Source organism: Vibrio sp. 10N.247.311.12, from assembly GCF_041467515.1.
Taxonomy (GTDB): domain Bacteria; phylum Pseudomonadota; class Gammaproteobacteria; order Enterobacterales; family Vibrionaceae; genus Vibrio; species Vibrio crassostreae_C.
Genome location: NZ_JBFSUV010000049.1, coordinates 1 through 44,216 on the forward strand (window position 1 = coordinate 1; position 44,216 = coordinate 44,216).

The window sequence follows — 44,216 nt, forward strand, 5'->3', positions numbered from 1 at the left end:
GAGCCCGTAGAGGACTTTCACCTCCTAGATCAACGCCATGCTCGGCGCACAAGCAAAAAACCTAGCGAAAAATCGCTAGGTTTCAAATATAAAAAATGAGGTAATACAAGTTTACTTCAGCGGGTCATTGTCCGGCAGTGCCTTATGAAGCCATAGTGCTAAACGCTTCTTGATGTTCGCGCCATCAAGCTTATCGTCAGGTAACGGTGTGATCTGATTGACTTCAACAAGGAACAAGTACACCGCTTTAACCTTTATCGGTTGGGATGAATTTGGCAAATCAAAACCTTGTAGTTTTGCCATCTTAAAACCGACTTCAACTGCTTTTTTTACCAGCTTATCTTCATTAATGATCTTCGCGGTTTTCGACATATCATCTCCATCATCTTTATCGAACGAGTACTGAGTATATCAAACAGAAAAACTCACAAGATTACCTCGCTCTCAATTTGAGGAGTCGCTTTGATAAATAACATAAAACGAATAACAGGCTCTAGGATGACTCTAATTCGCTTGATAGTTACGCCACCAATACCTGTACGCAAACGGTCTCTTAACAGAACACTCAATAAATGAGATCTTAAGTCAAAAAACAAAAATTCGAATAATATTTGACTTAGCATTCCAAAGAATACGGAATATTATGATGTTCATTTTGAAAGTTAAAATTCAATAAAAGATCAATAAACTTCTGTTATTTAACTGGTTTAATACTAATTCGACTTAGATCATATTTACAACCAATTGTAACCAATTGTTATTTACAAAATACTCACTAAAAAAATAGAATAAAACCACTAATTTTATACTGGTGTTGAAAATGCGTTACCTCTGGGCTTCATTCTGTCATAAAAATCCAATTCCGGGTCGAATTGTTCATATCTTGGTTATGTTGATAGCGCTAGCTTCTATCACCATTCCATTGATTTCAAAAGACGCCACAACCATCTTAACTTCACTGTGTGCTGCTCTAGTCTGTTTCGTCGTTTTTGTCTTCTTTGCGCTCGCCGACAAAATGCGTTCAGGTATGCATTAATCAACCCTATATTCGCCAAGCATTCTCTTTTCTAAACATCATTATAAAATGCATGCGACCAAATACGGAAAAGCCCAAAGTTATTAGCTTTGGGCTTTTCTTCTATAGCGAAATCTTACATATTCCAAATAGCCTGTAGTTAGAAATTACAGCTATCAATCAGGCATTACCACAATACCCATGGTTTCAAGCAGTTGCTCTTGCTGCCAAGCAACGATTTTAATCCCCGATGTGTCTACCTTGCGAGGATCTAACCCTTCTAATTCAGCATGGCATAAATTAGCACCTTGCATACTGAATTGCCCCCATACATCTTCCGAGAACACACCTCGGCTGAGATCAGACTCTTTCAATGACGCGCCGCCAAGGTAAGTGCCTATCCAACGGTTCTCAAACAGTTCGCACTTCTCTAAACAAGCCTGTTCAAAATTAGCGTAAGACAGGTTGCAACCCGTGATGTATGCCGAGCAAAAATACATGCGATTGCTCACCTGATTGGCAAAGTTAGCGCGAGTAAAGTTCGCCCCTTTCAGGTCGCATTCACGTAGCTCAATCCCATAGCAATTCGCATTACTAAAATTCGCCATCGCCAACTGGCAATTCTGGAAGCTTGCATCTCGTAAGTCGGCAACATCAAAGTGACATCCCTCAATATCGCCTTGTTCAATAAACTTACAGTTAATAAACGTTGCGTCACGTAAGTTCGAACGTCTGAAATCACAACGGATAAACGTACAGGCTGTAAATGTAAGCTCTGATAAGTCTTGCTGAGCAAAATTGTGGTGATGATAAGTGCTGTTATTGGTGTCCATTTAGCCCCCTAAAGAAATTAAGCTAAGACTACCATTGCGATCTTAAGAAAACACCAAATTAAAAACGAACAAAAACAGCAACTTAAAACACCCAAATTTAGCCATTTTAAGCCACCAAACAGGCCCTTTAAGGTTGTTATTTTCGATTTGTAGGATGTGCTTATCTTGAAAAAAGTTTTGTCGCTTAGAAGTGCCAATAAGAGAAAAAGTTACTTTGACGAAACGAGTCAATTATTGACCGCGTCCTAACGCGCTAGACTGGACGGTTGGTATGTTGCTCGTTACACTATTCCTCATTCTCAGCATAAAGAGTAAGAACAATGAAAGACATGCGACAAGCTATGCTCGATGCAGGGTTTAGCCTTATCAATGAACACGGGTTTGCTGGTGTTGGCCTGATGAAAATCATCAACCAAGCGGAAGGCACGAAGGGTTCTTTTTACCATTACTTCAAATCCAAAGAACACTTTGGTGAGATCCTGCTTACTAACTACTTTGATGAGCATCTCGCTAAGCTAGACGACTTTTTAAGTGATGAGTCGCTTTCTCGTCGTGACCGCGTAAAAGCCTATTTCGAGTTTTGGTGTGCATCGAAACTGACTGAAGACTTCAATATCCAATGTCTTGTCGTAAAACTGGCGGGAGAAGTATCTGGGTCTGCTAACCCGTTACAGTCCACAATGGCAGTAGGCGCAGAAAAGATCATCCTGCGTATGGCAAAACTGTTTGAAGAAGGTAATGAGGCCGGTGATTTCACTATCGCAGAGCCAGAATCGCTGTCTCGAATGCTTTATGGCCTATGGCTAGGCTCAACGCTCATGGCCGCCATGCAGCGTAACCGTTCGATTCTAAACAATGCCATGGAAGAGACTCTTCTCGCCATGAGCCCAGCCCAAGAATCGGCTGACTAGATATACCCGTTACCAGAAACCAAAAACCAAAAACCAAAAGGCTCGCATAATTTAGCGAGCCTTCTATCTTACTGTAAATTTTGATTAAATCGATTCACGCTTACTCCGTTACCCCAGACGAGACGGGATATTATTGGCTTTGAATAAGTCCTTAATAACCGGGTCGATATGCTTGAAGAAGCTCAGCCAACCTTCACAGAGATAATTTAACCCCGCTTCACCATCTCGGCTTGTGATGATACGGTTTTTGGGGCATTCGCCATGACATGCAAATTTAAACTCACAGGCTTGGCATTGTTTCGGCAGAGACTTTTGTTTGGCGAACCCAAAACGCTGCTGCTTTGGCGAAAAGGCTAAAGTTGAAAGTGCTTGTTCCTGAATATTACCCAGCTGAAATTCAGGAAAGACATAATGATCACATGAGTACACATCGCCATTGGGCTCAACTGCTAACCCTTTGCCACAGATCTCACTCAAGGTACACATGGTGCTTTCTCTGCCCATCCATACGCCGACAAAATTTTCAAAGTACGGCACTAATACCCGACCAAAATCATGCTCGAACCATTCGTCAAAAATGGTAGTGAGGAACTCTCCCCATTGCGCAGAGCCGACACTCCACGGTTCAACCTCACCTGATACAGGAATGATCGCTTGTTGGTTGCTCAACCATTTATTGTTGGTATGAGCCTCACGCTTATCGACCACAGGAATAAACTGCAATTGCTTCGAACCCACTTCATCGCGTAGAAAGCGATAAACCTCGAGTGGATACTTACCTGTCACATCATTCACGCAGCTTAAAGTCGCGAACTCGACGTTATGTTGCTTCAAGTAGCGAATGCCACGCATTGTTTGAGAAAAAGTGCCTTTGCCTGCACGGTTAGTTCGGTAGTGATTATGTAAGTGCTCTGGGCCGTCAATACTCACACCAATGATAAAGTCATTCTTCTTGAAGAGCTCACACCACGCATCATTCAATAAAGTGCCATTGGTTTGAAGGTCATTGCTGATCTTACTGTGGCTAGGGCAATATTTTTTCTGCAGGGCGACGACCTTTTGAAAGTACTCAATCCCCAACAAGGTAGGCTCTCCACCATGCCAAGAAAAGATGATTTCAGGTGTATTCTGCCCTTCTATATATTGCTTGATATAACGCTCTAACAGAGCTTCATCCATCGTATATTGAGAGCCTTTTGGGTATTCAAGCAGCTGTTGTTTTTCTAAGTAATAACAGTAGGTGCAACTGATATTACACACCGCACCAATCGGTTTTGCTAACGCCTGAAGTTTGCTGTGTGCTTTGCCATTGAACTGCGGAACTGAACTCAAGTTTGATAGCGATAATGTCGTCATGAAGAGTGCCTCGATGTAAAAGTTATTGTATTAGCCAAAACAATTCGTAATTCCTTTACACGGTGTTCATCGGCCAACCAAGCTTGATGGCATTAGGTTGGCCGAGTGGTTTTTCCTCTATTTCACGTTTTCAAACGGGTTCCACGCTTCGTCAACCGGGACGATATTTTGTGCTTTTTCGTATTCTTGATATTCAGCGACCATTTCAAGGAACAGATCTGGCATTTGGTTTCTCAAGTCATGTTGCTCAGCTGGATCTTTCTTGGTGTTGTATAAGTGCCACTCACTGTCGCCACCCATTCCCGTAGAGATTCGGATGATCTTATGATCACCTTTAAGCAGAATTCCGCTACCAAACAATTCAAATGGAATCGCATTGTTGGCACTGTGCACGTCTGCCGTTTCCCCTTTGAAGTAAGGCAACAAACTCACACCACTCATCGGCGCCACTTCTCGACCTTGATATTCGGTTCCTGGATGATCGACCTCTGCAATCTCAAGAATCGTGGCTGCAATGTCCTTCACTTGGGATAAGTCGTCTGTCTGAGTTCCCGGTTGCAACGCATCTTCACCGTCTAAAAGCGCTTTGGCTGGCTTAACGATAAATGGCACACGGATACCGCCCTCTGCTGTGTAAGCTTTGTACCAAGATAGGCCACCGGTTGAAGCGCTTGCCCACTCAGGACCAAGTGACACACTGGAGTTCGCCTTACCCAAGTTTTCAGTCGAATTATCGAAATGATGAGCAGTCCATGTTCGGATCAAATCACTGATATTTTCACCGGTAATATCCGCCGCTTCTGGGCCGTTATCCGCTAGATACATAATGTAGGTATTGTCGTATTCGCCGATTTCTTTCAGGTAATCGACTATCTGGCCGACTTGTTGGTCCTGCATTTCCATCATGCCCATCGCGACAGCCATTTTCTTGCCGTACCACTTTTGTTCTTTCTCAGAGAGCGAGTCCCAAGGTCGGCTTAATGCGTTACGATCTGAAATATCGGCGTCTTTTGGAATCACACCCATATCTTTCATACGTTGGAAACGATCTTCTCGAACCGAGTCCCAACCATGTTCAACGTAGTAATCGACTTTATCTTGATAAGCAGACTCAGGCGCTTGCAATGGCAGGTGAATACCGGTGAATGGGACGTAAGCGAAGAAAGGCTTACCGTCGTCTTTTTTGCTGTCGATCATCTTGATGATCTCGTTGGTGTAAACTTGGTCTGAGTACTCGCCTTTGTACTTGTCCTCAACCACTTCACCGTTACGGTAAGTTGGCTCAACTTCGACGCCGGGAATATCCCCTTTTTGCAGCGCATCCGCTGTCGCGGCATTTTTGGCCGGGAACATCATATCTCGATTAAAGTGATTCGAGCCGCCCGCTAAGATACCGTAACTCTCTTCAAAACCTCGATCGTCAGGTAAGAAACCATCGTCGTGCCCCAAGTGCCATTTCCCAGAGAGGTAAGTGTTATAACCACTCTCTTTAAGCAGCGTTGCGACCGTAACCCCTTTCTTGGTGAGGTAACCTTCATAACCCGGCTTGCCAATCGCACCCGGATAGACAGCATAGTCGAAGGTGCCTAGCCCAACCTCGTGGCTATTTGCTCCGGTTAACATCATAGAGCGCGTTACCGATGAGGTTGGTGACGCGTGAAAGTTAGTAAACTTAACCCCCTCTTCAGCCAGCGCCATTAGGTTTGGTGTATTGGCTTCTGAGCCATATGGCTGAGTATCGGCAAAGCCCACATCATCGCCAACAATAACAACAATATTCGGTTTTTCTGATTCAGCCGCAAGAGCAGCACTGCTTGCCGCAGCCATTGCAGTGAAGACTAAAGATTTCTTGAATGTCTGCATAAGACGTTCTCCAATTTCTGTGATTAACTTGTTTCAGTAATTAACTTTTCTGCGAGTAACTTTTTCTGTGAGTAACCTGAGTTAAGATTTGAATTAATGCGCGGCTTGCGACATCCAATGTAATAAGTCGAGCGCGGGGTCATACTCTTGAGCTGCTGCCATGCCTATCCAGATGACAGCTTCCGCTTGGCTGGCTTGAACGCCACTTCCAGAGATATACATCAACCCAAGCTGTGTTTGAGCTTCAGGGCTACCGTTGTTGGCTGCGGTGACGAACCACTCCGCGGCTTTTTCATCATTCTGTTCTACGCCCTCTCCGCTCAGATATAAGTAAGCGACAGAGAGCTGGGCATCCAATTGCCCTTGGTAAGCCTCATCCAACAATTGCACGACATCTTGATGCTGCTGCGATTGGTCCATGGTGGCTGCGTTCTTAGAGCTTTCGCTTCCAACGCTTGCCTTGGCAAAAAACAGAGCAGCCAAAACACCAGTCAGAATCACGGTAGTTAAACGTTTATTGAGCATTTATTTCCTCCTCGGGAATAAAGGTCACAACGTCCCTGTTGAATGAATTAGGTGAAAAGTAGGAATGGCGCGATGATGCACAAGCTTGATAGCAATACGTTTTCGATTTTCATAATTGGCTCTCGAGTAATGATTGTTGAGTGAATAAGGGACTGAATCATCGACTGAATTAAATGGTCATAACATTCAGTCGATTAAGACAGAGACTTAAATCGCTTTCTCAATGATGGTTTCAATCGTCTGTTTCGAGATTGGGTAGAACTGAAAACAGATGTCTTTTTCAATCGCTTCTGCAATGTTGCTCTTCTCTTGCTCATCAAAGTCCCAGCTGCTGAAACGCTTCATCGCACCCACACTGGTTTGAAAGTTGTTTAAGAAATCCAACACTCTCTGGTAAACCATCTCATCGGTTCCCGTAGTGTCGACAGAGAAAGCTTGAGCTAACTTCGCCGCATTCGGCATATAGAATTCAGGCAGCGCTTCAATCACAACCGGCATCAGCACCGTGTTGGCATCGCCATGTGGAATGTGGCTAATCGCACCAAAGGCATGAGCACAGTTGTGAATCGGAATACCGCCCAAAGACGAATAGAAAGCAGAGATAGCCATAGTGCTTGCTTGAAGAAGGTTGCCACGCGCGGTTAGGTTTTCTGGCTCTTTAAGTGCCAAGGGTAAGTTTTCAACAATCAGTTTTGCAGCCTGAATGCCGTAAGCGTCAGTGAATGCATTACTCATTGGCGAGACAATCGCTTCAACAGCGTGTGTTAACGCATCCATGGCTGTAGAACGAGTAAGGTGAGCTGGCAGCTTAGTGGTCACCGTTGGATCAAGGATCGCGATATCGGCTTCCAATCCAGACGCGACTAGACTTGCTTTGATGTTTTCATGTTCATTGTAAAAAACAGCAATCGGAGAGGCTTCTGCGCCCGTACCAGCCGTTGTCGGAACCGCAATGTGGGGCACTCGAATATCTTCATTGTTTGGCCACACATCCATATGACCACCACCCGCAATCACGGTGCGAATGTCATCTATCTGCTTATGAAATGCGTATTTCACACCTTTAGACGCATCAATTACGCTGCCGCCGCCAACAGACAAGATCGCATCAGCATTGACGCTGTTTGCAAACTCAATGGCCGCGTTGATGTTGTCGCAAGTCGCGTCTGGCGCGATATCGGTGTACACACCAACAAGTTGAACTGCTTGTTCATTACCTGGCTGGTTCACCTTTTCGTTTACAAACAACGCCGAGAACTGCTCAACAAAACCAAGAGACTCCAAGCCTTTATCAGAAAAGAGCACGACTCTTTGCGCACCTAAGCGACCAAAAAGAGAAGGGATATTTTCAATGCCATTCTCTTGAGCATGAACAATGGTTTTAAGTTGAAAGTTAAAATTATTGGTTGTCATGGTGTTTACCTCATTTCTAGTTGATGACTAAACAATAACCAAAACAAACCGGTCGGTCTAGAGCGTAAATGTCAAAGATATGTCAATTAAGATCTTTATGGATCATTGCCCCAAAACGAAAAAAGCCCGAAAATGCGGGCTGTAATCATAAGTAAGCTATTGATCATTATAGAAGTGTTATTGACTCACCCTGAGTAAGTCACAAACGGTTAACGATTAACGAAGGTGAGCTGGGACCTTACTCTTATCTCTAGTGAGGTAGTAGTACAGATAAACCAAAGAATAAACGGTCACAAAACCATCGAGCGCAAACACGCCGCTCCAGCCATAGAACCACTCATAATCGTTGATACACACGTTGTATAAGAAGATGCCAACAAACATCGACTTCTCAAATGCGCTGTAAATCATCGTCGAGGTGCGCAGCGATTTGTACTTCGCCGAGAACATCAACAACACACCAATACAGCCAACCATCACACCCCAGTGTTGATAAGTCCCCAGCAAGTACTCTTTGTTTTCCATCATGGTATCGTTGTACGAGAACAGCGTCTGCATACTCCAATCTGGCGCTAGGAAAGTGGAAAAAGCCGTCGCTGTTAAGAAACCGGTAATCATCAAATACGATTTGATCGTACGTTCAAAAAAACGTTCTAACATAAAAGTAACCTCTTAAAATAATTTCGTGAAAATAACTTTTTGAAAAATAAACAGTGTCATACCAACAGTGATTTACTGGCCAAGCATGCCCATCACTGCTGTTTTTAATTCGTTGTCTTCTTTTGAAAACAGATGTTTAACTCGATGATCTAAACCCGTTTCCAAGACTGTTTTGGCGTGGGAGAAAGTCAGGAAACCTTCTTTACCGTGATAGTTGCCCTGACCTGATTCACCAATGCCACCAAACGGCGCATCATCAACCGCTAAATGGAACACACAGTCATTAATACACATGCCACCGGAGTGAACTTGGTGCTTAACCTGAGCCTGTAAACTCAAATCAAAGCTCATCAGGTAGAGTGCTAACGGCCTTGGTTTGCTATTGATGACTTGGAACGCCTCTTCAACATTGCGATACGTAATCAAAGGTAATAATGGGCCGAAAATTTCTTCGTTCATCACTTTGGATGACAGGCTTGGTTCAACGATCAAATGTGTCACCAATCGATGGGTATCTAGGTCCATCGCTTCGTCATGGCAAGCAACGATTCGTGTCCCAGCTTCCTGCTCTTCATTCAATAAACCAACAATACGATCACATTGGCGAGGGTTAATGAGCGAGGTTAAACTCTCAGAGTAGATCCCTTCATCAAACAAGAATTGGTACTGTTTTTTATACTCAAGAATGAAGGCTTCAAGCTTATCTTCAGGGAGTAGCACGTAATCTGGAGCGACACATACTTGGCCGTTGTTTAGGCTCTTGCCATAAATGGTTCGCTCTACCGCAATATCTATCGGCATGTCTTCTGCCACGATAACCGGCGACTTTCCACCCAGCTCTAGCGTGACTGGGGTTAGCGTATCAGCCGCTGACTTCATCACTTGGCGACCCACTTGGGTTGACCCTGTAAATAGAAGATGATCAAACGGCAACGCCGAAAATGCGGCTGCGATTTCTACCTCACCTTCAACCAAGCACACCTCATCGGCATGGAAAACTTCCGCCAATAGCGCTCTTAATACTTGGTTCGTCGCTGGGGTAAATTCGCTCATCTTGATCATGGCGCGATTTCCCGCGGCCAGCACCGAAATAAGTGGGCCGACGGATAACATGATCGGGAAATTCCACGGAGCAATAATCCCGACGACGCCTTTGGGTTGATAAACCACTTCAACACGAGAGGTTGAAAGCAATGGGCCGGAATGACGAATCGAAGATGTCGACCAATGAGGTAAACACTCAATGCTGTGATCAATATTTCCGATACAAGGCAATATGTCAGCCATCAAAGTGTCTTGTCGGCTGCGGTGACCATAGTCCTCACTCACGGCTACACACAAACGATCTGTGTAATCGATTAGCGCAGATTTAAGTGCGAGCAGCTGCTCAATTCTCTCCGATATCGCTGGCATCGGTTTCTGTGCAAAAGCTCCCTGCATGCTGTTCAACGTCATGGTCATTTGTGTTGGCGTCAATTCGTGTTTCATACATCACCTCGTGGTTAAGATGAACACACAATAATACACGACAGACCGGTCGGTCTAGCATTTTATTGTCAAAGAATCGTCAATGGAGTTTTGATTACAATCCAATGAGGCGGCTACAAACGGGGCAAAAAGTCAGGGGAATTTAAAATAAGAAGGCGTAGCTAACACGCAAGGCAAATAGAGAATTTTAAATGGCAGGATCAAAAATGGCCGCTTAGTGCGACCATTTGACAATTATTTAAGTTGTTGTTCTAAATGAACAATTTATAAATAAGGTTAGCTCTTGGCTACGTTTGCAATGCCTTCAAGTTGAAGTACTGGAGCGGCGTCGATGTCTTCTGCGTTCATCATTGATGATACTCGCTGCATTGAAGAAAGCAGTAAGCTTTGCTCCCACGGCTCTAGGTTTTGGAATTTTTTAACGAAGTTATCTTGCAGCGGTGGTGGCGCATTGTTTAGCAACTCTTGACCTTTTTCAGTCAGGTTTGCGTGTACTTTGCGGCGATCTGACGAGCTGCGAACACGTTGTACATAGCCGTTCAGTTCCAAGCGATCGATGATCGTGGTTGTGGTGGCTTGGCTTACATTGGTGTGATTAGACAATTCTTTGATCGTCACATTACCCATTTCTTGGATTGCTCTCATTAAGATTAATTGAGGGCCAGTCAAACCATACTCTTTACTCAGCTTTTTCGAGTGTAAATCGATAGCGCGAATAATTTGGCGAATAGCGACCAGGATTTCGTCATGTTTGTCCAAGATGCAGACCTTTGTACTAATATACTGTGAATGGTTTTACAGCGTCGAAGCGATGAAATGTCCTGATTATTTACGTCAGGCGAGCTCGAATTACACTGTAAATTGATAAATTACTTCATTGATTTTTCCGCATTGTACTGATGTTCATACTATTCTCAATCTTTTCTATACCACTAAACTTGCGTGGTACGGCACTTTTACTTAATGAAGGGGAAATGAAAGCTTCAATGAAGGCAAAAATAACGAGTCAGAGAATACAAGTTCAAAGAATAATATATTTTAATAATCATAGAGGTAGAGAGACTTAACCCTCTCCACCTAATAAAAAACCAGCCCTAATCGCCAAGCTGGAAAACGAAATTTTACGCGGCTGTATTCATCTGAAAATTACCCGTTAGTGCGTTGTAAAACTCGCTGTTATCCAGAATACCGACCAGTTGATTGTCTTCCACCAGCAAAATCGGATGGTTACTGATCTGCTTGAGCTTAATTGCATCACGCATGCCAATTTCCGGGCTTGCCACAACTACACTCGACTCGCTGATTGCAGTTAAGTCGTCAGATTCACTCCACTCGACAAGCGCCAAAGCAGATTCACCTTTCACCGATAAAGCACCTTCACTCTGTTCAATCCAGAGATCTTTAGAATCGCAGATCTTCCAGCTTTCATTCTCTTGCGTTAGTGAATCAAGAGGCTGCATCAAAGAGCGACCTTTAAGCACATTCAATGGATTGGTATGAGCAACGAAGTCTTTTACGTATTCTGTTTTTGGCGTCAATACGATCTCTTCAGGCTTACCGTGTTGAATCAGCTTTCCTGACTCCATGATCGCGATGTTGTTACCAATCTTCAGTGCTTCATCTAGGTCGTGACTCACGAACAAAATCGTTTTGTTGAGTTTGCTTTGCAGTGTGATCAGTTCATCTTGCAACTGAGCTCGAATCAGTGGATCAAGCGCCGAAAACGGTTCATCCATCAACAGAATGTCGGTGTCCATTGCAAACGCGCGCGCCAAACCAACACGTTGCTGCATGCCGCCAGAAAGCTCATGTGGAAATTTGGTTTCCCATTCTGCCAAACCCACCATTTCAAGTTGTTCACGCGCTTTAGCACGACGAACATCTTTGGCTACGCCTTGCATTTCTAGACCAAACGCCACGTTATCTAACACGTTTAACCAAGGCATTAGGGCAAATTTTTGGAACACCATAGAAACGCGGTGAGTACGAAGATGACGCAAGGTCGCTTCGTCGCACTGTTCACCTAAATCAACCTGCTTGTCTCCATCTTTGATCGCCAATGAGCCACGGCTGATCTCATTCAGGCCGTTAACTGCGCGAAGCAAAGATGATTTACCAGAACCAGACAACCCCATCAGCACACAAATCTCGCCTTCTTCAACGGTCAGCGACACATTATCTACGCCAACCACTTGGCCAGTCTCATCAATGATCTCTTGGCGAGTTTTACCTTGGTCGAGTAGCTCAAGCGCTTGTTTCGATTTATTACCAAACACAACATCGAGATTCTTAATGGTAATCGCGTCCATTGTCTTTTTTCCCTGAGAGTTAGACATGATTAAGCTTCCTTCTGGTTTGGTGTTTTGCACAAGCGATCAAGAATGATAGCGACTAATACAATCGCCAACCCGGCTTCAAAACCTTGTGAGATGTTCACTGTGTTCAATGCACGAACAACAGGTTTACCAAGTCCGTCAGCTCCGACAAGGGCGGCGATAACCACCATCGAAAGCGACAACATAATACATTGAGTTACACCCGCCATAATGCTTGGTAAGGCAGCCGGTAATTCCACTTTCATCAGCAATTTCATGCGGCTTGCACCAAACGCTTTACCCGCTTCAATCAACTCTTCAGGCACTTTGGTTACACCTAAGTAGGTCAAACGAATTGGTGCGGCAATGGCAAATATGATGGTCGAGATTAAGCCAGGAACGATGCCCAAGCCGAATAAAACCAAAGTCGGAATCAGATACACAAACGTTGGAACCGTCTGCATTAAATCAAGAATGGGTCTAAGCACCGTATACAACCAAGGACGGTGAGCAGCCATGATGCCAACCGGTACGCCAATTAATACGGAAATCGTTGTCGCCGCAAAGACGAGAACAAAGGTTTCCAGCATTTCTTGCCAATAGCCGAGGTTAAGAATAGTCAGCAGTGCTGCGACCACAAAGATCACCAGCGAAGGTTTACGGTGTAAGTACCATGCAATAGCAGCAGTCATCACGATTGGCAGAGCAGGCGGCATCCACTTAAATACATCGACTAAAAACATAATGACGGTTTCTAGAAAAATCGAAATAGCGTCAAAGAATCCTGCTGCATTGATTGTTAGCCAATCAACACCCGCTTCCATCCATTGTCCGACAGGGATTTTGTTTTCCGTAATAAAATTCACAATATTGCCTTTTATTATTGGCGGGCCGAAGCCCACCTTTATTCTTTATATAGCTTTGGTAAACAGGTCTATAGGTAGAACTATGCTTTTACTTGCTTTAGGTACTCTGTAACCGCTTGAGTTGCAGATTCACCTTTATGCGTTTTGACGTTGTCTAACCAAGCTTCTACTTGTTGTGGATTACTGTTCAACCATTGCTGAGCCGCTTTCTCTGGCTTCACATTTTGGTTCAAAATCGCTTCCATCAACTGGTTTTCCATCTCTAGAGTGAATTCTAGGTTTTGTAGAAGTTGACCGACGTTTGCACACTCAGACAGGTAGTTTGAACGAACATTGGTGTAAACATTCGCGCCGCCGTAGTTAGGGCCGAAGAAGTCGTCACCACCTGATAGGTATTCCATCTCAACATTGCTGTTCATTGGGTGCGGCGCCCAACCTAGATAAACGATCCACTGGCTACGACGAGCAGCGCGAGATACTTGCGACACCATGCCCGCTTCGCTTGATTCCACTAGGCTGAAATCTTTCAAGCCAAACGCGTCTGAATCAATCATTGATTGTATTAGGCGGTTACCGTCGTTACCCGGCTCGATGCCATAGATGCGGTCTTTAAATTTGTCGGCATGTTTTGCTAGGTCGGCGAAGCTTTTTACACCTGAGTCGTACACGTATTTTGGTACGGCTAGCGTGTATTTTGCGCCTTCAAGGTTGGCACGAACGGTTTCAACCGTGCCCTCTTCACGGTACTTAGCAATATCGCCTTCCATGGTTGGCATCCAGTTGCCTAGGAATACGTCAATATCGCCGTTCGCCATTGAAGAGTATGTCACCGGTACTGAAAGTAGGTCGGTTTTGGTTTTGTAACCAAGGCCTTTTAATAGTTCAGAAGTAACGGCGGTTGTTGCGGTAATGTCAGTCCAGCCTACATCAGCGAAGCGAACGTTTTCACATTGCTGCGGTTCAATAGAAGCGTTAGCACCAAATGCAAATGAACTGATGGCTAATGTTGCTAATACCTTTTTTGTAGCGGTTTGTTTATGTTGAGTCGTCATAATGATTCCTTTTTATCTTTCCTTTTTCTGCCCTAACTCATACTAATCAGGGCAGTTTTGCTGACTTTTGACTAATTTTGGTTGTTACTTTTTATTATTTTTATCTCAATAACAGAGGCTTACGCTTCTCTTACTGGTTTATTTATTCTTTGCTTCTCTTGCCACTCAGGTGCAATCCACACTGAAACGCCCTGCTCTTTGAGCATCGGCTTACCCAAAATCAAATCGGAAGCACGCTCAGCCACCATAATGGTCGGGGCGTTCAAGTTTCCGTTCGGAATAACAGGGAAAACCGATGAGTCGACAACACGTAAGCTGTCGATACCGCGAACGCGACACTCTTCATCAAGCACCGCCATTGGGTCGTTATCTGAACCCATTTTGCAGCCACAAGAAGGGTGATATGCACTTTCAACGTTCTGCTTAACCCATTCATCAATCGCTTCATCAGAAGTAATGTTTAGACCCGGCTGAATTTCTTTGCCTCGGTATACATCCATCGCAGGTTGAGACAAAATCTCACGCGTCAGACGAATACAATCGCGCCAATCTTGGCGATCTTGTTCAGTCGAGATGTAGTTGAAAATGATCTCTGGCTTGGCATGCGGATCAGCAGAAGTGATCGCAACCGTACCGCGACTCTCTGGCTTGTTCGGGCCAACGTGTACTTGGAAACCGTGACCATCAAAGGCCGCTTGCCCGTCGTAACGCATCGCTGCTGGCAGGAAGTGATATTGAATGTTTGGCCACTTCAATCCTTTGCGAGAACGAATGAACGCGCACGATTCAAAGTGGTTAGTAGCACCAAGGCCTTTGCGAGTCAGAATCCATTCCGCGCCAATCATGCCCTTGCTGACCAAACCAAGCTTGCTGTTGAGCGTGATGGGTTCGTTGCAGTGATATTGGAAGTACACTTCTAAGTGATCTTGAAGGTTTTCACCGACACCGCTCAGTTCGTGTTTCAGCTCAACGCCAGCCTTTTCAAGCACCGCTTTCGGGCCGATACCAGAAAGCTGCAGCAGTTGAACAGAACCGATAGAACCCGCAGAAGAGATCACTTCTTTGTTCGCCACAGCCACCTGGGTATTTCCTGACTTTTCAAACTCGACACCGACGGCTTTCAAGCCCGATTGACCATTTGAGTCTTGTCCTTCAAGTAGGAAACGACGCGCCACGATACCTTTCTTCAAGGTCAGGTTTGAACGCTTCAATGCTCGACGTAGATAAGCGTTAGAGGTTGAGGCTCTAACACCCTTGTCTACCGTCATATGCATAGTGCCGAAGCCTTCTTGCTGGTAGCCGTTGTAGTCTTGTGTTTCTGGGTAACCGGCGTCTTTACCTGCATCGATGAACGCTTGGTAAAGCGGGTTGAGCTCCATATCGTTACCATTACAAGTGCCGACAGGGCCATTGTCTCCACGGTATTCATCACCACCTTTGTTCCATGATTCAGCACGGCGGAAATAAGGCAGACATGCTTGGTAGTTCCAACCCGCAGCGCCCTCTTCTTCCCATTGGTCAAAATCACACGCGTGGCCACGAACATAAACCATACCGTTGATCGATGAGCTGCCGCCTAACACTTTGCCACGTGGGCAGTGCAGTTCACGTCCATCAAGGCCCGGCTCTTTCTCTGTTTCAAATTGCCAAGCGTACTTTTCAGTATTCATTGGGTAAGAAAGCGCGGTTGGCATTTGGATAAAAATACTCTTGTCCGTACCACCAGCTTCCAGTAATAAAACGCTATGTTCACCGCTTTCCGTTAGCCTATCCGCTAACACACAGCCGGCCGAACCCGCGCCGACGATAATATAATCGTAGCGTTGTTCCATGTTTTGATTTCCCTGAGATAAGTCAGTGGGGCTAGCTCTGTTAAACTAGCCCATAAAATTGAGTGTTACGCGTTAGGCATAAGGGCTGGCGTAGTCGCCAAGTTCAATAAGAATGCTCTTAGTCTGCGTATAGTGAAGTAGAGTTTCTGGTCCATTTTCACGGCCAATACCCGAAAGCTTGTAACCACCAACAGGCATTTCTGCCGGTGAATCACCCCACGTGTTCACCCAACAAATACCTGCCTGCATTTGATGAATAACACGGTGCGCACGAGAAAGGTTTTGCGTGAACACACCAGCCGCAAGGCCATATTTGGTGTCGTTAGCACGGCGAATCACATCGTCTTCGTCCGAAAACTTCAAAACTGACATCACAGGGCCGAAGATCTCTTGTTGAACATGAGGCATGTTGTCTTCGCAATCCACAAACACGGTTGGGATAACAAAGTTGCCGTTCGCTAAGCCGTTGTCTGTCACTTGATAGCCGCCCGTCAGCAAGGTTGCACCCGACTGCTTAGCTAGCTCAATTGCTTCAAGGACTTTTGAAAGGTGTTCTTTAGAAATCAACGCGCCGATCTGAGTCTCCATGTCCATTGGGTTACCAATGATCAGCTTCTCAGTGCGTGTTTTAAGTTGGTCGATGAATGCGTCATAGATGTTTTCGTGTACATAAACGCGAGTACCGTTGGTACACACTTCGCCTTGGGTGTAGAAGTTAGCCACCATCGAAGCGGAAACTGCATCATCCAATTTAGCATCATCAAACACGATCATTGGTGACTTTCCACCAAGTTCCATGGTGACTGATTTCAGCGTCTTAGCGCTATCCGACATTACCGCTTTACCGGTACCGGTTTCGCCCGTGAACGACACTTTCGAGATGTCTGGGTGCGCCGTTAGCATCTGACCAACACGGTAATCGCCCTGAACCACGTTGAACACGCCATCAGGAAGACCAGCTTCGGTAAATATCTCAGCAAGCTTGAGCGCCGTTAGCGGCGTTTCTTCTGAAGGTTTGAAAATCATCGCGTTACCCGCAGCCAATGCTGGAGCCGATTTCCACATCGCGATTTGAATAGGGTAGTTCCACGCGCCAATGCCCGCACAGATGCCTAGCGGTTCGCGGCGAGTGTAGAAAAATTGAGATTCACTCAGCGGCTGTTGGTCGCCTTGTAGCGTTGGAGCCAAGCCAGCAAAGTATTCAATAACATCAGCGCCAGACGCCACATCCACTTCAATTGCTTCTTGCAGCGGCTTGCCCGTATCAACAACCTCAAGGTTTGCAAGGTCATTATTTCGAGCTCTAAGTATGTCCACTGCCTTCAACAGAATGCGGCTGCGTTCCACAGCGGTCATTGCAGACCATACCGCAAATCCGCGCTTCGCAGATTCAATAGCACTGTCGACATCTGCTGAAGATGCTTGGCCTAACGTCGCGATAGGTTCACCGTTGGCAGGGTTAATGCTATCAAAGGTTTCACCAGAGGTTGCTTTAACCACTGCGCCATCGATGTATAACGAGTTCATTTCCATTTGAGATTCTGACTTAATTATTGTTGTTAGACTCTACTGGTCTATATGTGAGTATTGGTCGTTCTAGTGCTGTTCTAGTCCTAACACTGCGTTCTATTTGGTACTGCACGAGTAGAACGTAAGTTGTTTATCTAGATAATCATTGATGATGGCACGCGCCTTTTGAGCATCGATACCATCTGGGTTTAGTGTGCCTCTCAGCCACAAACCATCAATCAGAGACGCAATCCCGTGAGCAACGAGATCCGCTTGTTCGTGATTCAAAATACCTTTCAACTCAAGACGTAAGTGTGAAATCAAACGTTTTTCATTCACACGTTGCAGTCTTTTCAGCTGCTCGTCATGCATTGAATATGACCAAAATGCCAACCACGCCTTCGCGACCTTATTTTCTGCTTGGTAACCTTCGAAGTTACCATCGATGATCGCGTTAATTCTCTGTTGGTGAGCATCAACAGGAAGTGCTTTTAGTGACGTGGTGATGGTATTAGAAAGTTGGCGAAGAATTTCACGCATGGTCTCTTCTAGCAGCCCATGCTTTCCACCAAAATAGTGATTAATAATGCCAGTGGAGACTCCCGCTTCTTTGCTGATCAACGCAATACTCGCGGCATGCAAACCCACTCGATCAATCACCGTCATGGTGGCTTGAACAAGCTGTGGTTTACGTATATCAGGCATCCCAACCTTCGGCATTTCTTAGTCCTTTTATTTTATATTGAACGTTCAGTTAAATATAAAATGACAGAAATTTAGTTAGGGTTCAAATGATTATTTAAAACAAACTCGTAACAATACAGCATTCAAAACAACAAAAATCATTATAAAACAATAAATTAAATATCATTTAGAACACTAACGAAAACAATTAAAGATTTGAGGTGTGATAGTTATTGGTCAAATGTTTTTGCTTAGAAAGTTCAAGAATCAATCAGTGAGAGTCCTTGTAGAAACTTTTTGGGGAGGGAGTGGAAAGGAAGTATCAAGGAATTTTCATACTGAAATTTAAGACAAGGAAATCCACAATCAACACAGGTAACGAATCAAAAAATGAACAAAAAAGGTTGGCGACAACAGCGTCATCACCAACCTTCTCAGTCGTTTCTTATGTTATTGCAAGCCTAAGCTACTCAATGCGTGTGATGAAACCGTATTTATCTGACTCAGCCTTAGTCACCCAGTGTTCGCCAGAAGCCGGAGCAGAATCCAACGTGAAGATATAGAAGTCGATTCCTTTGTCTCCCATTACCTTTTTAAAGTAGGTCGCTTGCTTGCGATGGCTTTCGTTCGTGTATGGGAAGTCTTTGGCTGTTTTATCATCCTCAGCCCAACTGTGCACACCAACCTGCTTATTAAGCTCAATGGCTTTAGTGGTATCTGCTCGTTGCAAAACTCGTGGGTTACCCGCAGCGAAAAGATCCGTGCCGCCAGAGAACACCGACCCCGTAGGCGTTACGATCGTCGTCATTTTGTTACTGTGGATCATGCGACCGGTGTACATATTGATATCATCGTCGGCACTTCCACCAATATGGTTGGTAAACTTCAACGTCATCTCACTGCCTTGATACAATTTCACGATATCAAAAAGCTGAGAATAGGTTGATGCGCCTAGAGTGGAAGTAATGCGATCAACAGCGCCAGTCTCGTTGAGCACATCACGGTAAAAAGCGTTGAAAGCAAACGAGGTGGTTATCGTTACCTTGTTCCCACTTTTAGTGTTACTCAGAATGGTAGACCCAAGGCTAGTCACGTATTGAACCAGTTCATTGTGATACTCAAGCTCGACGGGCTTATGAGTATTCGTCGTCGTGTTAATTAACGTGGTGTCATTGCCGATTGAGCGTTGAGCCGCACCACAATCAAACACGTCCAAACCCTTGCTCTCTGTGTAGATACCGCAGCTATCAAATCCTGCATCAGGGAGGTACAGATCCACACTTTGACCTAAACTATCCGCAAGCCTAACCACTTTTTGCTTATCACTAATATCTTCCGCAAACAGAACGATTTCATACTGCACACCGTTGTAATCAAGTTTTATGGATTCTTGGACCTCTTGTCGCTCTTTATACAACTCACCCAGTTTCGCTGATGAAAATACGTAATCCGCTTTAGGTTTCACTTGTGCTTTAGTTGTCGGTTTACCCGAATTAGAGCTTGAGTTACACCCAGCTAAAATAATCAAAGGTAATGCCAGTAACGTTTTTCTATAGCTATTCATGTAGTAATTCCCAAAAATGTTTGATGGGAAAATTCTATTATTTAAAGAAGAAAACATCTGTCGTGCGAATGTATGAGAATGTATGTCTTTTTGAACATTGTTTTTTATTTTCGCACAAATTCAAAATCATCATTGAACTGGCGTGGAAAGTGTTTAATCATTCATGTCAGGTATTTTACGTAAAGCATGCAAATTGGAGATGCCACAATAGCTAACCACTAGATAAGGCTCCCTCACGTAATCTCAATGATTGAAACGCACGACAAGGCTGATAATGGAATGACAAAACCTAAAATGATCATCGTGGAAGACGATTTGAAACTTCAGAAAATGTTGCAGGACTACTTTGTCGCGCAAGATTTTGATGTCACGGTGTTGGACGATGGCAGCGATGCCGCACAGACCATCCTCGCGGAGCAACCTGACATCGTATTGCTAGATTTGATGCTTCCTGTAACTGATGGACTTACAATCTGCCGACAGACGCGTACGCACTATAAAGGTAAAATCTTGATGCTCACCGCTAGCGATGACGACTTTGATCACGTCGCTGGTTTAGAGACAGGGGCTGATGACTATGTCACCAAGCCAATCAAACCAAGAGTTCTGCTGGCCAGAGTTCGTTCGCTATTACGCCGCCAAGACACCAATACCGCTTCAGTCGATGACTCAGACACCCTTCAGTTCGATCAACTCGTTCTGAAAAACACCTATAAGAAGTGTGAACTTTCAGGTGCGGTTTTATCACTCACTGACAGCGAGTTTGACCTACTTTGGTTATTGGCAAGCAACCCAGACACGCCGTTATCTCGTGACTACTTGACGCAAACATTGCGCGGGATTGAGTACGACGGAATAGACCGGACGATTGACAACAAGGTTGTACGTCTAAGAAAGATTTTGGGCGACGACCACACACCAGCAGAGAAAATTCAGACCATTCGCGGGAAGGGTTACTTGTTTGTTTCGACCGCCTGGCGTTAACCTCGCTCAATACGAGCGTAATAAAAGAGAGCGATTATGCGACGTATCTTTTTGGAGTCCTTAATAGGGCTGTTAGTTTGCTTTATGGCCGGCCTTGTCGCCTACGAGATTAGCGTCTATCAGCTCAATACCGACTACGAATACGTACTGGAAGATTACGAAGCGGCTGCCCACCAGCAATTGATCGAGAACATCGCTAAAAATCAAGGCCTTGAAGCGGCTCATCAAGCGATAAACCAGTTTGTAGAAACCACACGAAATAAATTGGTTACATTCAGCCCAGACGATGAAATACCCAGCCCCGTTTCAGAGTTCTTCAGCACGAATCCGAATACCTTTGTTTTTCACGATGATGAACGGGACCTATGGTTTCGCTTAGCAAGCAGTGACAATACCTATCACTACCTCCCCAACAGTGAAGCGTTCGTTAGGCAAAAAATAGAGTTGGAGGATGACCTCATTTGGTTGTTCTTTTTAGCGAGCTTTATCTTATATGGGTTATGTCATCTATTTATTATCTTCCGCCGAGTTAAAAAGCTTGAGGCTGCCACTCTGCGTTTTGCGGAGGGCGATCTCTCGACACGAGCCGAGACTTCAAGTGGTATTGCGATTGGTTCACTGAACAAATCCTTCAACCTAATGGCCGACCGAATTCATCGCTTGGTAGAAAGTAATCGCTCACTCACTAATGCTGTCGCTCATGAACTGCGCACGCCAATATTCCGTATTCAGTGGCAAGCTGAAATGTTGAAAGACACCCAGCTAAACGCAGAGCAAGAAAGCACGATTGAGAGTATTGTCGAAGACACGGAAGAGATGGAAAAGATGGTCGATGAACTATTGTATTACGCCAAACTCGATAGCACTGACCTAGAAAACTTAAAAAAGCCATTAGAGATTCGAGACTTTCTCGACCACGCAATGGCGCGTTGGAACAAAGACACTCAGCTCAACATCGACCTATCGCTACCAGAGCAACCTAGCTCAATAATGGCGGATGAAACGCTATTTAACCGAGCACTAGATAACCTAGTGCGTAACGCAATGAAATTCGCACGCTCACAAGTGTCGATTGCAGCGACCGTGCATCAAGATCAGCTACAGATTGCGGTACACGATGACGGTGATGGTGTGGCTCAAGAACATCAAGCTCGCCTGTTCGAACCCTTTTACGTTGGCGACAAAGCGCGTAACAAAGCCAAGAGCGGCCATGGTTTAGGGCTGTCTATCGTCGAGAAGATCTGTGCTCAACACGGCGCTACCGTGGAGGTAGGTCAGAGCCAAGCCTTAAAGGGTGCGGTATTCACCATTACCATTCAGCTGTGTAATGATTCAGCTGACAAACCCATACAGTAACTACAAAACACCTCTGGAATAATGTTCAACATCGGTCGGGAGATGCTGTCTCCCATGAACTTATTGAATCTAAATTCCAATCTTTCTTAAGGTGTTTGTATGAAAAAGTTATTAGTTGTTTTAGGCATTGTTTCTCTAGCGGGTTGTTCTGGTATTAGCCACAACGAAGAAGTTTACACAGCGCACGCTGAAAGCTTCAACATTGTCGGTTTCCAAGTGCCAGGTAATACTCAAGACCGCGCAATGGAATTAGTACCTGAAGGTGCAACCGTTGATACGATTCGCTCAACAAACTCTGATACGAGCTCTGTTCTGGGTATTATCAACCGTATTATCGGTATCGACTACGTACAAGTTGGCGGTAAAAAGCAGTAATTCGCTATAGTGACGTTAGCCACGTACCATAATTAAGTGTCGCAGTTGCCTACCTATATTCAGTAGCCTGCACAAACTAAGTTAATCTAAGCCAGTGACCCGTCGCTGGCTTTTTTCATCCAGCAGATTTTGTGCTCTGTGCCAAACAAGTGCCCGATTCCCCTTCCCTCTTTTAACTAACAATTCGAAAAATAAGCCGAAAAGTCTTCGATTTCTTATCAAAATTGCCCCTAAATTCGCTAAATGGCCTTCTGTTTAAAGTGACACTTTCAAATCGTTGATCCTTCTATCAACCCAGAATCCGTTAATTGAGGCACAGATCAATTTACTCGAAAATCTTAATTTCCAAGAGAAATAAACACTTAATAAAAGTGTCACGATTTTATAAATAAACATATAGGTGCGTTCAAAAATAAACAGAAATGATAACTATCTGTAAATACGAGAAATATAAGTTTCATGAATAAAAGAGATCATTGCCATGCTACTAATTAATCAGATCGAATGATGTAAATTCGCTGTGATTAATTTGTTACGTTTTCTTGGATTTTACATGGAAAGAGAAAACAACAATGAAAATAAGAAAACGTTTAGTTGCCGTTGCTATAGCCAGTGCTATGTCTTTGTCAGTGCATGCAAGTGAATCCGTTCAAATCGATCAACCGATCAACTTTACTAGCTTCTCTGGGTTAAACGCTCAGTTAGGAGTCAGTAACGCCTCTAGCTTCAAGATGGTGAAAGAAGTAAACCTGAAAAAGCGTGGTATCTATAAAGTTAAGATCCAGCAGAACATCTGGGGAACACCGGTATGGGGACATTACCTAAATGCCACCCAAAGTGTCCAAGGTGGCGCACTTAAGTCCGTTCAAGGTCGCTACCTTAAAACAACGACCTTAGAGCGATCTTTTGTTAAGCCATCAATCAACAGCGCTCAAGCGGTTGAACTCGCAAGTAAAGATCTAAAGACTCAAGGCTTAACCAGCAAATCTCTAGACAACGTTCAACATCAGCTATTTATCTATCAAGGCTCTGTGAAGCAAGGCATCGGACAGCAAAGCGTAGATAAAACACGACTAGTGTACGTTGTCTCTTACCTAGTAGAAGGCAGTGAACAGCCGACTCGACCGTTCACCATGCTAGACGCGCACACAGGCGAAGTCATCGACCGCTGGGAAGGTATTGCCCATGCTCAGATCGGTACTGGCCCTGGCGGCAACGAAAAAACCGGCATGTACGAATACGGCACCGACTACCACTACCTTGATGTTCAAGAAGTGGGCACAGAGTGTGTAATGGAGTCTGAAAATGTCGTTACCGTTGACCTTAATGGCGCGACCGACGGCGACACCACTTACAGCTATGAATGTCCTCGTAACGAATATAAAGCCGTGAACGGCGCATTCTCACCACTCAACGATGCCCATTACTTTGGCAACATCGTGTTCGATATGTATAAAAACTGGTTCGACACAGCGCCACTCTCCTTCAAGCTCATGATGCGTGTTCACTACGGTGAAAACTACGAGAATGCATTTTGGGACGGCAGAGCCATGACGTTTGGTGATGGTGAAAGCTTCTTTTACCCGCTTGTTAGCCTAGATGTATCAGCCCATGAAGTGAGCCACGGTTTCACTGAGCAAAACTCAGGTTTGATATACGCAAACCAATCCGGCGGTATGAACGAAGCATTCTCGGACATGGCGGGTGAAGCGGCTGAATACTACATGAAAGGCACCAACGACTGGATGGTCGGACGCAATATCTTTAAAGGCGAAGGTGCACTGCGTTACATGGACGATCCATCACGCGATGGCTCTTCAATCAACAATGCATCCGAGTACTACGATGGCTTAAACGTGCACTACAGCTCTGGCGTGTTCAACAAGGCGTTCTACCATCTTGCAACCACACAAGGTTGGGATACCAAGAAAGCGTTCGAACTGTTCGTGTTAGCCAACCAGATCTACTGGTCTGAAAACAGCGACTTCTGGCAGGGTGCTTGTGGCGTGAAAAACTCAGCAACCGACCTTGGCTACAGTGCCGATGATGTTGTTTCTGCGTTTAACTTAGTGGGTGTGTCACCGTGTGGCGAACCACCACTTCCACCAGAACCGGAATACCAACGCCTTGAAAATGGTGTCGAAGCCGCAGTTGCTGGTGAAACAGGTTCGAAAACTTACTTTGATATCGAAGTACCATCAGGTCAAGAGAAGCTGACGATTGATCTTGCTGTGTCTACTGGTGATCCGGATATGTATGTTGGTCTAGATTATGCGCCAAGCTCTCAAGAGAATATCTGTAAGAGTGAAAGCGTAACCGATGAAGTATGTGTAATTGAAAACCCAACAGCTGGTCGCTACACGGTGAACATTCTGGGTTACTCAGATTACGCAGGTGCAAATCTGAAAGCATCGTACGGATCAGGCAATGCTAACGTACCGCCCGTCTCTTCTTTCGAACACACGATTGTCGGTAAAGAAGTAGAGCTGCGTAGCACAAGTTCGGACAGCGATGGCCAGATCGTCTCTTACCAATGGAACCTAGGCGATGGCAACACGCAAACCGGTGAAGTGACTCGTTATACCTACGCTGAAGCTGGCGACTACGTGGTAACTCTAACCGTGACTGACGATGCAGGCGTTGCAACATCAACCAGAAAGTCGATCACGATTGAAGGTGACTCAGCAGAAGGCTTCCCGCTAAAACTGAAGTTTGGTAACAAAAACCCGAACGGCAAAGCTCGCGTTAAGCTGGCATGGGATTACGACACCAACGACTACTTCGTGATTAAGCGCAATGGCAAGAATGTTGGTGCAACAGACTTCAACTCATACGTCGACAAGTTCCGTCACAACGGCACAGTAGATGTTGAGTACCAAGTGTGTACCTCAAGCGATATCTGTTCAGAAACCAAGCACTACCGTTTCATTAAAACACAGTAATCAATAGCAAATTCAGGGCTCCGAAAGGGGCCCTTTTCGCGGTTAACTGTTCAGCAAATGAAACATCTACACAAATACATCCACGTATTACACAAAAATCACCCCCATCAACATAACAATACTCACCATAAAAAGGACGACAAATGGCTATTCAAAAAAGCATGCTAGCTTTGGCTGTACTCGGAGGTTCTTTAGCCTTAATCAACAGTACTTCGGCTTACGCATCACTAGGCATCACACCACCAGCGAACGAAGAAGTTTGGATCACCACCGATGCTGACGCACAGCATATTATGACTCAACATGGCGCAACGGTTTACCCAGGCGTGACAGGAAACAAGCATTCCATCGTCGCGAAAATCAACCAGAAAGAGCTGGCGAAACTATCTAGTCACATGCACGAAGAAACCCACCGTTGTGGTGGCTACATGGTGCACGAAGACAAAGCAAGCGCACTCAAAGCCGCAGCGATGCCACTGACAATGAGCACCTTCGAAAAGCCGGTGATCAGCCATCAAGATACGGTGAACGATCTACTCGCTCAGGTCGAGTCGAACAACATGGTCACGACCATTGAAAATCTAACCAACTTCACCAACCGTTTTTATACTACTTCTACTGGTGTCGCTGCTTCAGATTGGCTTTTAGAACGTTGGGAAACCGAGATTAAAGATGTGCCGTATGCGTCTGCACGCCAAATCACACATGCTGAATATCCGCAAAAATCTGTTGAAGTGACACTGCTTGGCGCGAAATATCCTGCAGAGATCGTCGTGGTTGGCGGACACCTTGATTCAACGGTTGGTTCTTGGACAAGCGAAGGCACCATCTCACCAGGAGCCGATGATGATGCGTCAGGCATTGCAACGGTAACAGAGTCGCTTCGCCTGATGATCGCCAGTGGTATTCAGCCAGACAAGACCATTAAATTTTATGGTTATGCAGCCGAAGAAGTGGGATTGAGAGGCTCACAAGATGTCGCCAACGCTTTAAGAGATGAGCAAGCCAACGTTGTATCGGTATTGCAATTAGACATGACCAACTACAACGGTTCAGCGCACGATATCACCTTCATCACAGACTACACCGACAGCAACCTCACCGCCTATTTAAGCGAGCTGATCGACACTTACGCGAGCGACATCAGTTACGGTTTCGATGATTGTGGCTATGCCTGTTCTGACCACGCCTCTTGGCACAATGTTGGCTACCCAGCTGCCATGCCATTCGAAAGCATGTTCAATGATTACAACCCAAGTATTCACACTGAGCACGACACGCTTGATAACTCCGATCCTACGGCGACACACGCGACCAAGTTCGCCAAACTAGCCATTGCTTACCTTGTCGAAACCAGCCTTGATTCACCCGTTGCAGGCCCTAAAGAGCTGCAAAATGGCGTGCCTGTTAAAGGACTTACTGCAGGATATGGTGAAGAGCAGTTCTTCACATTTACGACTCAAAGTGCAGGTCAGTTAACGGTAACATTAACCGGCCCTCGAAGTGGCGATGCCGACTTATATGTGAAACACAACGGCACCGTATCGAAAGCGAACTACGACTGCCGCCCATACCAGAACAGCAGCAACGAACAGTGTGTATTGAACAAGCCAGCGGGTGAATTCAGCATCATGGTGCGCGGTTACCGTAACTTTAGTGATGTCACCATCGTCGCTAACTTCGTTCCTGATTGGCTTTAAGGTTGGTTAATTGACTAACAATTAAACCTAGCAAACACGGCTAAAACTAAAAATCCGCAAGCCCACGATCATAAATAGATTGGAGCTTGCGGATTTTTTATTGTCTTCGGAGAGCATCTCAACTTAATAACCTTTAGTTATCATCAAGCCGTCTTTTTCATTACCTTGCCACAGATGTACTCACCAATCGGCATTGCAGAGGTCGCAGCCGGTGATGGCGCGTTACATACATGTAAGCTTCTTGGGCTTTCGGCAAACAGGAAATCATGGACCAAGGTGCCATCTTTCAGTACCGCTTGAGCACGAATCCCAGCAGGATAAGGCTTAAAATCATCAACCGTAATACTCGGGCAGTATTTGTTCACTAGCTTTAGATATCCCGGTTTCCACCACGAGTTCTTAAACTCGACCAAACCCGTTTTCAAGTGATTCGCAGTCACTTTCCAAAAACCCGCAAAGCTCAGCATCTGCCAAGTGTCCTTGAAGCTAAAGTTAAGCTTGCCATAACCTTCTCGCTTCCAGCCTTGAACTGCATTTGGCCCTACTGTTACGGAGCCATCAATCATGCGTGTTAAATGCACGCCCAAGAAAGGCAGTTCTGGGTCAGGGATCGGATAGATAAGATGATTCACCACTTGGTTGTGCTTAGCGTCTAACTGATAATACTCACCGCGATAAGGCACGATTTGGAAGTCGGTTTCGATGTCTAACATCTTGGTCATTCTATCGGCCATCAAGCCAGAACACGTGATCAAGAATCGACTGTTCAGTTGAAGAGTCTGACCATCTACTTTGCACGTTAACTGCACTTCATCTTCTTGCTCATCGGCCATGATCACTTCCGTACCAAGGCTAAGCTTACCACCCGCCTCAACAAACTCTTGAGCCATCACTTCGGTGACTTTTTTGTAGTCGACGATACTGGTGGTTTTGACATAAATCGCACCCAAACCCGTGATATTTGGCTCGGCAAGTTTGAGCTGAGCTTGATCCAACAAATCAACATCAATATCGTTATCGTGGCAACGCTGATAGAGCGCATTCATTCGCTCCACTTCTTGCTCATTGGTCGCGACCAACAACTTACCGCAGTTTTCGACGGGGATATCGTGTTGGCTACAAAAGGCGATGGTGCGCTCTACGCCGCGTTTACAAAAATCCGCCTTTAAACTGCCCGGAGCGTAGTAAACACCAGCATGAATCACCCCGCTATTATGGCCAGTTTGGTGCTGCGCGAAACCACGTTCCTTCTCGACTAAAAGGATACTTTTATCAAGGTGAGCTTGCTGTAATTGCCAAGCCGTCGACACGCCAACAATGCCGCCACCAACGATAATATAGTCGTATATTGAGTTCATAATATTCCTACATTCAATCCTTTTAATTATAGGGAAGACGCGACAGTGTTAGACCCGGTTTGAGGTAACTTTTTTTCCTCACTTTCTGATTCCATTTTCACTTGATTAGCATCGTATTTACGACCGCTGTAGATAAATATGCCAACAAAAATGGCAACACATACCAAACGGATCACGACTGAAACATCAGGCCATACTAGAGCTATACCTACCGCAACCAACGCTACTCGAGTAATAATATTAACTTCGCTCTCTAGATAACCTTCAATCGCCGCGATAAACGCGTAAGTACCAATAACAGCAAAGCCACCCGTGACTAACACGGAGATCACATCCCAACTTACCAAGTTAGTGTAGGCAATCAACAATGGTACTAAATACAAGCCTTTGGCTATCTTCCATGCCATTAATCCCGTTCTCATCGGGGGTGTTTTAGCAATGGTTGCAGCCGCAAATGCAGTTAAACAAACAGGCGGAGTCACGTTGCTGTCTTGCGATAGCCAGAAAATGATCAAGTGGGCAGAAAGCAGTGCAAGGCTGATCGCTTCTAAGCCAAGGCTCTGTTCAAGCAGAGTTTCCACAAAATCAGCAGGGACTAACGCAATCATCTCTTTGGCTGTTTCAAGTGCCATTGGCGCGTTCAGCAAATCAAGCTTATCTGGCGCAGCCAACATGAAGATAGCTTTCGCCTGTTCCGGTAACTGTCCCGAAACCAACAGGTCGAGCAACTGACTTTCAGCAATCAGTTTATACAAAGCTGGTGCAGACAGAGTACCCAACACGATATAAGCCGCGGTTACTGGTAACCCCATGCCCAGAATCAAAGACGCCAGTGCAATTAAGGCGATCATCACCAACAAATCGCCGTTCGCCCAGCTATTGATCATCAACGAGAAGGTGTTACCAATACCAGTCGTGCTGATCACGTTGATCACCAGACCAATGCCCACTAGCAACACAGCCGTGGTCGCCATGTTTTTTGCGCCTTGAGAAAGCGCTTCGATGATCGCCTTTGGACCCATTTTGTGATTTTTAGAGAACCATGAAGCCACCACGACAGACAGAATCGAGATGCCCGCAGCGTAAGTCGGCGTAAAGCCCTTCACCAACAGAGTCACTAACACCGCTAATGGGATCAGGTTGTGCCAACCCGACAGCAATACTTTCAATAGAGGCTCACAGCCAGAAGTCACCTTTTGCACACCACTGCGTTTTGCTTCGATGCGCACGAAGAATGCCACAGACAAAAAGTAGATAAGCGCAGGAACGAAGGAAACCGCAATAATATCGACATAAGGAATTTGCGTGTAAGAGGCCATGATGAACGCGCCCGCACCCATCACAGGTGGCATCAGCTGCCCGCCAGTAGATGCAGCCGCTTCAACACCTGCCGCGAAGCGCGAAGGGAAACCTGCCTTTTGCATCAAGGGAATACTGATCACGCCCGTCGATACTGTGTTTGCTACGCTCGACCCGGAGACTGAGCCCATCAAGCCGGAGCCAATAACGGCAATGAAACCAGGGCCACCAATCACTTTGCCCGCCGCGGCACGGGATACATCAATAATGTAGTCGCCGACACCAGATCGAACTAAAAATGCGCCAAATAAGATGAACATGAACACGAAGGTCCAACTGATTCTTGAGATCGAACCAAACATCCCTTCTGATGAATAAAAGCTTCGATAAAGTAACGTCTCAAGGCTTAAACCCGGAAAATGAAAAATACCGCTGGTCCATTGTCCCCAAAGCACTACATAGCTTAAACACACTAAGATAAGCACTGGAATGAACCAGCCCATAGTGCGTCTAATCAGCTCGATGACGATGGCAATCGCCAAGATAGAGAAAAACCAATCACTGGCGATAAATTTTACGCCTCGGTCATAAAGGGCGTCTTCTGCGAAGGGGATATAGATAAGACAAGCCAGAGCCGCCAAGGCAATTCCGATGTCGACAGCCAGCGCTATCTTGCTATTTTTCAGCGAGATATGAGCGGGATACCAGAGTGCACAAATGATCGCAAAGCCAGCGAAGTGGGTCGCCGAGATCCAAAGCTCAGGCAAGGTAGATAAGGTGTTAAACCAAATGTGTAACAACGAGAGGAGCACTCCCATTGTCGTTATTGCTTTGCCCACCCACGGAAAATCCGTTCGGGTCGGCAGTTCAAATTTTTTCAGTTCCTGCTGCAGCGAATCGCTCATAGAAAACTCCTGCTCTCCGCAGCAAACACGAAGAGAAAATCCATAAAGTGAGGAGGTGCACGAACACATTCTTGAGCGAACGTGCACCAAGCAATTAAGTCACGAAGGGGTTAGTTGATGACAAACAGCTAGTTCGCGACAAATCATTAGCTCACGAACCAATAGTTACCTGACAACAGATAAGCTAGTTAACGATCAACTCAGAAGGGATCTCGATGCCCATCTCTCGATAATAACGAGCAGCGCCTGGGTGAAGAGGAACAGGCAGACCTGCGATCCCTTTCTCGAGTGCCATTGCTTTGGTTGCTTTATGGATACCTTGTAGGAAAGGTAGGTTTTCATAGATAGCTTTGGTTAGTTGGTACACATCTTCTTCAGAAATGTCTTCACGAACCGCTAGGAAGTTAGGTTGGGCAATCGTAGTAATTGGTTTATCGACACCTGGATAAGTGTTTGCTGGGATCTCATACTTGGTCCAAATATTGTAATCACCATTCGCTTGTTTGATTTGTGCATCGGTAAACGACAAGATTTGAATATCTTCACCCAGTGCTGCAAAGGCTTGCGTCACCGCACCAACAGGAACACCAGCAGGCGTGTTCATACCATCAATTGTGCCATTTTGTAATGCGCTCGCACTGCCACCATAACCCATAAAGGCGAGTTTAAATTGTTCTGGGTCCACGGATAAGCCTTGCATGATTTGACGACCTGAGTTTTCAGTCCCAGAGTTCTTCTTACCGATAGAGAATTTCTTACCGTTTAGGTTCTCTAGATCGCTTACCGTACCTGTTTTTGCTAGATCTGAACGCACAATAAAGTGTTCTACGTTTTGCCATAACATGGAAACTGAACGCAGTTGAGTTTGTCTGCCAGATTTCTCATATGGCCCCAAACCCTGCCAAGCCCAAGCACCATACAAACCTTGTAGAATAGCGAACTGAGCTTCGTTCTCGTTCAACAACTTTACGTTCTCACCCGAGCCCGCAGAACTAATAGCCGCCAAAGAAAAGTGCTGCTTAGGCGCAAGCTTAACTTTACTCAATGTCGCTAAGGCCACACCCACTGGATAATAGGTACCACCCGTTGAAGCCGTCGCTAAAATATAGCTGCGATCTTCTTCAGCTGACGCATTACTGATAAGGCCAAGAGAAGCCATTGCTAGCGCTAAAGTTTTAACCAGCTTGTTGTATTTCATTGTTACTCTCCATGTAGGGTTATTCACGTTATATTTTTGTTAACAACAATAGATAGCAAGCGTAATGCCAGTTTTTAACTATTTGTTTTAATTTACTTTTATTTTAAAACCTATTCAAAATAAGCCGTTTTTTGCTTATTCCCCTGTTATTAAGTAAGCCATTTTTGGCTTATCGGCTACCGGAATTAACACCTGTAGATCGGGAAGCAAGTCACACCATGTTGCATTTGTGTGATCAATGTATGTAAATTGATAAATATGCAATGAGCCATTTATTGCTCATTAAAAATCAACAAGCACTGCGATGAAGCCGCTCTCTAAGGGTCAACATAGTCACTTCGATTTAACCCATAACGCACCATCTTTTGGTTCAATGTTCGACGAGGTAAATCCAAATCTTGCATCACGTCATTGATACGCCCTTTATAACGAACTAAGGCATCATGAATCACTTTCCTTTCAAAGCTCTGTACTTGAACCGCCAAAGGGATGCCCGCCGTTGTGGACTCTGTGACAGAATTGGGACGACACGCCAAAATATCCCCAACGGTCAAGCTTTCATCCAATGCAAAACGAATCGCAACATTACGCAGTTCACGCACATTGCCCGGCCACGCATACGAGAGCAGTGCATAGCGATCAGCCTCACTGGCTATACGTGTTTCGGAATTGGCTTCTTGGGTGAAGTGTTCAAACAAAAGTAAGGCATCTTCTTCACGCTCACTGAGTGGAGGCAAATGCAGCTGGGCAACATTCAAACGATAGAATAGATCTTGGCGAAAGTCGGGGTGATTCAGTAGATCGCTTTTCGAGGCAGAGACCACTCGTAGATCAACATGTTGTTGCTGATTCCCCCCCACGCGTTCGACGACATTATCTTGCAAGGTGCGCAGCACTTTTACCTGCATCGACAGCGGCATACTCTCTATTTCATCAAGGAACACTGTGCCTTTGTCGGCAAATTCCAGCTTACCAATGCGTCGTTTGGCCGCACCAGTAAACGCTCCGGCTTCGTGTCCAAACAGCTCGCTTTCAAAGAGATTTTCTGGGATTGCGCCACAGTTGAGCGGAACAAACGGATGGGTTTTACGTTGGCTGAATTCATGTAAGCAAGAGGCGACCAGCTCTTTACCACAACCCGTTTCACCATAGATGATCACGTTGGTGTCTATGGAAGCGACTTTCTGGATTTGCTCGCGCAGTTCACACATCACTTTACTGCGACCGATCAGCACCTGTTCAATGCCCTTAAGGTTATCCAGATAGTTCTGACGACTGTTTCTGTCTTGGCCGCTTTGATGTTTATCTACCGCTTCCGATACCGTTTGAGACAGACGCTCTGGGTCGAATGGCTTCTCAATGAAGTCATAGGCACCTTGCTGTAAGGCTTTCACCGCCATATCGACATCACCATGCCCAGTAATCAAAATAACAGGCACATCTGGCACAAGACCTTTGAAACGCCCTAGCAGATCAACACCATCAATATCAGGTAAACGAACATCGGTGATAATGGTTTGAAAATCACCCTGCTCTACGGCGTTTAACGCATCTTGTCCTACTTCAAATGCGGTGACATCGAAGCCCGCCAGCTGCAACCATTGGCTGGTTGCTTGACGCACAATCGCGTCATCTTCAATTAAAGCAATACGCTGCATAGTTTGGTTCCGCCACTCTACATCTGATTAATATCGTCCACGGTATGTAAAAAAACCTCAGACGAAAAGGAGCTAGCTCCCACTTTGAATAACACTCCTTTAACAGTTTAATAATGTTTGTTAGCTTCGATTTGTCTCACTCTCCATTCGCTTAAAAAGCAAACATAAAACCTTGTCAAACCACTAGCTCAAAGAGGCAAGCCACTAATTTTAAAGGGATTTGATCAGAAATGATGAATAACAATCGATATTGGTTATTCCTGTGTACCTGTTTATTGATTGGTTTGGTGCAGGTCACCACCAAGAATGGCATCAGCCAGTGGAAGCTTGAACAAGCCCAACGCTATGCCGAACAGCGCTTCCTTGGCTACATTGCCGAAGCAAGGCGAACCCTTAAGCGTTTCTATTATCTGCCCTACCTAGTAACCAATGATGAAACCAGTGTGCGCTTCATTGATGGTGAAGCCCGCCTAGAAAAACGCATTAAGAAGCAGCTGATTCAATTGGATAAAGCCGCCAACACCAAGGGCTGGTATCTGCTTTCTGGCGAAGGGGACTTGTTGGTATCGAGTGTTGAAAGAAGCAAACTGAGCAATAAGAACGCCAGTACAATTGTTTCGAAGATCCACCAACAAGGTGGTGCGATTTCAGTGGTGACAAAAAACAAAGGCGTGACACCCGATTACTTCATAGCGGCACCCGTATATCGAGCCTCTGATGTGGTTGGCATTGTCGCGGTGCAAATCGATTTGTCATTGTTAACCGATCAATGGTTTGCCGATGGTGAGGCGATACTGTTTCAGAACCCTCGCGATCAGTTCTTTCTCTCCAGTGACAACAGGTTGAGTGCCGATTGGTTCAATGACACCTTCAATTCTCAGCCCACAGCGACAAAACGTGAGCTGTATGACCAAACCCATATTCGCGTGTGGCGATTGCAAGATAAAGATTACCTAATTCAGTCCATCAAGTTAGACGATCTGAATTGGCGTTTAACCTACCTAACGCCATTAACCAGCCTCAACCAGACCACGAACTGGATCAGCTGGAGTGTGGCGGTTGGCTGTCTTTTCATTCTGTTACTGTTGGTTATTCTTTACCAAAGACGCCAGAAAAAGCTCAGCAATCTGAGAATCCAAAAGCTTATCGAAGAGTCTGAGAAACGACTGTCTGGGATGATCAATAAAACCCATGTTGGGTTAATACTGATCGATAAACACGGACACATTCACGATATCAACCTGATGGCGAAGAACTACTTTTCACTATCTGATTCAATGATCAATAACATCAAGGCGTGGCAGTTATTTGAGGCAGGTAACCCGAATTCAACCACCTTGCAACTGCTCAAAAACTTAGAGCAGCATCAAGAGCTGGCCGAGATAACTAGCGTCGAAACCATGGCAAGACGCAGCGATGGCAGCTACTTCCCTGTTTTATTCTCAATTAGCGCCTTTCCTTGGCATGCGACGACTTACTACCTGTGTACCGTAATCGATATCAGCAAACGTAAGAAAGCCGAAATTGCGGTGCAAAACGCCAATAAAACGCTACAACTGCGGGTCGAAGAGCGAACTCAAGATCTAAAAGATGCGCAGCAAGAACTTGTCGAATCTAGCAAACTGGCTGCACTAGGGCGGATGTCGAGTGCGATTACTCATGAACTCAATCAGCCGCTTACTGGCCTAAAAACCCTACTTTCGAGTAACCAGTTGCTGATGGAAAGAGGCGAGACTAAGATGCTGAAAGCGAACATGGATCTGGTGATGAGCCTAATCGACCGAATGGCTAACATGACTAGCCAGCTGAAGTCGTTCGCCTTCCAAAGACTTGAAAAGCCTTACCCAGTTTCACTGACAGACGCACTGCAAGAAACCCTGCGAATTCATCAAGCCGAACTGGAAAACGTCGATATTCGCGTGCGTGTCGCTTCCAATATTTCGATGGTAATGGGAGAAGAAGCACGACTTCGCCAAGTGCTTGGTAACCTGCTTAGAAACGCCATCGATGCTACTCAGAATCAAACACCCGCGACCATTGTTATCAGTGCACATACCGATCAACAACGTGTGATCATCAAGGTGCAAGACAATGGCTGCGGTGTATCAGAAGACCAACTCGAAACCATTTTCGAACCGTTTCATACCAACAAAAAAATGGGCGAAGGTTTGGGGCTGGGGTTAGCTATTACAGCCAACAATGTACGGGATATGCAAGGCACCTTGATAGCAAAGAACAACCCAGACCAAGGCATGACATTCACATTAACGCTGAAGAATATAGATAGTGAGTAGTTACTAACAAAAAGCATTAAATCGCACCACATAAAGAAGACAGAACTAAAAAACCGCCCACAGAGGGCGGTTTTGATTCACTTATTAGCGTATGACTTATCAGTTAATCAGTTCGCGACTTACTCAGCTAGCTGCTTTAACAGTAACTCAGTCGGGCGAACAATCGCGATGATTGATTCATCATAGATTTTCGCCGAATCAGACAGTATCGCTTGGTAGGCATTCACGTCAGCTTCTCTTACCTTCTCGCCAGCTTGCGCTTTAGCAATCAAAGTTAATGCTAAATCTGCAACTTCAACGGTTTTCTCTGCAACCACCACAGTCTCTACCGAAGACACGTTACCAGCGAAGACAGTTTCCGCCGCTAGTGCAGCTGATTTTGCTTGCTGATAATGCTCTGCAAGTTGCTCTAGCGCCTGCTGATTGCCTGTCGCCACTTCATTGACCAAGTCTTGCATCTCATACACCGCGTAGCTTTCTACTGGCAAAGCATCCACGAAGCGATTTAGGCGCTCGTATTGGCTGTACAAGGTGCCCTTAGGTTCAGTGGAGTTCCACTTTTCCCAGTTGCGAGCATAGTATTGAGCCGGCTCGGTGTATTTCGCTAGCACGCGCAGGTCGTGAATATCTTGGCCTTTGGCAATGCGCTTCAACAACATATCAGCATCTGCGTGATGACGTAGCCCTACCGATACTTCCGACCATGTATCCATTGCTTTCATGCGCTTATACATACTGCGTTCGTCTGTCAGTTCTGCATCCGACCAGAAACGTTCTGCAATTGCATAACTGCGAGGCCATAGGTAGTTTTCGACCGTGAGGCTGTCTTTGTTTTCTAGCCACATGGTGATCTCGCCGCCTAAAATCAGCTCTTTTTCTTTGTCGGTTAGCTCCGCGGGGTAGCCTCCGTTTGGCTCAGGGATCACGCTGCCTTCTACATCACTGCTCGCAATCACTTCGCCTGTGGTTGGCCAGCGCACGTTACCAATTAACTGATAGCTGCCTTCCGCAAACCCATTTGGATTCAAGTTCAGGTTGAATTCGGTATACGACATGAAGTTATTGAAGTGGCCGACAAAGGTTTTGCCCGGCACGTAATCAAGGATGTAGATCTCTTCACGAGACTTGCCGTTGTAATCACTGAATGCGCGGAACGTGCCGTCTTTTGCTTCAATCATGGTCAGTGTTCCCTTACGTGGGCTGCCTTTAGAACGAGGTTTCTGCCATTGGTAAGTCACGAATTTTTCGCCACTGTGCAGCTTATCGTCAACCGTGATGCCGCTTGGCATTGGATCGTTGCGATAATGGTAACTAGTTGGCTGAGGTTGATCTAGGTAGTAACCCGTAGAAAGAATACCTGGGTAGCCCTCTTTCGCTGCACGACCGATACTATCGTGCCCTTGCCAGCTTTGAATCACGATAGAAGTTGGCAGATCTTTATGCCAGATCTCATCCCAACCCGTCATCTTCTTACCGCGCTCTTCGAGCATCTTCTCAACTTTTACATTGAGGTAAGACTGCAGGCCACGCTCACCATCAATATTATTCTCTTCAATGAACTGTTGGTGCTTTTCGCTGTTTTTCCACTGCGCATAGTTCGGCTCATCGCCACCGATGTGGAAATACTCGTCTGGGAACAGCTCGGTCACTTCATCAAATACGTCGCCCAGCATTTCATAGAGCTCTGGATTCAATGGGTCCATTAATGGTTCAAACACGCCCCAACCACGCTCTTGCTCATAGCTTTGACCTTCACCACCCGACATCAGGCGCGGGTAAGCATAAGCAACCGCAGAAGAGTGACCCGGAAGAGACACCTCTGGAATCACACGAATACCAAGATTACGCGCGTATTCCACTAAGTAACGGACTTGGTCTTTGGTGTAGTAGTTACCATCAGCGGTTTCAGACCACAAACGTGGCCATGATTCGGTTTGAATGCGAATACCTTGGTCGTCCCAGAAGTGCCAATGGAAAACGTTCATCTTCGCCGATGCCATCGCATCTAACTGACGAATCAGCACATCGAATTCGATAAAGTGACGAGAGGTATCGTAAGAGACACCACGCCAGCGGAAGCGAGGCTCATCGACAATCGTGACAGCAGGAATGTGGTAGCCAATCGCTGTGGTTTCAACGAGCTGTAAAAGGGTTTCGATGCCGTGAATAGCGCCATATGGGCTTGGTGCGCTCAGCGTGATTTGCTCACCCTGAGTCGTAATTTTGTAAGACTCTACAGAGTCGATGTTCTGTACTTCAGACTTTGGCGCCGCGTCGATATCAATGATCAGGTTCGCTTCGTCTGCGCTATCAACCTGCCAGTTTAGAATCGGCACGCCAGTTTGGCGCTCTAGGCGATCGATAAAGCGTTTCGCGGTGTATTCAACGCGATCAGAGTTAATGCCTTTGATGTAAACCTTGAAGTTACCGTCGACCTTAACTTGCCCAGCTTGCAGCTCGACTGTTTGTGGATACGGCATTAAATTTAGATCGGTATTCGGAGCCATTGCTAACGCCATTGGGGACACTACTGAACTTGAAATCAATAGAGACAATATAGTTTTTTTCATTATTAGTTTTCCTATATAACGGACGTTCTGTTTTGTTTATCGGAGGCGATTCACAAAACAGAACCTTCAGCCACTGCTGTTGTTTATCGTGAGCTCAAAGCCTATCGTCTGTGAAAAACGAATGAGCTCACAAACTTATGATTAGCTAACCAACTCAACCGCTTCACGAACCAACTCCGCGATCTCGTCCCACTGTTCATTCTCGATCATCTTCGGAGATACCATCCAAGTACCGCCACAGCACACCACGCGATCCACGGCTAGGTAGTCATTCACGTTGTGCTTGCCGATACCTCCCGTTGGCATTAAAGACACATCAACGTATGGCGCTAACAGAGATTTCACCATATTGATCCCACCAGACGCTTCTGCTGGGAAGAACTTCAAAAAGTTAAGACCTAGCTCCAACGCTTGCTCTACTTGGCTTGGGTTGTTTACGCCAGGAACGATTGGCATACCGATCTCTTGGCAACGTTTTACTGTGTTGGGATTCAAGCCCGGTGCTACGATGAATTCGCTGCCCGCCTCTTTCGCAAGGTCGATCTGCGCAGGTGTGAGTACTGTACCTGCACCGATACACATCTCTGGGTAGGCATCACGCATCGCACGAATCGAATCCGCTGCCGCTTCGGTACGGAACGTCACTTCTGCTACTGGCAGGCCGTTTTCTACCAACACTTTTGCTAGTGGAATCGCATGTTCCACCTTGTTGATTTGGATAACAGGGATAACTTTGAACTGCTTAAGTGTGTTGATCATTTCTTGAGACATAATAAATTCGCTTTGTTTTTCTATTTTTTAATTAAGTGATTCATAGCGCTTACCGGGATGATCGCGCCTGAGTACTGAATAACGGTAGAAGCCAGTTGGTGGCCAAATTCGGCTGCGTCGGTGGCGCTCTCGCCAGTAAGACGCGCAGCTAAATAACCCGCAGCGAATGAATCGCCCGCAGCGCAGGTGTCGACCACGTTAGAAACACGAGTCGCGGATACATAACTCTCAACAACATCGCCTTGTTCAACTTGAACAATCTTGCATGGCTCACAGCCACGTTTGATGACGATCTCTTGGCAGCCTAAGCGAAGGCAGCGTTGTTGAACGATCTCGCCATTGCCCCAAACCAGCAGGTCGTCGTCTTCGGTAATCAGTGCAATGTCGACCAATGGTAGTAACTTGGCGTACCAATGCTGAGCTTGTTCAGTCGTCCAAAGTTGCGGGCGATAGTTGTTATCAAAAATCAGCTTTCCGCCTTGATTTGAGAACACACCAATGGCTTTCAACAGACGTTCACGTGAGGTGTCATCTAAAATCGCGATACTGATACCGCTGATGTAAACCGCGTCGACTTGTTTCTCTGTCAGCGCGATTTCAAGCTTATTCAGGTCGTCAGTTTGAAAGTAAGATTTTACTGCCGCGTCATTGCGCCAATAGTGGAAATGTCGCTCACCCGTTTCGTCCGTTTCTACCATGTACAAACCGGGCAACTTGTTTGGAATACGTTCAACGAAATTGGTTTGAATGCCTTCTAGTTGCCAGCTATCAATCATGTTTTGAGACAGTTCATCGCTACCCAAACCAGTCGCGTAATGAACAGACAGGTTTTGATGTTGGGTTAAGCGAGAAAGGTAAAGCGCGGTATTGAGCGTGTCACCGCCAAATTTTTTGGTTAATGGAGAGCCGCTTATTTCGACCATACATTCGCCGAAGAAAGCAATATTGAAATGAGAAGATGCAGGCATAGCCGATCCTAAAATAGAGAGATATATGTGGGAGAAGGCCCTGCCACTAAGCAGGACCTGAATTAAGCAAACCAGTTGTGGAGACTAGGTTTAGCTTGTTTGATTTGCAGGACGTTGAGGTGCCGCTTCTTCTTCAAGTACGCCAGTCTCAGACATTTCCATCTCCATCAGAGCACGCTCGTCATCAAGAATCGCTTTTGCCATTTCAGGTGTTACTTGGTTAGCCGGAGTCACTAGGCTCACAACCACACCTGCCGTTAGAGCAAACAGACATGATGGGATTACAGGATTGCCCCAGAAGGCTGTGTAGTCAGCGTTTAGCATTACTACGAATGAAGCTACAGAAGCACCTGCTAGTGTTGCAAGCGCACCTTGCCAGTTGTAGCGTTTCCAGAATTTACCCAACATACCGCACACAAACATGCCCGACATAACCGTTGAAATCATCTTAGTGATGTAGCCAATGATGTCGTTTGACGTCAGTGCGAACAGTAGTGCGAAGCCAATCACCACAACCAAAGCTAGACGAGAGTAGTTCAACATTGATTCTTTGTTTGGTACGCGGCCTGTGAACATCACGTACACGTCACGCAGTAGGATAGATACACCGGCAATCGCATCTGAGCTTGCGCTCGACATGGTTGCAGATAGGCCTGCGATAAGAACAATCATGCCTACGCCAACAGGAAGAACCGTTGCAGCTACGTAAGGGAACGAGTAGTTCGGGTTATCCAATGATGGGTCGATTGCGTGTGCAGCCATACCAATGATTGCTGGAATGATAGAGAAGAAAAGGTACAACACACCAGAAGCAACGAACGAGCGACGGATAGTTGAAACATCTTTACCAGAGTAGATACGCTGACGGAATGAAGGTGTTGCAAGTACACCCACACCGATAACCACAGCCAGAGAAACAGCAGGCAGAATGCCCAGTTTATCGATTGCTAAAAAGCTTGTAGCAGCAGGGTCCATCGCAGCGTAAAGGTTGTCCATGCCACCAATGTGATCAACAGACATTACCGCCATTAGGATGAAGCCAGCAAAAAGGATGATTGCTTGAATCGTATCGGTCCATACAACTGCTGTGTAACCACCGATAACAACGTAGATAGTGAAAGCTGCAGCAATAATAATTTTCGCAAGGTTAAGGTCGATGTCTGCAATCCACGCTAGGTACATGCCGCCACCTAGAATGTGCGCACCTAACCAACCGATTGACGCGATAAAGATAAGTAGGCCAACCACGTTTTTTACGATTCGGTTAGCGCCAACGTAATAAGCCAGCTCTTCACTCATGGTCATGAAGTTCAGTTTACGAACCGGAGCAAACCAAAGTGCAAGCAATAGGATGCCGACAGCACCGCCTATTCCGTACAGAGCACCCGCCCAACCATTTGCGTAGCCGAAGGGCGTTGTTGCCTAAATTAGTTGAACCTTTTCCAAGTCCTGTGATCTGATCATTTGAAACGATTGGAATGGTGGTGATATGGGTAAAGCAAACAAGAAGATAACTAACTGGACGGAGTACAATAAGGCTCTTTGTAAACGTGGTTCGGTTACATTCTGGATAGATGATTCAGCCGTAGATGCATGGCGATGCAAAACTCATCATGGTAAGCGTGGGAGAGGCTTTCAGTACTCTGATACAGCGATTGAAACCGCCTTGATGATTAAGGGCATCTTCTCTCTTCCTTTACGTGCTCTTCAAGGCTTTATCGACTCTATCTTTGAGCTATTAGATGTTCCACTAACGTCCCCTGACTACACCTGTATCAGTAAACGCTCGAAGACAGTTCAGGTCAAATATCGCAATAAATCGAGAGGGGCTATTCGCCATATAGCCATTGATTCTACTGGCCTCAAAGTCTTTGGTGAGGGGGAGTGGAAAGTGAAAAAGCATGGTACAGAAAAACGTAGGACATGGCGCAAACTGCACTTAGCTGTGGATGTGGATACTCACGAAGCGATTAGTGCGGAAGTCAGTCTTGTAAATGTTGGCGATAGTGAAGTGTTACCGACGTTACTCAACCCACTACGTAGAAAGGTCGCTGCCGTATCCGCCGATGGAGCATATGACACAAAAAATTGCCACGAGACTCTGAAAAATAAAGGCTGTACTCCGTTAATACCGCCTCGAAAGAATGCAGCTCTTTGGGAAGACGGTCATCCCAGAAACAAAGCGGTAATGGCTCTGAGAGATGGAACAATATCGGAATGGAAAACAGAGTCTGGTTATCACTATCGTTCAATATCTGAGACTGCTATGTCCCGATATAAAGGACTAACAAGCGATAAATTGAGCTTGAGATGTTACAACGCTCAACTGGGCGAAATCATGGCGAATGTCAAAGCGATTAACAAAGTCATAGGACTAGGTATGCCCGTTAGAAGCTAACGGCTAGCTACATATGGTGTCGTTGATCTTCAAGCTGATTTGATCATATATGGACACTTCCTATTGGCAAGTAGTAAATCTGAAAGTTTTAGGTAAAAGATTGCAGACATATATCCGAGTTCAAGGACTCTTAATGATTTCCGCTGAGCATGCTCTTATCAACAACACGAACTTGAAAGTCCTAAGATCAAATCAGAGTTCCATACTCACGGTCTTACCTGTTTTCTCATTTCCACTTCATGCGCAATTTTAGATAGATAGTAATTCAGGATTATAGTGTTGCTGATTAGCCAATAAAGCCCATGCAATTCGAGCATTCCGATTAGCTAGTGCGACTATTGCAACATTCTTGTGTTTTCGTTTCAGTAAGTCATTCAACCAGCGGTGAGTATAAGTGGTTGGCTGTTGCTTTAAGTGCCCAAGAACAGCTCTTGCACCATGCACTAGTAGTCTTCGTAAATAGCCATCCCCCCGCTTGCTTATACCAAGCAATACTTGTTTGCCACCCGTTGAAAACTGCTTAGGTACAAGTCCAATCCATGCAGATACCTGCCGTCCATTATTAAAAGATGCGGGGTCACCTATACTTGCAACAAGTGCGGTGGCAGTTATAGGGCCAATTCCAGGGATCTCTGCGATTCTTTTAGAATCAACATTCGTACTGTGCCATTGTTCAATTTCTTTTGTTAACGCACTAATTCGTGAAGAAAGCTCATCAATTAGTTCTTTTAAATGAGTAACCACGCAGCGAATCGGTGGCGTCAAATTATTTTCAGCATCCTCTAAAACCAGAGGGAGCTGCTTGTTAAGTGATGCACTTCCTTTAGGAAAGACAAGACCAAACTCAGCCAACAACCCACGTAATTGATTAGTTTGGCCAGTTTTCATTGAAACTAACCTTTCTCTAGCTTTGTGAACAGAAAGGATTGATTGCTGTTCAATCGATTTTATAGGTACGAAACGCATGTTAGGGCGAGTTACCGCTTCACAGATTGCTTCAGCATCAGCGGTATCGTTCTTATTTGATTTCACATAGGGCTTAACAAACTGCGGAGGCATAAGTTTAACGTCATGACCAAATTGCTTGAATACTCTTGCCCAATAATGAGCACTGGAGCAAGCTTCCATACCAACAAGACAAGGAGGCATATTGGTCAACGTTTCGGACAACTTCTTTCTGCTGATATTTTTCTTCAAAAGAACTTTGCCTGATGAATCTACTCCGTGAAGAGCAAAAGAAGATTTAGCTAAGTCGATACCTAAAGTTGCAATGGTCATGGTCTCTTCCTCATTTATGTTACCGACTATAAGTTTAGACGGTGGGTGGAAGTGTCCATATCATTAACAACGCCCACTGAAGTCACAACAAATTCAATACATTCAAGATCGATTTGATGATCAGATTTAGGTGTGATCATATACTGTTTTTTAACAGCAGATATTTAGCCATAATGAATGGATTAAGCCTTTTGGACCATATTTCAGTTATTCGAGACCCTCGCCAAGCTTGGAAAATAGAGCACACGCTAACCGACATTATCTTCTTAACAATTG

Annotated in this window: 33 protein-coding genes and 1 pseudogene; 9 read left to right on the top strand and 25 right to left on the bottom strand. The window is 45.4% G+C overall.

Going from position 1 to position 44,216, the window contains the following annotated elements; genetic code table 11:
* Window positions 1-111: 111 nt before the first annotated feature.
* A complete protein-coding gene (locus tag AB6E30_RS18785; protein WP_017061084.1) occupies window positions 112-372 on the bottom strand; it encodes a DUF5062 family protein in 261 nt (86 codons plus the stop codon).
* Window positions 373-820: 448 nt separating this feature from the next.
* On the opposite strand from AB6E30_RS18785, the gene AB6E30_RS18790 reads away from it, so the two are divergent.
* Complete coding sequence (locus AB6E30_RS18790) at window positions 821-1,036, top strand: hypothetical protein (protein ID WP_029235681.1); 216 nt, start codon at window positions 821-823, stop codon at window positions 1,034-1,036.
* Between the two features lie 155 nt (window positions 1,037-1,191).
* Here AB6E30_RS18790 and AB6E30_RS18795 read toward each other — a convergent pair whose 3' ends face one another.
* The gene (locus AB6E30_RS18795) at window positions 1,192-1,848 is read right to left on the bottom strand and encodes a QnrS family quinolone resistance pentapeptide repeat protein (protein WP_372104839.1); all 657 of its coding nucleotides are present in this window, start codon (window positions 1,846-1,848) and stop codon (window positions 1,192-1,194) included.
* Window positions 1,849-2,168: 320 nt separating this feature from the next.
* On the opposite strand from AB6E30_RS18795, the gene AB6E30_RS18800 reads away from it, so the two are divergent.
* On the top strand, window positions 2,169-2,759 hold the full coding sequence (locus tag AB6E30_RS18800) for a TetR/AcrR family transcriptional regulator (protein WP_372104841.1): 591 nt from the start codon (window positions 2,169-2,171) through the stop codon (window positions 2,757-2,759).
* Window positions 2,760-2,867: 108 nt separating this feature from the next.
* Here AB6E30_RS18800 and AB6E30_RS18805 read toward each other — a convergent pair whose 3' ends face one another.
* The 14 genes from AB6E30_RS18805 to AB6E30_RS18870 form a co-directional block, all read right to left on the bottom strand.
* Window positions 2,868-4,115: an anaerobic sulfatase maturase gene (locus AB6E30_RS18805; protein ID WP_372104843.1), complete on the bottom strand. Its 1,248-nt coding sequence runs from the start codon at window positions 4,113-4,115 to the stop codon at window positions 2,868-2,870.
* 117 nt (window positions 4,116-4,232) lie between these two features.
* Entirely contained in the window at window positions 4,233-5,978 is a 1,746-nt protein-coding gene (locus AB6E30_RS18810) for an arylsulfatase (RefSeq protein ID WP_372104845.1), read from the bottom strand.
* 93 nt (window positions 5,979-6,071) lie between these two features.
* The gene (locus tag AB6E30_RS18815; protein WP_372104846.1) at window positions 6,072-6,503 is read right to left on the bottom strand and encodes a tetratricopeptide repeat protein; all 432 of its coding nucleotides are present in this window, start codon (window positions 6,501-6,503) and stop codon (window positions 6,072-6,074) included.
* A 207-nt stretch (window positions 6,504-6,710) separates the two neighbouring features.
* On the bottom strand, window positions 6,711-7,916 hold the full coding sequence (locus AB6E30_RS18820) for an iron-containing alcohol dehydrogenase (protein ID WP_102487543.1): 1,206 nt from the start codon (window positions 7,914-7,916) through the stop codon (window positions 6,711-6,713).
* A gap of 216 nt (window positions 7,917-8,132) precedes the next feature.
* Window positions 8,133-8,576, bottom strand: a complete 444-nt coding sequence (locus tag AB6E30_RS18825) for a hypothetical protein (RefSeq protein ID WP_017070129.1) — start codon at window positions 8,574-8,576, stop codon at window positions 8,133-8,135.
* A 72-nt stretch (window positions 8,577-8,648) separates the two neighbouring features.
* The gene (locus AB6E30_RS18830; RefSeq protein ID WP_372104848.1) at window positions 8,649-10,064 is read right to left on the bottom strand and encodes a coniferyl aldehyde dehydrogenase; all 1,416 of its coding nucleotides are present in this window, start codon (window positions 10,062-10,064) and stop codon (window positions 8,649-8,651) included.
* A 276-nt stretch (window positions 10,065-10,340) separates the two neighbouring features.
* Complete coding sequence (locus AB6E30_RS18835; protein ID WP_017061075.1) at window positions 10,341-10,823, bottom strand: MarR family winged helix-turn-helix transcriptional regulator; 483 nt, start codon at window positions 10,821-10,823, stop codon at window positions 10,341-10,343.
* A 362-nt stretch (window positions 10,824-11,185) separates the two neighbouring features.
* On the bottom strand, window positions 11,186-12,400 hold the full coding sequence (gene choV / locus AB6E30_RS18840) for a choline ABC transporter ATP-binding protein (RefSeq protein WP_372104850.1): 1,215 nt from the start codon (window positions 12,398-12,400) through the stop codon (window positions 11,186-11,188).
* Window positions 12,401-12,402: 2 nt separating this feature from the next.
* Window positions 12,403-13,245: a choline ABC transporter permease subunit gene (gene choW / locus AB6E30_RS18845; protein WP_009845976.1), complete on the bottom strand. Its 843-nt coding sequence runs from the start codon at window positions 13,243-13,245 to the stop codon at window positions 12,403-12,405.
* Window positions 13,246-13,325: 80 nt separating this feature from the next.
* Entirely contained in the window at window positions 13,326-14,297 is a 972-nt protein-coding gene (locus AB6E30_RS18850; RefSeq protein ID WP_372051358.1) for a choline ABC transporter substrate-binding protein, read from the bottom strand.
* Window positions 14,298-14,416: 119 nt separating this feature from the next.
* A complete protein-coding gene (betA, locus tag AB6E30_RS18855; RefSeq protein ID WP_372104853.1) occupies window positions 14,417-16,129 on the bottom strand; it encodes a choline dehydrogenase in 1,713 nt (570 codons plus the stop codon).
* Between the two features lie 72 nt (window positions 16,130-16,201).
* The gene (gene betB, locus AB6E30_RS18860; protein ID WP_372104855.1) at window positions 16,202-17,662 is read right to left on the bottom strand and encodes a betaine-aldehyde dehydrogenase; all 1,461 of its coding nucleotides are present in this window, start codon (window positions 17,660-17,662) and stop codon (window positions 16,202-16,204) included.
* A 93-nt stretch (window positions 17,663-17,755) separates the two neighbouring features.
* Window positions 17,756-18,358, bottom strand: a complete 603-nt coding sequence (gene betI / locus AB6E30_RS18865; protein ID WP_048610022.1) for a transcriptional regulator BetI — start codon at window positions 18,356-18,358, stop codon at window positions 17,756-17,758.
* Window positions 18,359-18,788: 430 nt separating this feature from the next.
* Window positions 18,789-19,886, bottom strand: coding sequence for an alpha/beta hydrolase (locus AB6E30_RS18870; protein ID WP_372104857.1), 1,098 nt, complete (start codon window positions 19,884-19,886; stop codon window positions 18,789-18,791).
* 279 nt (window positions 19,887-20,165) lie between these two features.
* Between AB6E30_RS18870 and AB6E30_RS18875 the strand changes: the two genes are divergently transcribed.
* From AB6E30_RS18875 to AB6E30_RS18895, 5 genes are all read left to right on the top strand, one after another.
* Window positions 20,166-20,870 carry a response regulator gene (locus AB6E30_RS18875; protein WP_372104859.1) on the top strand — a complete coding sequence of 235 codons (705 nt, stop codon included), beginning with the start codon at window positions 20,166-20,168 and terminating at the stop codon, window positions 20,868-20,870.
* Window positions 20,871-20,906: 36 nt separating this feature from the next.
* Window positions 20,907-22,226, top strand: a complete 1,320-nt coding sequence (locus AB6E30_RS18880; protein ID WP_102333556.1) for a cell wall metabolism sensor histidine kinase WalK — start codon at window positions 20,907-20,909, stop codon at window positions 22,224-22,226.
* Window positions 22,227-22,325: 99 nt separating this feature from the next.
* Window positions 22,326-22,601 carry a hypothetical protein gene (locus AB6E30_RS18885; protein ID WP_017065177.1) on the top strand — a complete coding sequence of 92 codons (276 nt, stop codon included), beginning with the start codon at window positions 22,326-22,328 and terminating at the stop codon, window positions 22,599-22,601.
* Between the two features lie 572 nt (window positions 22,602-23,173).
* Window positions 23,174-25,543: a M4 family metallopeptidase gene (locus tag AB6E30_RS18890; protein WP_372104861.1), complete on the top strand. Its 2,370-nt coding sequence runs from the start codon at window positions 23,174-23,176 to the stop codon at window positions 25,541-25,543.
* Between the two features lie 143 nt (window positions 25,544-25,686).
* Window positions 25,687-27,243 carry a M28 family metallopeptidase gene (locus AB6E30_RS18895; RefSeq protein WP_372104863.1) on the top strand — a complete coding sequence of 519 codons (1,557 nt, stop codon included), beginning with the start codon at window positions 25,687-25,689 and terminating at the stop codon, window positions 27,241-27,243.
* A gap of 143 nt (window positions 27,244-27,386) precedes the next feature.
* Here AB6E30_RS18895 and lhgO read toward each other — a convergent pair whose 3' ends face one another.
* The 4 genes from lhgO to AB6E30_RS18915 all read right to left on the bottom strand — a co-directional run bounded on the left by lhgO (window position 27,387) and on the right by AB6E30_RS18915 (window position 33,661).
* Window positions 27,387-28,601, bottom strand: coding sequence for an L-2-hydroxyglutarate oxidase (gene lhgO, locus AB6E30_RS18900; protein ID WP_372104865.1), 1,215 nt, complete (start codon window positions 28,599-28,601; stop codon window positions 27,387-27,389).
* 26 nt (window positions 28,602-28,627) lie between these two features.
* Window positions 28,628-30,805, bottom strand: coding sequence for a TRAP transporter permease (locus AB6E30_RS18905; protein WP_017061065.1), 2,178 nt, complete (start codon window positions 30,803-30,805; stop codon window positions 28,628-28,630).
* A 184-nt stretch (window positions 30,806-30,989) separates the two neighbouring features.
* Window positions 30,990-32,003 carry a TAXI family TRAP transporter solute-binding subunit gene (locus tag AB6E30_RS18910; RefSeq protein WP_371720787.1) on the bottom strand — a complete coding sequence of 338 codons (1,014 nt, stop codon included), beginning with the start codon at window positions 32,001-32,003 and terminating at the stop codon, window positions 30,990-30,992.
* Between the two features lie 317 nt (window positions 32,004-32,320).
* Window positions 32,321-33,661: a sigma-54 dependent transcriptional regulator gene (locus AB6E30_RS18915; RefSeq protein ID WP_102321268.1), complete on the bottom strand. Its 1,341-nt coding sequence runs from the start codon at window positions 33,659-33,661 to the stop codon at window positions 32,321-32,323.
* A 230-nt stretch (window positions 33,662-33,891) separates the two neighbouring features.
* On the opposite strand from AB6E30_RS18915, the gene AB6E30_RS18920 reads away from it, so the two are divergent.
* The gene (locus tag AB6E30_RS18920) at window positions 33,892-35,955 is read left to right on the top strand and encodes an ATP-binding protein (protein WP_372104867.1); all 2,064 of its coding nucleotides are present in this window, start codon (window positions 33,892-33,894) and stop codon (window positions 35,953-35,955) included.
* A 119-nt stretch (window positions 35,956-36,074) separates the two neighbouring features.
* Here the strand turns inward: AB6E30_RS18920 and AB6E30_RS18925 are convergent, their stop codons facing one another.
* The 4 genes and pseudogenes from AB6E30_RS18925 to AB6E30_RS18940 all read right to left on the bottom strand — a co-directional run.
* Window positions 36,075-38,525 carry a family 20 glycosylhydrolase gene (locus tag AB6E30_RS18925; protein ID WP_372104869.1) on the bottom strand — a complete coding sequence of 817 codons (2,451 nt, stop codon included), beginning with the start codon at window positions 38,523-38,525 and terminating at the stop codon, window positions 36,075-36,077.
* A gap of 141 nt (window positions 38,526-38,666) precedes the next feature.
* Entirely contained in the window at window positions 38,667-39,296 is a 630-nt protein-coding gene (locus AB6E30_RS18930) for a bifunctional 4-hydroxy-2-oxoglutarate aldolase/2-dehydro-3-deoxy-phosphogluconate aldolase (RefSeq protein WP_372051376.1), read from the bottom strand.
* A gap of 20 nt (window positions 39,297-39,316) precedes the next feature.
* Window positions 39,317-40,264 carry a sugar kinase gene (locus AB6E30_RS18935; protein WP_372104871.1) on the bottom strand — a complete coding sequence of 316 codons (948 nt, stop codon included), beginning with the start codon at window positions 40,262-40,264 and terminating at the stop codon, window positions 39,317-39,319.
* 90 nt (window positions 40,265-40,354) lie between these two features.
* A pseudogene (locus AB6E30_RS18940) lies at window positions 40,355-41,674 on the bottom strand (sodium:solute symporter family protein); the annotation flags it as partial.
* A 79-nt stretch (window positions 41,675-41,753) separates the two neighbouring features.
* On the opposite strand from AB6E30_RS18940, the gene AB6E30_RS18945 reads away from it, so the two are divergent.
* Complete coding sequence (locus tag AB6E30_RS18945; protein WP_372104872.1) at window positions 41,754-42,662, top strand: IS5 family transposase; 909 nt, start codon at window positions 41,754-41,756, stop codon at window positions 42,660-42,662.
* A gap of 249 nt (window positions 42,663-42,911) precedes the next feature.
* Here AB6E30_RS18945 and AB6E30_RS18950 read toward each other — a convergent pair whose 3' ends face one another.
* Window positions 42,912-43,940 (bottom strand): IS110 family transposase, encoded by a 1,029-nt coding sequence (locus AB6E30_RS18950; protein WP_017065108.1) that lies wholly within the window; start codon window positions 43,938-43,940, stop codon window positions 42,912-42,914.
* Between the last annotated feature and the right edge of the window lie 276 nt (window positions 43,941-44,216).

What these genes read in the sequence shown, in the direction of transcription:
- AB6E30_RS18785 (WP_017061084.1), bottom strand. Translation starts at nt 372, where the DNA reads ATGTCGAAAACCGCGAAGATCATTAATGAAGATAAGCTGGTAAAAAAA.
- AB6E30_RS18790 (WP_029235681.1), top strand. Translation starts at nt 821, where the DNA reads ATGCGTTACCTCTGGGCTTCATTCTGTCATAAAAATCCAATTCCGGGT.
- AB6E30_RS18795 (WP_372104839.1), bottom strand. Translation starts at nt 1,848, where the DNA reads ATGGACACCAATAACAGCACTTATCATCACCACAATTTTGCTCAGCAA.
- AB6E30_RS18800 (WP_372104841.1), top strand. Translation starts at nt 2,169, where the DNA reads ATGAAAGACATGCGACAAGCTATGCTCGATGCAGGGTTTAGCCTTATC.
- AB6E30_RS18805 (WP_372104843.1), bottom strand. Translation starts at nt 4,115, where the DNA reads ATGACGACATTATCGCTATCAAACTTGAGTTCAGTTCCGCAGTTCAAT.
- AB6E30_RS18810 (WP_372104845.1), bottom strand. Translation starts at nt 5,978, where the DNA reads ATGCAGACATTCAAGAAATCTTTAGTCTTCACTGCAATGGCTGCGGCA.
- AB6E30_RS18815 (WP_372104846.1), bottom strand. Translation starts at nt 6,503, where the DNA reads ATGCTCAATAAACGTTTAACTACCGTGATTCTGACTGGTGTTTTGGCT.
- AB6E30_RS18820 (WP_102487543.1), bottom strand. Translation starts at nt 7,916, where the DNA reads ATGACAACCAATAATTTTAACTTTCAACTTAAAACCATTGTTCATGCT.
- AB6E30_RS18825 (WP_017070129.1), bottom strand. Translation starts at nt 8,576, where the DNA reads ATGTTAGAACGTTTTTTTGAACGTACGATCAAATCGTATTTGATGATT.
- AB6E30_RS18830 (WP_372104848.1), bottom strand. Translation starts at nt 10,064, where the DNA reads ATGAAACACGAATTGACGCCAACACAAATGACCATGACGTTGAACAGC.
- choV (WP_372104850.1), bottom strand. Translation starts at nt 12,400, where the DNA reads ATGTCTAACTCTCAGGGAAAAAAGACAATGGACGCGATTACCATTAAG.
- AB6E30_RS18850 (WP_372051358.1), bottom strand. Translation starts at nt 14,297, where the DNA reads ATGACGACTCAACATAAACAAACCGCTACAAAAAAGGTATTAGCAACA.
- betA (WP_372104853.1), bottom strand. Translation starts at nt 16,129, where the DNA reads ATGGAACAACGCTACGATTATATTATCGTCGGCGCGGGTTCGGCCGGC.
- betB (WP_372104855.1), bottom strand. Translation starts at nt 17,662, where the DNA reads ATGGAAATGAACTCGTTATACATCGATGGCGCAGTGGTTAAAGCAACC.
- betI (WP_048610022.1), bottom strand. Translation starts at nt 18,358, where the DNA reads ATGCCGAAGGTTGGGATGCCTGATATACGTAAACCACAGCTTGTTCAA.
- AB6E30_RS18870 (WP_372104857.1), bottom strand. Translation starts at nt 19,886, where the DNA reads ATGAATAGCTATAGAAAAACGTTACTGGCATTACCTTTGATTATTTTA.
- AB6E30_RS18875 (WP_372104859.1), top strand. Translation starts at nt 20,166, where the DNA reads ATGACAAAACCTAAAATGATCATCGTGGAAGACGATTTGAAACTTCAG.
- AB6E30_RS18880 (WP_102333556.1), top strand. Translation starts at nt 20,907, where the DNA reads ATGCGACGTATCTTTTTGGAGTCCTTAATAGGGCTGTTAGTTTGCTTT.
- AB6E30_RS18885 (WP_017065177.1), top strand. Translation starts at nt 22,326, where the DNA reads ATGAAAAAGTTATTAGTTGTTTTAGGCATTGTTTCTCTAGCGGGTTGT.
- AB6E30_RS18890 (WP_372104861.1), top strand. Translation starts at nt 23,174, where the DNA reads ATGAAAATAAGAAAACGTTTAGTTGCCGTTGCTATAGCCAGTGCTATG.
- AB6E30_RS18895 (WP_372104863.1), top strand. Translation starts at nt 25,687, where the DNA reads ATGGCTATTCAAAAAAGCATGCTAGCTTTGGCTGTACTCGGAGGTTCT.
- lhgO (WP_372104865.1), bottom strand. Translation starts at nt 28,601, where the DNA reads ATGAACTCAATATACGACTATATTATCGTTGGTGGCGGCATTGTTGGC.
- AB6E30_RS18905 (WP_017061065.1), bottom strand. Translation starts at nt 30,805, where the DNA reads ATGAGCGATTCGCTGCAGCAGGAACTGAAAAAATTTGAACTGCCGACC.
- AB6E30_RS18910 (WP_371720787.1), bottom strand. Translation starts at nt 32,003, where the DNA reads ATGAAATACAACAAGCTGGTTAAAACTTTAGCGCTAGCAATGGCTTCT.
- AB6E30_RS18915 (WP_102321268.1), bottom strand. Translation starts at nt 33,661, where the DNA reads ATGCAGCGTATTGCTTTAATTGAAGATGACGCGATTGTGCGTCAAGCA.
- AB6E30_RS18920 (WP_372104867.1), top strand. Translation starts at nt 33,892, where the DNA reads ATGATGAATAACAATCGATATTGGTTATTCCTGTGTACCTGTTTATTG.
- AB6E30_RS18925 (WP_372104869.1), bottom strand. Translation starts at nt 38,525, where the DNA reads ATGAAAAAAACTATATTGTCTCTATTGATTTCAAGTTCAGTAGTGTCC.
- AB6E30_RS18930 (WP_372051376.1), bottom strand. Translation starts at nt 39,296, where the DNA reads ATGTCTCAAGAAATGATCAACACACTTAAGCAGTTCAAAGTTATCCCT.
- AB6E30_RS18935 (WP_372104871.1), bottom strand. Translation starts at nt 40,264, where the DNA reads ATGCCTGCATCTTCTCATTTCAATATTGCTTTCTTCGGCGAATGTATG.
- AB6E30_RS18945 (WP_372104872.1), top strand. Translation starts at nt 41,754, where the DNA reads ATGGGTAAAGCAAACAAGAAGATAACTAACTGGACGGAGTACAATAAG.
- AB6E30_RS18950 (WP_017065108.1), bottom strand. Translation starts at nt 43,940, where the DNA reads ATGACCATTGCAACTTTAGGTATCGACTTAGCTAAATCTTCTTTTGCT.